The organism is Streptomyces sp. NPDC046909, from assembly GCF_040644695.1.
GTDB lineage: Bacteria > Actinomycetota > Actinomycetes > Streptomycetales > Streptomycetaceae > Streptomyces.
This window is the reverse complement of the sequence record NZ_JBEYXC010000002.1, coordinates 905,433-962,329: the sequence shown is the minus strand read 5'-3', so window position 1 is coordinate 962,329 and position 56,897 is coordinate 905,433. Positions and strand designations below refer to the sequence as shown.

The following is a 56,897-nucleotide window of genomic DNA, read 5'->3' as shown; positions in this document are numbered from 1 at the left end:
GACCAAGTACGAGGCCGTCGACATCCTGCGTGAGTGGGAGGTGCCCTGCGCCCCCGTGATGAGCATGAAGGAGATCGCCTACGACGAGGACCTCCGCAGGAGCGGCACCGTCGTCGAGGTCGAGCAGAAGGGCCGCGGCACGTACCTGACCGTCGGCAGCCCGGTGAAGTTCTCCTCCTTCCAGCCCGAGGTCGTCGGCGCCCCGCTGCTGGGCGAGCACAGCTCCGAGGTGCTGGTCGAGCTGGGGTACGACGAGGAGACGATCGGCCGGCTGAAGGAGAGCGGGGTCATCGTCTGACCTGAGCCCCTACTGCGCGGAAGCGGCCGTGACCTTCGAGGTCACGGCCGCTTCCGCGTCGTAGCCCGGTGGCTAGACCGTCGCCTCGGCCCGCCGCCGCATCAGCTCCCGCTCGCGCTCACGGCGTGCGGTCACGTCCCGGATGACGGCACCGCAGTAGGTGCTGCCGCCGGGCCCCGGCAGCAGCACCACGCTGAACTCGATGGACAGCTTGCGCCCGTCCGCCGCCAGCGCGGGGACGTTGAGCAGGTCCGCCTCCCCGTACTTGGTCGACCCCCGGTCCATGGCCTCCTGGAAGCCGTCCCAGTGCCGCTTGCGATGCCGCTCGGGGATGATCACGTCCAGACTGCGACCGTCCACGTCAGCCGCCGAGAACCCGAAGACGCGCTCGGCGCCCTGGTTCCAGTAACGGATCAGTCCCTCGCCGTCGATGATCACTATGCCGTCGGGCGCCTGGGCGGCCATCGCCAGGACCACCTCGGGATTCAGATCTTCCATGTCGCCTCCGAGCAGGAGCCATTGGATGCTGAACGTATACAGGATGACAGTATACGAGAGATCGTGGACGGTATACAGAATCCTGCATGACGGCGGTGCACCGTAGACCGTAGGCGAAAGCCAATTCATACTTGGCTCTCGTATACAGCGACGGCGCTGGCGAGGAGGGGTCGTGATGTTGTCGACGACAGGACTGCCGCAGGGTGCTGTACCCAAGCTCGAACGCCCCGGCCCGCTCCGCGACCGTGTCTTCGAGGCGCTGCTCGAACTGATCGTCACGCGCTCCCTCCAGCCCGGTCAGCACCTCGTGGAGAGCGAACTCGCCGGACACCTCGGGGTCTCCCGGCAACCGGTCCGCGAGGCGCTCCAGCGGCTGAACACCGAGGGGTGGGTCGATCTGCGGCCCGCCCAGGGCGCGTTCGTGCACGAGCCCACCGAGGAGGAGGCCGACCAGCTCCTCACCGTGCGCACCCTGTTGGAGGCCGAGGCGGCCCGGCTCGCCGCGGCCCACGCGAGTGACGCAGGCATCTCCGTGCTGGAGGAGCTGTGCACGGAGGGCGAGCGCGCGGTCGCCACCGACGACGTGGACGCCGCCGTCGCCCTGAACGCCCGGCTCCACGCCAAGGTCATCGAACTCGCCGGCAACACGGTCCTCGCCGAACTGGCCGCCCAGGTCGACCGCCGGGTCCGCTGGTACTACACGCCGGTCGCCCGGCAGCGCGGCCGCCAGTCCTGGATCGAGCACCGCGAGCTGATCGCCGCGATCGCGGCCCACGACGACCGGCGCGCCACGGAGGTCATGCGGGCGCACACGGAACAGACGCGGAAGATGTACCACGAGCGGGAGAAGCAGCCGCCTGGGGCAAGTGGCCAGAGCGGTCCGTAGTCGCCCGACGGCCCACGGTGACACCCCCCGGTCGGTCCGCCCACCAGGCCCCGGCCCCTGTCCTGGCCACCGAATATGCAGGTGAAAGGCGCTCCGAAAGCTTGGTATTGTTGTCCATGTCGCCGCGGGGAACACCCCCGGCCAGGCGGCAGACACCTTGTCCGGGTGGCGGAATGGCAGACGCGCTAGCTTGAGGTGCTAGTGCCCTTTATCGGGCGTGGGGGTTCAAGTCCCCCCTCGGACACTGACAGAGACCCCTGTACCCACAGGGGTCTCTTGCGTTGCTAGACGAGCTCCAGCGCCGGGCTGTCAGCCGTCCCGGCCAGGTGGGTGTAGCAGTACAGGGCGCGGTTCGTGGAGAGCAGCGGCAGGTTCCTGGCGTCGGCGAGGAGCTTCGCGGAGCACGCGGCGAGGACCTCGGGGCCCACGAAGCGATGGTCCGCGAGGTTGCTGTAGAGCCGCCCGGCCGACACCGAGTCGGCCAGGGTCGGCTGGACGATGTCGAAGCCGTGCTGCCGGTGGAAGTCCTGCACCCCGTGTCCGGGGATCCCGGGGTGCTCCCGCCGGCAGTCCTCGTCCCAGCAGGTGCGCATGGAGCAGGAGACGGTGAAGGCGATCGCGGACACGAGGATCCTCAGCTCCCCGTCGAGGGCGGCCTGTCGCAGGGCGGCACCGCCCGGGGTGTGGGCCGTGGATATCTGGTAGAGGGCGAAGGGGTCGGCGACCGCCGCGCCCCGCATGTCGGAGTTCACTGCACGGCACCCTTCAGCGGTGGGGTTCTCGGAGGATGGCTGTCACGCGGTCCAGGAACGCCCGGACATCGGCGGCCGCGAACCGGACGGGGTGGTACGAGCACTCCAGGGTCAGGGTGTTCGGCGCCTGGCTCAGCTGGATGTGGAGCCCTTCCTCGGGAAGGGACTCGGGCACCTCCACCACGGTGGCCTCCTGGCCGAAGGCCGGTACCGCAGAGGGGGTGCTGAACGAGTTCAGCGTGACCACCACGGGACGGAACGGCAGGGTCGAACCGCCGACGGCCCGCCGCACGAGCCCGTACGGCGTGAATCTGTGGTCGCCGAGTTCGTTCCAGGCGCGGGTCGTGGAGGTGAGGGACTCGGCCAGACCGACCGGCTTCGTGGGCAGCCGCAGGGTGACGTCCTGCCCGAAGCAGCCGATCGTGCCCTCGTGTCCGGGCGGCCGACCGTGGAAGGTGGCCCGGACCACGTTCTCCGGCTCGCCCGTCGCCTCGCCCAGCGCCGCGGCCAGGGCGGCGAGCACCTGGGTGAAGAGCGAGACCCCGCGCCGGCGCCCCCACCGCAGGATCTGCCACAGCTCGACGCCGGTCAGCCGCACCGACTCATGCCGGCTCGCGCTGTCCAGCGGCTGGTCCAGATTCCTGGCGAAGCCGAGGTTCACATGCTGGTTGTGCGCCAGGCCTGCCAGATGGGCGCGCCAGAAACGTACGTCCGGACCGTCCTCGGTGAAGTTCGCGCGCTGCCAGCGCGCGAACTCCACGTACGGGGTGCCGCCGTGGGCGGCCGGTGCCGGGCTCTCGGTCCCGAGGGCGCGGAGGAACAGGCCGCGGGAGACACCGTCGAAGACGATGTGGTGGAAGGCGAGCGACAGGACGGCGGACCCGTCGGTGAGCCGTATCAGACGGGGTTTCCAGAGGAGTTCGTCCTCGGCGAAGACATGCCGGGTGTCGTGTTGCAGATGCTCCGCGAGGTCGGCGGGGTCCACCCCGGTGGTTTCGAGGAGACGTATCCTCGGGCGGTCATGGATCGTCAGGGGCGCTGCGTCGGCCGGGCTGAGCGAGGCGCGCAGCAGGGGTGCCTGCTCAGAGATCCGGGAGAGCCGGCGTTCGACCGACTCCCTTGACGGGTCGCCGAGTCGGAGGGCGAGCGTGACGTTGACGGGTCGTTCGTCGAGTCCGCGCAGACGCCGGGAGTAGCTCTCCTGCGTCAGGCTCAGCGGCCACCGTTCCATGCGTCACGCTTCCTGGAGTGACTCCCGGCGCTCCGGGTCGTCGTCGGTCGTGAGGACTCCGGCGGGCAGCCGGTCCCGCAGCCGCACCAGCACCGGCACCGTGGCCGCCGTGAGGGCCGCGAGCGTCACCCAGAGCACAGCGTTGCCGGCGCCCAGGAGGGTTGTGTACAGGAGCGGTCCGAGGACGTTGGCGAGTCCCCACCCGGTCTGGAACACGGCGCTGTAGCGGCCTTCGTACCCCTTCGGGGCGCTCGCGTTGGCGGCCGAGATCATGAGCGGTGTCGAGATCAGCTCGCCCAGGGCCGCGAGCGCCGCCGCCACCAGGACGACCGGGACGACGAGCGCGGACGCGAGCGCGCCGCCGGGGGCGAGAAGGAGGAGCGCCGGTACGTAGAACAGCACGCTGATCGCTAGCATGCGGGCCCGGGACCGCTTCGCCGCCCATGCCAGCACCGGATGCTGCAACGCGGCCAGGATGACGTTGCCCACGACGATGGAGATCCCGGCGAGCCAGGTCGGGCCCTGGAGTTCGTCACTGATGACCAGCGGCAGGATCACCACGAACGCCGATGCCCCGATCACGAACACCACCTGAAGCAGGCAGAGTTGAAGGTAGGGGAGGTTTCGCCACACCGAGACAGCGTCGGCCTGGGCCGGCCCCGTGGCACCGGCGGACGTTTCGGCGCCGGCGTCGGTGACCGCGTCGGCGTCGGCCCGGTCCGCGCTGCCGAGGCGGAACACCCCGGGCCCCAGGGCCAGTACGAGAAGGGCGCCCGCCGCGGCGAAGGTCGCGGCGTTGACGTACGCCACCAAATGCAGCCCCGTGACACTGCCGCCGAAGACGCCGGCCGCGCCCGAGCCGATGCCGAGGCCGATGACCCGGGCCATGCCCGTGGTGCCGAGGAACTTGTCCAGCTCGCGGGCGTGCACCACGGTCGCGATGAGCGGCGCGTTCGCCGTCCAGAAGACCCGGTCGGCGGCCGAGGTGACGCCCACCAGGAGCATCACCTGCCAGGAGGAATGGGCGAAGGGGTAGCACGCGAAGCTCGCCGCGCGCGCCACGTTGCCGACCACCACCGCCGGTCCCGGACCGAACCGGTCGACGAAGCCGCCGCTCAACTGCCCCACCCCTAGCCCGAGAAGGGCTCCGACGGTGAGGGCCAGGCCGATCGTGCCGAGGGACTGCCCTTGGGCGCGGACGAAGAACAGCAGGCTGAACGGCATCCACAGACCGCTGCCCAGCGAGTCGACCAGCATCGCTCCGAGGATGACGGTGCGTCTCGATTTCCCATTTCCCGGCGCAACCATGAAAGCCCCTCTTGCCGAGGTAATTCCCGTCGGCAGTAGGCGAAACAAGCGGGCGATCGCTACCCCCATGGGTGGTGACTCGCACCTCCCACTGGGGGTAGACGATCGCGTTATGGCCGATAACGCTAGAGGTCTTTCCGGGGTTTGGCAATGCCTGAACGGCCGTTTTCTCCCTGTAGATGAAATCAACCGGCGCTCTAGGCAAGGGGAGTTCAATGCCCTACGAAATTGCGTGATCTGCCTGAGCAAGGGTGCCGTAAACGGCCGCGGTCTAGTGCAGAGAGGGCCCGATGAGAGCGAACGGTAAAGAACCCGGAACGGACATCGGCGACCGGTTAATTGTCGACGGCGGTAATTCCCTTTCGGGGAATGTCGACGTCGGTGGATTCAAGCACAGCCTCGTCACCGTGATCGCCGCCGCGGCGGTGGCCCAGGCGCCCCTGCTCATCCGCAATGTTCCCGACATCGCCGAGACGCGCTGTCTGGGCGAGTTCCTGACGGCCTGCGGGGCGTCCGTGGAACAGCGGCCGGCCGGTCTGTACGTCGACGCCGCCGCCCTCGGCCTCGACGCCGACGCCGGTGCCCTCCTGGAGACCATCCACGGCGGTGTGTACCTCCTGCCGGGACTCCTCGCCAAGACGGGCCGGGCGAGCCTCCCGGTCGGCGGCGGCTGCCAGATCGGCGACGGGGCCACCCAGGCCCGCCCCGTGCAGCAGTACATCGACGTCCTCAAGCGGTTCGGTGCCGAGGAGGGCACGGTCGTCGACGGCCGGCTCCAGGTGACCGCGCCCCGGCTGCGCGGCTGCGACATCGATCTGCGCGACTACTGCGCGGACCGGGTGCTGCGCACCGGCCCCCTGTACTCGGGAGCCACCAAGATCGCCCTGCTCGCCGCGGCCGTGGCCGAGGGCGTCACCCGGCTCGCGCACCCGTACCCGAAGCCGGACGTGCTGGATCTCATCGAGGTGCTGCGCCGGTTCGGAGCCGACATCGCTGTCAGTCGCGACGGCACCGTGACCGTCGTGGGCAACGGCGGCCGGGACCTCACCCGGACCGCGGACTTCACGCTGCCCGCCGACCTGATCGAGGTCGTCACCTGGATCTGCGCGGGCGCCCTCGCCGCGGAGACATCGATCACCGTGCAGGGCACGGAACTGGAACGCGCGCTCAAGGGCCTCACCCCGGAGCTGCGGCTGCTGGCCGAGATGGGCGTCGAGCTCGACCTCGCCCCCGGCCGGCTCACGGTGCACCGGGCCCCCCTCCTCAAGCCCTTCCACCTGACGGTCAGTTCGCACGGCGTGTACAGCGACAGCCAGCCGTTCCTCGCCCTGCTCGCGGGCCGGGCCGACGGGCGCTCGGTGCTGGTCGAGACCGTGTGGAAGCAGCGTTTCCAGTACGCCGAGGAGCTGTGGCGGCTCGGCATGCACACCACGGTGTCGCAGGGCGAACTCGCCGTGTCCGGCGGCTGCATGCCGTTCCGGGCCGGCCGGACGGTGCGCGGCGGCGACCTCAGGGCGGCAGCCGTCCTGGCGCTCGCGGCGCTGTGCGTCGAGGGCCGGACCACCGTGCTCGGAGCCGCCCATCTCCGGCGCGGCTACGCGGACTTCGCCGGCAGCCTCCGCGGGCTCGGTGCCCGGGTGACGGAACAGGTGACTGAAGGAGTACGGCGATGAGCCAGGACAGCCCGGTCCTCAAGTACCGGCCCGCGGACTTCCTGGTCCGGGAGAACCTGCTGGTTCCCCTGGCGGACCGGGACGAGGCGACGTACCGCTATCTGCTGCTGCGCAAGTCCGGATACACCTCGTTCGAGGCGATGGCGCTCCTCGCCGAGCGGCTCGGCTGCCCGATGGAGGAGATCACCTACGCCGGGCTCAAGGACGAGGACGGCATCACCGAGCAGCTGATCGCGGTCCCCGCCGCCCTCGGTGACACGCTGGGGGAGCACGCCCCGACAGAGCTCACCGACCCCGCCGACCCGCGCCGGCTCACCGTGCTGCCGTACGGGCACGGCACCGAGCCGCTGGGCGTCGGGCGGCTGGAGGGCAACAGCTTCCGGATCGTGGTCCGCAATCTCGCCCCCGCCGTGGGCGAGCGGCTCAGGTCGCTGCGGAAGATCTCCTTCTACGCCCTCAACTACTACGACACCCAGCGGTTCGGGGTGCCCGGCGGCCCCAAGCTGACCCATGTGCTCGGCGGCCAGGTCCTCAAGGGGGACTGGGACGGGGCGTTCGCCACCCTGCTGCGGCTCCAGGCGCCGGAGACCCGGGCGGCCCGGGAGTGGACCGGTTCACCCGAGGCGTTCTTCAAGGAGAAGCTGGACGGCCGCGTCGTCAACTTCTATCTGTCGGCCTGGGCCTCGCACGAGTGGAACGAGACCCTCGCCGTGATCGTGAGCGACGCCGGCACCAGTTCGTCGTACGTGCACACCGTCGAGGGCATCGACTTCCGGTACCAGCACCGGCCCGAGGCCACCGCCCAGATCCTCCATCTGTGCCCCGCGCTGCCCTACCGCCGGCTCTCCGCCGACCCGCGGGTGCCGGAGACCTCCTCCCGCCGCCCCACGGTCATCCAGGTGCAGATCATCACGGAGTCCGTCCAGGACGACGAGTTCCACCCGGGCCGCGTCAGCGCCGCGGTGCGCTTCGCCCTGCCCTCCGGCTGCTACGCCACCAGCGTGCTGCGCCAGCTGCTCACGCCCATGACCACCCCCCGCCAGAGGAGCGACCATGCTTGACGTCACCCGGGACATGACCGAGTTCACCGAGCCCTTCACCTACCACGTCGTCTCCGGAGTGCTGGCCCCTGAGGACGTGGCGCTGCTGGAGAGCACGGCACCCGAGGAGGGGGCCGAGCCGGCGGTCGCGATGGAGCCGGGGCGCGAGAAGAACTACCGCATGAACATCCTCTACCTGATGTACGAGAACGAGGTCCGCCCGGCCGCCCGCGCCCTCACCGGCGCCTGGAGGACGCTCTTCGAGGAGCTGACCGGCGACGCGTTCCTCGACTGGCTCGCGGCCTCCACGAAGCTGCCGCTGCGCGAGGGGAAGCTGGACCTCGCCATCTACCGGCATGTCGAGGGCGACTTCATCTCGGTGCACAAGGACAAGCCCGAGAAGCTCCTGACGGCCATCGTCTACCTCAACTCGGCGTGGCCCGCCGACGGCGGCGGCGCCTACGAGGTGCGCACCTCCGCCGACCCGGACGAGGCCCCGGCCCGCTCACTGCCGCCGAAGGGCGGCAACATCCTCGCCTTCCCGCCCTCCGAGCGGTCCTGGCACAGCGTCGGCGAGGTCAAGGCGGGCACCCCGGTCCGGCTCACCGTCCAGCTGGAGTTCTGGAAGCCGTAGCCGGGGACGGTTCGGACCCGCGGGAGGGGTCGTGCGACAACTACTGGTCAACAGGCGCCCGTTGCTCGACGAACTGGGCGACTGGGCGGACCGGGGGCCGGGCGGGACCGGGCTGCTCACCGCCGCGTCCGCCGTGACCTGCGCCGAGGAACTGGCCCGGGCCCGCAAGCGGTTCCGGTTCGTGGAGGTCGTCGAGGACTACGCGTCCGACGCGGTGGAGGAACTCATCACCGGCCTGTGCCGCCGTCACGACATCGACACACTCGTCTCGACCGCCGAGATCGACGTACTGCGCTGCGCCCGCGTTCGTGAGCGGCTCGGGCTGCCCGGGCAGCGGGTCGCGAGCGCCGAGGCCTACCGCAACAAGTTCGTGATGAAGCGGCACGCCGCACGCGGCGGCGTCGCCGTCGCCGACATGGCGCTGCTCACGGACGCCGACGGCCTCGCCCGGTTCCTCGCCGCCGACCCCTTCCCGGTGCTGCTCAAACCGCTGCGGGGCGCCGCCGCCATCGGCATCGTCCGGGTCGGCTCGGCCGCGCGGTGGGAGAGCGCCCTCGCCGAACTGCCCCCCGCCGCCGAGTACTTGGTGGAGCAGTTCGTCGAGGGCGAGATGTACCACGTCGACGGCCTCATGAGGGACGGCCGCGTCCTGCAGAGCTGGCCCTCCCGCTACCTCTACACGCAGTGGGAGACGATGTACGAGTCCCGCCCCAACCTCAGCGGCATGCTGGCGCCGTCCGACCCGCGCACCCCGCTCCTGCGCGACACCGCGGCCAAAGTCGTGGCGGCACTGCCCGCCGCCCCCGAACTGCTGCCGTTCCACGCGGAGTTCATCATGGACGCCGCCGGCCGGCCCGTGCTGTGCGAGATCGCCTGCCGGGCCGGCGGAGCCGGCATCACCGAGGCCTACGAGCGGTCGTACGGCCTCGGCATGAACGAGGCCTCCGTCGGCGACCGCCTCGGCGTACCCGCCGACCTCGTCCCCGGGCCACCGCGGGAGTTGCACGGCTGGGCCTGGTTCCCGCCCCGCGCCGGCCGGCTCGCCCGCGTCCCCGGCACCTGCGAACTGCCGGGCGCCCGGCGGTACTCGCGCAAGGGGCGGATCGGGCAGCGGTACGACGGTCCGAGCGCCGTGACCCATGCCGTCGCCGAACTGGTCTTCGCCCTGGCCGACGAGGGCGCCGTGGAAGCGCAACTGGAGCAGGTCGACGCCTGGTGGGCAGAGGGATGCAGCTACGCATGAGCACCGTGACCACGACCCACGACCGCGGGCAGCCGCGGGCCGCCTCCCCGGCCGCCGGACTCCGGCAGCGCAAGGCACCCGACACGCGCGTCAATCTCAGCAGCAACGAACTCAGGCACCCCGCCGTCCTCGCCGTACTGCGGGACGCCTGGGCCGAGACGGCGCCCGAGCAGGCGTGGTGCTATCCGCGCAATGCCGCCGACATCGAGGTGATAGGCCGTCACTTCGGCCTGGACAGCGGCGAGTTCCAGCTGACCCCCGGCTCGGACTCCGCGCTGCGCCTGCTGTGCGCGAGAGCCCGGCACCTGTTCCCCGACGGGCCGCGCCTGCTGCTCCAGAGCCCCAACTACCCCGCCTGGGAGGAGGCCGCCCGGCACCACGGGATCCCCGTGCACCGGATCGGCCCGCTCCGCGGCGACGTCGGCCGGCAGGTGGAACTCCTCGTCAACGCCGCCCGGTTCGCCCCGCCGAGCCTCATCGCGGTGAGCGTGCCCAACGGCCCCGTGGGCTGGGGGATGACCGACGACGAGGTCCACGCCCTGGAGCGGGCGGCGTACGACGGCGGCCATCTCCTGGTGCTCGACGCCTGCTACCAGGCGTTCTCCGGACCGCTGCGCGCCGCCCTGGCCCGGCGCGGCGACCACGTGGCCGTCGTCCAGACCCTCTCGAAGTCCCACGGGCTGGCCGGGGCACGGGTCGCCCTGCTCGCGACCTCCGCCGCACGCCTGGACACCCTGGGCTCCGCCTCCCTCGAACAGGCGGTCGCCGGACCCTCCCTCGCGCTGGCCAAGGCGGTGCTGCGCCGCGAGGACGCCCTGACCGCCGTATGGAGCGAGGTCGTGCGGATGCGCGCCGAGGCGGCCCGGCATCTCACCGCCAGGGGCCTCGAACCGCTGCCGTCCCGGGCCAACTTCCTCACCGTGCGGGTCGGACCGGACGTCGAGGACGTCATCGGCCGCCTGGACGCGGCCGGTTACCGGGTGCGGAGCCTGCACACCCCGGGCGGCCACCTCGACGGCTGTCTGCGCTTCACCGTCACCTCCGAGCCCGAGTGCCGGGAGTTCCTCGCAGCCCTGGACCGCGCGACGGGGAGGACGGCGGCATGATCTCCGTCCTCACCTCACGCTGGGCGGAGGCCGACCGGCGGGACGAGCCGTTCCCCTGGGCGGTCACCGAACCCGGCTGGGCCTTCCCCGAGGCCGCGACGACGGAACTCGCCGCGACCTTCCCGAACCGCTCCTTCACCCGCCGCGACACCAGCGCCCGCAGCACCGGCAAGACCTACCGCAACTGGTCCCGGCCGGCCGACCCGCACACCGCCCCCAACGCCCTGTGGGCCGCACTGCTCACCGACCTGTCCGCCCCGGCGTACCGGCGGCAGGTCGCCGCGCTCCTGGGGCAGCCGCCGGCCGGCGGCATCGAGCTGCGCTTCGTCCACCACGCGCCCGGGGACTGGCTGGACGCCCATGTCGACTCCGCCGACAAGCTGTTCAGCCACATCTTCTACTTCGCCGACGACTGGCGGCCCGAGTGGGGCGGCTGCCTCGAACTCCTCCGCTCCGCCGACCCGCTCGACGTCGCCGTCAGCATCCCGCCCCTGACCGGCCGGACGGTGCTCATGGCCCGCACCGACGACGCCTGGCACCAGGTGACCCCGGTCAGCGCCGACGCCGCGGCCGGCCGGTCCACGCTGCTGGTCCACGGATGGCGGTGAGCGCGGTGAGAGCCGACGACCGCACGGTCGCAGCGCACCGGGCCCGGCGGATCATGCTCGTCGGCAGCCCGGGAGCGGGCAAGACCACCCTCGCCGGACACCTCGCCGCGGTGACCGGCCTGCCGCTCGTGCACCTCGACGACCTGCACTGGTCGCGCGACTGGCGGCGGCCCGAACGCGCGGCCTGGCAGCGGATCCAGACCGAGGCGGCCGCCGCCGACCGCTGGATCATCGACGGCCACTACGAACGCGACCTCGGCCTGCGCGCCCGCCGCGCCGACGTCGCCGTCCTGGTGCACTGCGGCCGGCTGCGCTGTCTGTACCGGGTGCTGCGGCGCGGCGCCCGGATCCGCTCCGGCAACTGGGAGCTGCTGCCCCACCGGCTGCGGGAACAGGCCGCGTCCGGCGCCCCGGTGAGCGGCCACGCGGATCTGCGCCGCCTGGTGCGCACCGTACTGACGTACCGGCTCGACCGCTGCCTGAAGGCGCTGGCGGCCCCGGCCGGCGGGGGAGCGGCGCCGACGGTCGTGGTGGTGTCCGGGACCGGGCGCCGCGCCACACGACGGCTCGCACGCCGGGTACGGCGCGACACCCGCGGTCTGCCCGGGGCCGCCGCCCCCGCGGTCGTGCCGCCCGCGGCCCTCCAGCAGCTGTTCACGCCGCCGACCGCCCCAGCGAAGGAGACACCCCGATGAAGGTACTGGTCGCCTGGCCGCCGCACGTCCCGAGCTACTTCAACGCCGGCCACCATCTGCCCGTGTTCAGCGTCGCCGCCTATCTGCGCGCGCAGGGCCACGACGTCCAGGCCCTCGACGCCGGCGCGCTCAACAGCACCTGGAAGGACTTCGGGCAGCGCCTCGTCGACCACCGCTTCGACGCCGTGGTCCTGGTCAACGACTTCGACGTGGTCGAGGGCGTCCGCCGCGCCGCCGACTACGTGCGGGCGCTGAGCCCCTCGACCCTGCTCATGACGGTGGGCCGGCTCAGCTACCAGAACCCCGGCTGGTTCCGCACCCTGCCCCTCGACGCGATCGGCGTCGCCGGTGACTACGAGGCCGCCGCCGCCCAGGCCCTGACCCTGCGCGACGGCCCACGCCACGCCCTGCCCGGCGTGGAGGTCCGCACCCCCGAGGGCTGGCTGCCCGCCGGACCCGGCGCCCGGCTCGCCCCCGAGGAGTGGGTGCTCCCCGACGTCACCGAGATCCCCTACGCCGCGTACGACAACCTCTACGCCGACGACAGCAACAAGTTCTGCGGACTGCCCGGCAGCCGCGAACTGGTCGTCCCGGTCGCCCGCGGCTGCCCCGTCAACTGCTCCTTCTGCGACGTACCCGCCATGCAGGGCCTGGCGGAGCGGCGGATCACCGTCGAGCGGACCGTCGCCTACATCGAGGAGTCCTTCCGCACCCTGCCCTTCGAATACGTGTCGTTCTACGCCCCCACCTTCACCCTCCAGAAGAAATGGGTGTACGAGCTCGCCGACCGGCTCGCCGCCGGTCCCCGCCGCTATCCCTGGAAGTGCGCGACCACCCTGCGCCACCTCGACGAGGACCTGCTGCGGGCCATGGGCGCGTCCGGCTGCGTCCGGGTGAGCGTCGGCGTGGAGACCTTCGCCCCGACCCCGAACGGTGTCCTGCCCCGGGTCAAACAGGACGCGCGGGCCAGGTTCGAGCAGGTCCTCGGATGGTGCGAGGCCGCCGGGATCGAGCTGAACTGCTTCGTCATCGTGGGACTTCCCGGCACCTCCGCCGAGGACGCCGCCGCCACGATCTCCCTCATCGCCGAGGCGGGCGCCCGGCCGCGCCCGACGCTCTACACGCCGTACGAGCAGATGACGGAGACCATGGGCGAGCGCGAGCTGAGCGGGTTCAACCGGCAGACGTTCGTCGACCCCGCGCCGATCCTCGCCGCCGGCGACGACCCGACCGAGCATCTGCGGCTGGTGTTCGGACGCGACGGCTACACGACGACCAGCAGGGCCGCGGTCGAACGCGTGGGCCTGCGGAACGTGCTGGCGGCGCCGTGAGCGGCCGTACCGCGACCCGCACCCCGGTCAACTTCCGCCCCCTGCTGCCCGACGCGGCACCGGCGGCCCGTCCGCTGTTCCGGTCCGCCGCCCTGCTGGCCCCCGCACCACAGGATCTGCCGGCCGCCCTGCGCACCGGCCCCGCCGGGACCTATCTGGACCTGCGCACCGACCAGGAGGTCCGGCGGGACGGAGCGCCCACCGGGCTGCTGGCGCTCGGCTGGCAGTGGGTCCGGCACCCGGTCGACGACACCGGCGGGCCCTACGGGACGGCCGAGATGCTGGAGCGCACCCGCACCGCCGCCGCCCTCGCCTGGGCCGGGAACGGGACCGGCCCGGTGGTCGTCGCGTGCAGCCTCGGCAAGGACCGCACCGGCCGGGTCGCCGCGGTGATCCAGCACTGGAGCGGCCTCGCACCCGCCGCGCTGATCGCCGACTACCTGCACAGCAACGACGAGTTGGCGCACGCCGGCGGCGAACTGCCCGAACGCTGGCGGGCGCCGGGGGCCGTCACCGCCGTACACGCGGCGGATCTGGAGCCGTTGCTCGGTCTGCTGCGCGACGACCCCCGGTGGACCACGCCACCTGCCACGACCGGACAGGCCGCGCCGGCCGCCACGACCGGACGGGGCGCACCACCTGTCACGACCGGACGGACCACGCCACCTGTCACGACCGGACGGGGCGCACCACCTGTCACGACCGGACGGACCACGCCACCTGTCACGACCGGACGGTGTGCGCCGGACGCCATGACCGGTCATGGCGTGCCGGACGAGACGACCGGGCGGGGCGTGCCGGAGGAGGCGACCGGGCGGTGTGCGCCGGACGACGACGGACGAGTGAAGAGAGACCTTCGGTGACCGTTACGGATTCCCTGACCTGGACCCTTCCCCAGCCGACCGCCGACCTGTCGCGCTGGCGCACCTTCGGCTGCGCCCTGGCGAGCCTGCTTGAAACGGCCGGCGACGACGGCCATGTGGTGCTGCCGGGACTGCTGGCCCCCCAGCTGCCCGGCGAGGACACCCCGACACCGCCGGACTGGCAGCACGCCGGGACCGCGACGGCACGCCTCGACCGGGTGCTCCAGCTCCTCGGCGAGTCACTGGGAGCCGTGCTCACCTGGAAGAACCAGCAGGACGGTGCCGCCGTCCACAACATCGTGCCCACCGCGGGCGCCGAACGGCTGCAGATCGGGGCGGGCAGCACCAGCGAACTCGTCCTGCACACCGAGGACGCCTTCCACCCGGACCGGGCCGACCTGGTGATTCTGGCCTGTGTGCGCAACCCCGACCGGGTCCCGACCCGCCTCGCGTCCGTGCGGCACGTGAGCCTCGCGGAGGAGCACTGGCGGCAGCTGGGGCGGCGCAGGGTGGCCATCAGCGTCGACAGCTCCTACGGAGACGACCCGGCCGGCACCGGACCGCCGCCCACGACCCGGCACACGGTGGCCACGGTGTGGCGCCGCGGCGACACGGCGGCCCTGCGCTTCGACCCCGCCTACAGCAGGCTCCCCGACGACCCCGCCTTCCGCGAGGCTTACGCGGCACTGGAGGCCGGACTCGCCGCCGTCCGCGAGGACGTCGTCCTCGAACCCGGCGACCTGCTGATCCTCGACAACAACACCGTCGTGCACGGCCGTTCCCCGTTCGTGCCCCGCTACAACGGCAACGACCGCTGGCTCAAGCGCGTCCTGGTGGGCACCGGCGTGGAACGCCACCCCGCCGAACGCTGGGAGCCGGCCCACGAGCAGACCCCCGTCGTGGCCGCCCGGACGAGGGACGTGCCGTGGACCTTCTGACCGGCCTTCTCCCCTACGACCTCGCGGAGTTCGTCCGCCGCCCGGTGCCCGAGCAGTTCCCCGGCCGCAGCCCGCACGAGCACCGCTTCGACGCACCCGGCGGCACCCTCGTGCACGGGGCCGTCGCCGACGCCATGAGCGCCTATCTGCGCGGCCCCCAAGTCGCCAACGACGGCGGCGCGTTCCGGCAGAGCCGGTACACCGACAGCCTCGCCGAGTGGGCGCGCCAGGAGGTCCTCGACCTGCTGGGCGCCGCGTCCGGCAGCACCGTGTTCGGCGCCAACATGACCACCCTGACCTCGCTCTTCGTCCGCGCGCTGAGCACCGCGCTGCGCCCCGGCGACGAGATCGTGTGCACCGCCCTTGACCACGAGGCCAACCGGCAGCCGTGGCAGACCCTCGCCGCGTCCGCCGGCGCTCGCGTCCACGTCGCCGAACTCCGCGCGGACGGCGAGCTCGACACCGAGGAGATCGCCAAGTACCTGAACCCGCGCACCCGTTGGGTCGCCGTGACCGCCGCGTCCAACGCGCTCGGCACGGTGCCCGACCTGAGGGCGATCACCGAGGCCGCCCACGCGGTCGGCGCCCGCGTCTACGTCGACGCGGTCCAGGCCACCCCGCACCGGCGGCTCGACGTGACCGACCTCGGCTGCGACGCCGTCGTCACCTCCGCCTACAAGTGGTACGGCCCCCATCTGAGCGTCCTGTGGATCGGCGACGACCTCACCCCGGACCGGCTGCGCCTGGCCGAGCAGGTGCCCAGCGCGGGCACGAGCGGCGGAGCACAGCTCTCCCTGGGCACCCAGAACCACGAGGGCCTCGTCGGCCTCGCGGTGGCCGCCCGGGTCCTGCGCACCTGGCCGGCCGACACCGTCCACGCCGAGGAACAGCGCCTCCACCGCGTCCTCGTGGACGAACTGCGCTCCCGCCCCGGCGTACGTCTCCTCGCCGACCCCGCGCCCGGGGCCCGCCGCGCCCCCGTCGTCTCCTTCCAGCTCGCCGGCCGGACCGCGGAGCACACCGCGCGCGCCCTGGCCGAGCGGAACGTCAGTGTGTGGCACGGGTCGTTCTACGCCTCCACCGCGCTGCGCGCCGTCGCACCGGAGCGCCCCGAGGCCGTACGGGCCGGAATCGCCGCGTACACCACGCAGGACGACGTGTCGGCGCTCCTGAAAGGCGTCGACGCGTGCATATGACCCGCAGTCAGCTGCCCGCGCCCGCCGCCGCGTGGGCCGCCGGCCTCGACCGGCTCTGGTCCGGCAGACCCCTGGTCCTGCTCGTGGAACGCCTCGGCACGACCACGGACGCGCTGGTGCGGGAGGCCGAGTCGGTCGGCGCCCGGGTGCTGGGCGTCGTCGCCGGCGGCGGCACCGCCCGGCCCGGCGCGGTCCCCGTCTTCCACGCCCTCGGCGCGGCCGGCTTCGACCGCACCGCCTTCGCCCGCGCCCTGACCGCGCCCTCACCGGCGCTGCGCCAGTGGTTCGACGTGCTCGACCCCGAGGGCGCCGCGCTCGTCCTGGCCACCAACCAGACCGAGGCCGCCACCGTGTGCGAGCGCCCCGTGCACGGGCGCCGGCTGCCCTCCTGGGCGGTGTGGGAGGACAAGACCCTGGTCGACAAGTTGTGGCAGCAGGCCGGTGTCCCCACCGCCCCGCACCGGGTGACGACACTGGACGAGGAACGGATCCGGGAACACGCCCAGGACCTGGACGCGGGCGCCGGGGTCGTGCTGGCCATGGACTCCAGCACCGGGCACCGCGGGGATTCCCTCGGCCTGGCCTGGCTGCACAACGCCGACCAGATCGGCCCCGCCGTCCGCGCCTGGCACGGCCGTACCCACAAGGTGCGGATCACCCCCTATCTGTCCGGGGTGCCCTACAGCGTGCTCGGACTGGTCACCGCCGGCGGTGTCGCCGTCTTCGACCCGATCGAGATCGTCACCCTGAGATCCGCCCGGGACCGGCGGTTCGTCTTCTGCGGATCCGCCACCACCTGGCGCCCCGGGCCGGACGTCGCCGACGCCATCCGCGACCAGGCGGCCCGCGCCGGGGCCGAACTCGCCGCCCGCAACGGCTACCGCGGCATGTTCAGCGTCGACGGCATCAGCACCCCGGACGGCTGCTTCCCCACCGAACTCAACCCGCGCCAGGCGTCCGGCCTCGGACTGCGGGCGGCCTGGCCGGACTTCCCCGTCTACCTGTTCAACCGCGCGATCCAGGCGGGCGTCCCGGAGTTCGACACGCTCCGCCCGGCCGAGGTGGAACACCAGATCCGCCGGGCCACCGCCGCCCGGCCGTCGCTGTCCGTGCGGCTGCCGCTGCCCGCCGGCCGTCGCACCGGCAGATCCGGCGGGGCCACCCGGGTCCTCGTGTCGGGCACCACCCACTGGGCGGAATGGGCCGTGACCGACGGATCCCTGACACTGCGTCACATCAGCGGCGACGCCGGACCGCACGCCGTGACCGGGCCCGTGCTCGCCCGGCTCGCCGACTCCTTCGGCCTGGACCTGCACAGCCACGACACCCGCCCGGTGCTGGAGCGCTCCTCGCTCCTGGGCAGGGGCGACTGGTGCTGCGTTTTCCCGGGGGACAACCCCCGGACCCCCGGCAGAAAAGCAGGTGGGCCGGGCTCACCGGCGCGGACATCACGAAGCAGAGCTCAGTGAACCCGACACTCCTGGGAAGAGACGACCGGTGAACTCGATCATCGAACGACTGCGGCCCGCCACCGACGCCGGGACGGCCCTGTGCGCGGCGGTCGACCGCGAGGGGGAGTTCCTCGCCCGACGGGCGCAGGAACACGACGCGCACGGCACGTTCGCCGCCGCGAGCGTCGAACGCCTCAAGGAACTGGGCGTGCTCGGCGCCTGCGCCCCGGTGGCGGACGGCGGCCACGGCCTGTACTCCCTGCACGACCTCACCCTCCTGGTCAGCCGGATCGCCGCCCACGACGCCTCCCTCGCCACCGCCGTCTCCATGCACCTCGCGCTGTCCTGGTACTACGCGCGCACCGTCCACTGCGCGCCGGCGGACGAACTGCCCGGCCTCCCGGAGGCCCGCTGGCTCGCGGCCATGGGCCGGGACGGCATGGTCGTCGCCTCCACCGTCGCCGAACCGGGCCTGCCCGCCTGGCAGGTGGAGACCGAGGCCACCGCCGACGCCACCGGCTGGCGCGTCACCGGCCGCAAGGCGATGGTCTCCCTCTCCCCGGTCGCCACCCACCTTTACACCCGGATGAAGGTGCTCACCGAGGACGGACCGCTGCTCGGCAGCGCCATGATCCCGGTGGACTCGCCCGGCGTCTCCGTCCTCGACGACTGGGACGGCCTGGGACTGCGCGGCTCGGGAAGCGGCCGGGTCGTCCTCGACCAGGTCCCCCTCGCCGCCGACGCGATCCGGGTGCGCGGACCCTGGGGCGCCCGCGACACCGCGGCCTTCGAGGGACGCGCCGCGTCCTCCGCCCCCCTGGCCGGCATCTACCTGGGCATCGCCGAGGGCGCCGCCGCGGCGGCCCTGCGCCGCTACGCGAGCGTCAAGAACCCCTCCGCCGGACTCCAGAACCTGGTCGCCGAACTGCGCCTGTCCCTCGCCGCGCTGCGCGGCACCCTGCACACGGCCCTGGGCGAACTGCACACCGGCCTCGCCGACCGCGCACCCCGCTCCCTCGCCGCCGACGAGGGCAGCCGGCTCCTGGAGGCCTGCGTCCTGGCCTCCCTCGTCACCGAGCGGGAGGCCATAGCCGTCGTGGACCGCGCCATGCAGATCTGCGGCGGCCGCTCCTTCACCGCCGGCCACGAACTGGCCCGGATGTACCGCGACGTACGCGCCGCCGGCTTCATGCGGCCCTACGCGCCGCCGGAGGAGTGGGTCGACTTCATCGCCCGGACCGCGACCACCCCCGCGGACCGGACCGCAAACACCCCCGTGGAGACGTGATGCCCGAACGCACCCTGAACGTCCGAGGATTCGACCTCGACCCGGCCGAGGTCGAACAGGCCCTGCGCGCCTGGCCGGCCTGCGCCGAGGCCGTCGTACTCCTGCGCCCGTCCGCCGAAGGAGCACCCGTGCTCACGGCGTACGTCGTCCTGGCCCAGGACGCCGGAGGCGCCCCGTGGGAGCCGGAACTGGCGGGGTTCCTGCGCGAGCGGCTTCCGCCGTACATGGTTCCGGCGGCCTTCGCCGGCCTGGACCGCATCCCGCGCACCGCACAGGGAGCCGTCGACGAGGCCGCGCTGCCCGCTCCCGTCGTGCACGAGGAGCCCCTGTCGGAGCCGGAGCGGCTGCTGGCCGCGCTGCTGGCCCGGCTCATCGGCTGCCCCGTGGAGAAACTGGGCCCGCACGACGACCACTTCCTGCTCGGCGGGGACTCCGTGACCGTGGTCCAGCTGCTCGCCCACTTCGAGTCCTGGACGGACCGGGAGGTGGACGTCGAGGAACTCTTCGAACTCGGCACGGTCCGCCTCCTGGCGGAGTTCCTCGACTCCCTGCACCCCGACTGGTACGCCGCCGCCCTGGCGGCCCGGGAACTGGAGAGCGCCCGATGACGGCACCCACCGAGACCGGCGCGGGTTCCTGGACCCCGCGGTTCATCGCGACCGACCTCGACGGCACCATCGTCGACCGGGACGGGCACGTCACCGACGCCGTCCTCGACACCCTGCGCGAGGCGGCCGGGCGGGGCTGGGTGATCGTCCTCGCCACCGGGCGCTCCTGGGCCCGCACCGCCAAGGTCCTCGACGACCACCCCGAGCTGAGCTGGCAGTGGGTGGTGTGCGGCAACGGCGCCGAGGTGCGCGCGGCCGGCGAGCCGGAACCCGTCCTGCTGCGCACCGTCGGCATCGAGGCACCGGTGACCGCGCTGCGCGACCGGCTGCCGGACCTCGTCCTGGTCGCCGAGCACGCCTCCGGCACCTACCTCACCACCGCGTTGCTGCCCGAGGGAGAGCTCGACGGACCCCAGAAGGTCGTCGACTGGGCCGAGCTGGCGGACCTCGACTGCACCCGGTGGATCCTCAGCTCCCTGACGGGCAGCCCTGAACTCTTCGAGGCGGAGCTCGGCCGCACGGACGCCTACGACCGTCTCGTCTACCAGCTCCGCGGCCGCACCTGGGCCGACCTCCAGGCGGCCGGCGTCACCAAGGCCGGCACCCTCGAACTGCTCCGCCGGCGCCTCGGCATCGACCCCGGCGACACCCTCTGCGTCGGCGACAGCTGGAACGACATCGGCATGATCACCTGGGCCGCCGTGGGCGCGGCCACCACCGACGCACCCGACGAGGTCACCTCGGTGGCCGACCTCCTCATCCCGCCCTGCGCCGAGGACGGCGTGGCCCGGCTCCTCCGACGCTACCTGGACCCGGCCGCGCTCCCGGCCCGCTGACGAGCGGGCGCGACCCCGACGGCCTCCCGACAGAAAAGTGGCCCCATGCAGATCAGTTCACTGAACCCCGGCACCGGAGAAGTGCTGGAGGAGTTCGCCGGTACGAGCCCCGCCGACGTCGAGCGGGCCGTCGTACGGGCGTCGCGCGCGCAGGTCCCGTGGGCCCGCGACAAGGCGGCCAGGGCGCACCTGATCAAGGCGCTCGGCGCCGTGCTGTCCGAGCGCGCCGCGGAGATCGCCGCGCTGATCACCCTGGAGACCGGGAAGGTACCGGCGGACGCCGAGGCCGAGGTCGCCGATGTGATCGACGCCGTGGACCACTACCTCGCCTGCCAGGAGGCCTCGCGCCCCGAGCCCATCCCCGTGTCACCCGAGGTCTTCCCCGACACCGAAGTGACGTACGAGGGGCGGCCGGTGGGCGTGATCGGGCTGATCATGCCGTGGAACTTCCCCTTCTACACGCCGATGACCTGCCTCATTCCCTGCCTCCTCGCGGGCAACGCGGCCGTGCTCAAGCCGTCCGAGTACGCCACCTTGTGCGGACGGCTGATCGTCGAGCTCGTGGCGGCGGCCGGACTCCCCGAGGACCTGGTCCAGTTGGTCCCCGGCGACGGCGACACCGGGCGGTCCCTGGTCCGCTCGAACGTCGACAAGCTGTTCTTCGTCGGCTCCCGGAACACCGGACGGGACGTCGTCGCGCGGGCCGGACTGACGCCCGTGCACCACGAGTTGGGCGGCAACAGCGCGGCCCTCGTGCTGCCCGACGCCGACCTCGGCCTCACCGCCGCCGCCATCGCGTGGGGCGCCGCCTACCACTCCGGGCAGGACTGCGCGGCCGTCAAGCGGGTCTACGCCGACGCGACCGTGGCCGCCGAACTCACCGACCGCCTCGCCGCCGTCCTGGAGGGCCTCACCGCAGGCGTCGACTACGGGCCGTACATCCGCCGCCCGTTCCTCGAACTGACCCGCCGGCGCACGGCCGACGCCCTCGCCGCCGGAAGCCGGCTGGTGACCGGCGGCCAGGAGCCGGCCACCGCGCACCCGGGCGGCAACTGGCTCACCCCCGCCCTCGTCGAACTCCACGACGGCACCGCCGAACTCGTCACCCAGGAGACCTTCGGCAATGTCGTCCCGGTCCTCGCCGTACCGGACACGGACGCCGCCGTACGCCACGCCAACTCCTCCCGCCAGTCGCTGTCGGCCTCCGTGTTCACCGCCGATCCGGTGCGGGCACGAGCCGTGGCCGAGGAGCTCCAGGCCGCGATGGTCTTCGTCAACGACCCCCTGGTGAACCTGCCCGGCGCGGACCACTGGACCGGCTGGAACGACGCCGGTCCGGGATCCATGGAGTCCAGGTGGCAGCAGTGCCACCGCAAGCGGGTGCTGTCCGTCAACGGCTCCGGACGGCGCCGCGACTTCTGGTTCGGGGCGTGACCATGACCATGGGGCCCACCGGCACCGGCGCCCGCGTGACCCGCGCCCGCTCGCCGAGGAACACGCTCATCAGGACCTGGGCACCGCGCAGCGGCCCGGCTGCCCGGATCTACGTCTTCCCGCACGCCGGCGCCGGAGCGCTCGCGGTGCGGGGGCTGGCCGCCGCGGCACCGGAGTGGATGGAGATCGTCGCCCTCCGGCTGCCGGGCCGGGAGAGCCGACTGCGCGAGCGGCCGCTGACCGACCTCGACGAGGCGGTGACCACCGTCGCGGACACGGTCCTCGCGACGGACGACGGCACCTGCCCGGCCTTCTGGTTCGGCGCCTGCGCGGGCTCCGTCCTGGCCTTCGAGACCGCAACCCGCCTGGCGGGCGCGGGACGTGCCGCGGGCATCGTCGTCTCCTCGCGCAGCGCCCCGCACATCGCGGTGGCCGGAGCGCCGGAGGACGACGAGGCCACGGTCAAGGAACTGGTCGCCCTCGGCGGCATCCGGCCCGAACTCGTGGCCTCCCCCGAGGCGTTGAAGCTGCTGCTGCCCGCGGTGACGGCCGACCAGCGGCTCGTCGACGGATACCGCCGGCCGGCCCGGGCCGGGACGGACCTGCCGATCCTCGCCCTGCACGGCGTCGACGACCCGCTCCTCGGGGCGGGGGACATGCGGGCGTGGGGGACACACACCACGTCCACGACCCGGGTGGCGCGGATACCTGGCGGCCACTTCCTGCTCGACGACTCCCCGCAGGCGCTGGCCGCCGAGATGGCCGAATTCACCCTGAGCGTCACAAGGAGCGCCCACCCATGACTCACACCGCCGTCGACCCGGCGGCCCGGACCGTGGACGCCCTGCTGCGCCAGGCCTGGCAGGCAGCGGGCGACCGTGTCGCCGTCGAATCGGGCCAGGTCACCCTGACCTACTCCGCCCTGCACGACCGGGTGCGGGGCCTCGCCGAGGTGCTGACCCGCCACGGCGTCGGCCCCGAGCGGCGCGCCGCGATCCTCCTCGACCGGTCCGCCGAACTCGTCGTCGCCCAGCTGGCCGTCGTCTTCGCGGGCGGCACCCAGCTGGCGGTCGACCCGGCCGACCCGGACGACCGGGTCCGGTTCCTGCTGGAGGACAGCGCGCCCGCGGTTGTCATCACCTCCGCCGCGCAACGCGCCCGGGTCGGGGAGGTGCCGTGTCCCGTGCTCCTCGTCGAGGAGATCGAGGCAGCCGACGAACTCGCCCAGCCGTCAGGCGACTTGAGCGGCCCACCCCCCGCCCGGCACACCGCCGACACCCCCGCCTACGCCATCTACACCTCCGGCACGACCGGACGCCCCAAGGCCTCCCTCGTCCCGCACGGCGCCCTGGTCAGCCGCCTCAAGTGGCTCCAGCGGGCCTACGGCCTGACCCCCGACGACCGGGTGCTCTACAAGACGGCGTGCGGGTTCGACGTCTCCGTCGCCGAGCTGTACTGGCCCCTGTCGGCGGGCGCCCAGCTCGTGGTCGCGGCCCCCGGCGGACAGCGCGACCCCGACTATCTGGCGCACGCCGTCCTGCACCGCGGGATCACCACCCTGCACTTCGTGCCCTCGCTCCTCGACCTGTTCCTCAACTCCCGCCCCGAGGACGAGCGTTACCCCGGGCTCAGGCTCCTGCTGGCCGGCGGCGAGGCGCTCTCGCCCGAACTGGTCCGGCGCTTCCACGCCAGGACCCCGGCGACCCTGCACAACCTCTACGGCCCCAGCGAATGCGCCATCTACAGCACGGCCTGGGAATGCCCGCGCGATCCGGCACCGGACCTCGTGCTGATCGGCGGCCCGGTCGACGACACCGAACTGCGCGTCCTCGACGAGACGGGCCGGCCCGTACTCCGAGGCGAGGTGGGGGAGTTGTACATCGGCGGCGCCGGACTGGCCCGCGAGTATCTGGGCCGCCCCGAGCTGACCGCCGAGCGCTTCGTCACCGACCCGCTCGACCCCACCGGCTCCCGCCGCCTCTACCGCTCCGGCGACCTGGTCCGCGAACACGCCGACGGCGCCCTGGAGTTCATCGGCCGCCGCGACTCCCAGGTCAAGGTCAGGGGCAATCGGGTGGAGCCGGACGAGGTGCGCGACACCCTGCTCCGCACACCCGGCGTCGCACAGGCGGCGGTCATCGCGGTGACCCACGACGGGCGTACCGAACTCGCCGGATTCTTCGTGCCCGCCGAAGGTGCCGTCCCGGACGCGGACGCACTGCGGGCACGGCTGCGCACGACCCTGCCCTCCTACATGGTCCCGGCCACCCTCGACCCCGTCGACGCCCTGCCCCTGACCGCGAACGGCAAGCTCGACCACACCGCCCTCACGGAACGGGCGAGGACCCGGGCCGCGACCGTCACCGCCCCGCCGGTCACGCCCGCACCGGTGGCCGACCCGCCGGTGGGCGCGTGGGAAAAGGCGGTCGCCGAGGTGTGGCAAGAGGTGCTCCAGGGCGCGGCGTTCGGCCGGGAGGACGACTTCTTCGACGAGGGAGGCGACTCCCTCACGGCCGTCACGGCGACCCGACTGCTCAGCCGGCGGCTCGGCCACCCCGTCCCGCTGCAACTGATCTACGAGGAGTCCGCCGTGTGCTTCTACGCCGAGGAGGTCGAGGCGCTGGCGGCCGACGCGGTCGCCACCGCCGATGCCGATGCCGGCGCCGATGTCGTGGGAAGCAGGGCCGGATGACGAACAGGCCTCGCATCATCGTCGTCTACGACCTCAGCGCGGCGGCGCCCGTCGAGATCGTGGCCGGACTGCGGCCGCTCGCCGAGGTGACGTTCGCGGTCCACCCCTCCTCCTTCAGCCTGCCCCTCCTGCCTCATCTGCGGGAACTCGCCGACGTGGTGATGCTCGGCGAACCGGACAGCCTGGCTCGGCTGCGGGCCCTGGCACCCGACGCCGTCGTGACCTTCAGCGACCGGGTCGTCAGTACGACGGCGGAGATCGCGGAAGAACTCGGACTGCCCTACCACTCCGTCGCCTGCGCGCACCTGCTCACCGACAAGTACCTCCAGCGCGAGCGCCTCTCCGAGCAGGGCGTCGGCACGGCCAGGAACGCGCTGCTGCGGAGCCCCTCGGACTGGCCGGAGGCGCTCACGCGGATCGGGCTGCCCGCGGTCCTCAAACCCGTCCACGGCGAGGGAAGCCGCAACACCTACAAGATCGAGGACACGGCCGAGGGCGCGGAAGCGGCACGTCTGCTCGTCGAGGAACTGCTGGGCGGCGCGAGGGCGGCCGGGGAAGGGCCTGCCGAGGCCGCGCTCGTCCTGGAGACGTTCCTGACCGGCGTGGAGCAGGACCCGTTCGCCGACTACGTCTCGGTGGAGAGCGTCGTCAGCCACGGGACGGTCTCCCATCTCGCCGTCACCGGCAAGTTCCGGCAGCCGCCACCCTTCCGCGAGGTCGGCCAGTTCTGGCCCGCGCCGCTCGACCCCGGCGGCAAGGAGGCGGTCCTCGACCTCACCACGCGGGCGGTCACCGCCCTCGGCATCCGTACCGGCGTCCTGCACACCGAGGTCAAACTCACCGCACAGGGCCCCGAGGTGATCGAGGTCAACGGCCGTCTCGGCGGCATGATCGACCAACTCTGCCGCACCGCCACGGGCGTCGACCTCATCGGGATCGCCGGGCGCCTGGCCCTAGGCGAACACATCGTGATGCCCGAACTCGCCCTCGACGGCGTGACGTTCCAGCACTGCACCCTGACCCCGGTCGAGGCCTTCCGCCTGGAGAAGATCCACGGCGCGGCCACGGTCCGCCGTACGCCGGGAATCACCGCCTACCGCCCCCGGATACGGGCCGGCCGCGAACTGGAGGCGAGCGTCGGCACCCGCTACCTGGACTACCTGTGCGGCACCGCGCCCGACCACGAGGCCATGACCAAGCTGCTCGACACGGTCCTCGACGAACTGTCCTTCACCTTCACCCTCCCCACCGGCCCTACGACACTCACCGCACGGGAGCTGACGGCGGTCTGAGCCGCGCATAGATTCCGACCCGCGCGTAAATCACGTGACCCGTCCCCGCCAGGCTCCCTACACTCGCCACGCGACGCACACCTCGCAACGGTGCGCGTGACCATGAGGACCGACGAGTGAGGGGAGACCGGCCGTGCGTGACCGCGCCGCTGTCGTCGTTCCCCCGTCGTCGTACGACGTGATCCTCGTGTCCTCCTCCGTCCGGTACCCGCTGCGCGGCCGGTACCGGATGCCCCGGACCCAGGGCTGACCACCAACACCACTGACACACCAGCACTTTGACGTGCCGTCAGCTCGATGCTCAGCGTCCTTCCGTCCGGGAATCGCGCCGCCCTGTCACACACCATCCGAAAGGCCACGGGCCGTGCGCACCAACCTCAACGCCCTCTCCGTCATCCGCAACCTGGGCATCCTCGCCCATGTCGACGCCGGCAAGACCACCGTCACCGAGCGGATCCTCTACGCCACCGGCACCACCCACCGGCGCGGCGAGGTCCACGACGGCACCACCATCACCGACTTCGACCCGCAGGAACGCGACCGCGGCATCACCATCTTCGCGGCGGCCGTCAGCTGCGCCTGGGACGGTCACCGGATCAACCTGATCGACACCCCCGGGCACGTCGACTTCGCCGACGAGGTGGAGCGGGCGCTGCGGGTGCTCGACGGGGCGGTCGCGGTGTTCGACGCCGTCGCGGGCGTGGAACCGCAGAGCGAGTCGGTCTGGCGGCAGGCGGACCGTTACGGCGTACCGAGGATCGCCTTCGTCAACAAGCTGGACCGCGCGGGCGCCGACCTCGACACCGCCGTCGCCTCCATCCGGGAGCGCCTGCATCCGGCGCCCCTGGTCGTGCAGCTGCCCATCGGCACGGAGGACGGCTTCCGCGGGGTTGTGGACCTGGTGCGCATGCGGGCCCTGACCTGGACCGACGGCGGCGAGATGGCCGTCGGAGAGGTGCGCGGTGAGGTGCGCGAGGAGGCGCTGCGGAGGCGCCGGTCACTGGAGGAGGCAGTGGCTCAGCTGCATCCGGGGGCGCTGGAGGAGTTCTGCATGGAGTCCGTCCTCAGCGACCAGACCCTCGTCGCCGCCCTCCGTGACCTCACCCGCACCGGCGAGGCCGTGGTCGTGCTGTGCGGTTCGGCCTACCGCAACCGCGGGGTCGAGCCGCTGCTGGACGCGGTCGTGGCGTATCTGCCGTCGCCGCTGGACGTGCCGCCCGTGCGCGGCACCCTCGGCGACACCCCGCAGGAGCGGCCCGCCGACCCGGCGGCGCCCTTCGCGGCGCTGGTGTTCAAGGTGAACGCCACCCCGACGGGGCGGCTGACCTACCTCCGGGTGTACTCCGGAACGATCGGGAAGGGAGACACGGTCATGGACGCGGGAGCGCGGCGTACCGAGCGGGTCGGCCGGATCCTGCGGGTGCAGGCCGACCGGCACGCCCAGGTCGACCGGGCGCTCGCCGGCGACATCGTCGCGGTCGTCGGGCTGAAGTCGGCCCGCGCCGGTTCGACGCTGTGCGCGCCGGACGCCCCGCTCGTCCTGGAGCCGCCCAGCGTCGCCGAACCGGTCGTCTCCGTGGCGGTCGAGACCGTCAGGTCCACCGACACCGACCGGCTGGCGTCGGCGCTCGCGAGGCTGGCCGAGGAGGATCCGTCGCTGGTGGTGCGGACCGACCCGGAGACCGGGCAGACCGTGCTGTCCGGCATGGGCGAACTGCATCTGGAGGTCGCGCTGGAGAAGGTGCGGCGGGACCGGGCGCTGGACGTCAACGCCGGGCGGCCGAGGGTCGCGCACCGCGAGACCGTCGTGCGCGGCGTGTCCGGACATGTGTTCCGGCACGTCAAACAGGACGGCGGGGCAGGGCAGTTCGCGCATGTCGTCCTCGACGTGGAGCCGCTGGACGTCGACGCCGGGTTCGAGTTCCGCTCGGCCGTCGTCGGCGGACGGGTGCCGCAGGAGTACGTCCGGGCCGTCGAGGCGGGCTGCCGGGACGCCCTGGCGGAGGGGCCCCTCGCCGGTCACCCCGTGACCGGGCTGCGGGTCACCCTCACCGACGGGGCGACCCATGTGAAGGACTCCTCCGACACGGCGTTCCGCACGGCGGGCCGGCTCGGGCTGCGTGAGGCCCTGCGCTCCTGCGCGGCCGTCCTGCTGGAGCCGGTGGCCGAGGTCACGGTCACCGTGCCCGACGCCGCCGTCGGGGGAGTGCTCGGCGACCTGGCGAGCCGGCGCGGCAGGGTCACCGGTTCGGTCTCGCGGGGCGGCTCGGCGGTCCTCACCGCCACCGTGCCGCTGGCCGAACTCTTCGGCTACGCGACCCGGTTGCGCAGCCGGACCCAGGGCCGCGGCACGTTCACGGCCCGGCCGACGGGGTACGCCCCGGCGCCGGCGACCGTGACACCGGCCCAGCGGTAGCGGGCCACCGGGGTGGCCCCTCTCGTACGCGGGAGGGGCCGCCCTCGCGCGGGGCAGCCACCCGCGCTTCCCCTTCAGGAAGTGAACGGCCCGGCCCCGGCGCGTACTTCCTCGTCGAACTCGCGCCGCTCAACCCCTTGACGTCCCGAACCCACGGCATTTAACTCACGTCCTAAATTAAGCCGTGAGTGCATTCCCTGAAGGGACACCAGGAGCCATGCGCAGCATCCGAGCCGCGGCCGTAGGCGCCGTCACCCTGTCTCTCGTCCTGGCCGCCTCGGCCTGCGGAGGCGGTTCGTCGACGGGGGGCGGGTCCAACGACTCGCCGAAGACGCTCACTTACTGGGCCTCCAACCAGGGGGCGAGCATCGAGATCGACAAGAAGGTCCTCCAGCCGGAACTCGACAAGTTCGAGAAGCAGACCGGCATCGAGGTGAAGCTGGAGGTCGTGCCCTGGTCGGACCTGCTGAACCGCATCCTGACCGCGACCACCTCCGGGCAGGGCCCCGACGTCCTCAACATCGGCAACACCTGGAGCGCCTCGCTTCAGGCCACGGGCGCGCTACTGCCCTGGGACGCCCAGAACTTCGCGAAGATCGGCGGCAAGGACCGCTTCGTCGACTCCGCGCTCGGTTCCACCGGCGCCGAGGGCAAGGACCCGGCCGCGGTGCCGCTGTACTCGATGGCGTACGCCCTCTACTACAACAAGAAGCTCTTCGCCGACGCGGGTATCTCCGGGCCGCCCGCCACCTGGGCCGAGTTGATCGCGGACGGCAAGAAGCTCTCCAAGGACGGCAACTGGGGCCTGGGAGCGGAGGGTTCGAACCCCTCCGAGAACATCCACCACGCCTTCGTCTTCGCCCAGCAGCACGGCGCCGACTTCTTCACCGCCGACGGCAAGGCCGACTTCACCAACGACGGCGTCGTCGCCGCTGTCAAGCAGTACGTCGACCTGATGGCCAAGGACAAGGTCATCGCGCCCGGCAACGCCGAGTACGCGCAGAACCAGTCCGTCAGCGACTTCGCCAAGGGCAGGACGGCGATGCTGCTGTGGCAGTCCGCCTCCGCCAACCTCAAGTCCCAGGGCATGAGCGAGGACGACTACGGCATCGCCCCGGTCCCCGTGCAGTCCGGCACCCCGGGCACCGGCGCCCAGGTCAACTCCATGGTCGCGGGCATCAACCTGGCCGTCTTCAAGAACACCGACAACCTCGACGGCGCCACGAAGTTCGTGAAGTTCATGACCAGCGCCGCCGAGCAGAAGATCCTCAACACGGCCTACAGCTCGATACCACCGGTGAAGACCGCACAGACCGACTCCGCCTTCAACACCCCCGCCAACGCCGTCCTCAAGAACACCCTCGCGGGAAGCGCCGCCGCACTGCCCCAGGTCGCCGACGAGTCGCAGTTCGAGACCGCGGTCGGTACGGCGGTCAAGGGCCTGTTCGCCGACGCGGCCGCCGGACGTGCCGTCACCGCCGACGCGGTGAAGGCGGCGCTGGAGAAGGCCCAGCAGCAGATGCCGGCCGCCTGATGACCGCGACCCTGGAACGCACCGAACCGGCCGGACCGGCCGGACCCGAGGCGCCCCCCGGCCGGAAGCGCACCCCGCGCCCCGGCCGCGTCCGCCGCCTCGGACTGCCGTATCTGCTCCTCCTGCCCGCCCTCCTCCTCGAACTCCTGGTCCACCTGGTGCCGATGGGCGTGGGCATCGTGATGAGCTTCAAGGAACTCACGCAGTTCTACATCCGCGACTGGGGCACGGCCCCCTGGTCCGGGCTCGACAACTTCAAGGTGTCGGTGGACTTCGACGCCCCCGTCGGCGAGGCACTGCTGCACTCCTTCCTCGTCACCGTCGCCTTCACCCTGCTGTCGGTCGCCCTGTGCTGGCTGATCGGCACGGCGGCGGCGGTCTTCATGCAGGACACCTTCCGGGGGCGCGGCCTGTTGCGGGCCCTGTTCCTGGTGCCGTACGCCCTGCCGGTCTACGCGGCCGTCATCACCTGGGTGTTCATGTTCCAGCACGACAACGGCCTGGTGAACCACGTCCTGCACGACCAGCTCCACCTCACCGACAAGCCGTCGTTCTGGCTCATCGGCGACAACAGCTTCATCGCCCTGCTGACCGTGTCGGTGTGGAAGGGCTGGCCGTTCGCCTTCCTCATCGTCATGGCCGGACTCCAGAACATTCCGAGGGAGTTGTACGAGGCGGCCGCCCTCGACGGCGCCGGCATGTGGCAGCAGGTCCGCCGCATCACCCTGCCGTCGCTGGGCGCCGTCAACCAGGTGCTGATCCTGGTTCTGTTCCTGTGGACCTTCAACGACTTCAACACGCCCTACGTCCTGTTCGGCAGGACCGCCCCCGAGGCCGCGGACCTCATCTCCGTCCACATCTACCAAGCCTCGTTCGTCACCTGGAACTTCGGCACCGGCTCCGCCATGTCCGTACTCCTGCTGCTGTTCCTGCTGCTGGTGACGGGCGCGTACCTGGCCCTCACCGCACGCGGACGGAAGGCCTCGCATGCGTAACTCTCCGATGGCACCCCCGCGTTCGTTCCTCTGGTCCCGGCGGATCTTCCTCACCCTGCTCGGCGGCTTCGTACTGCTGCCGGTGTACGTCATGGTCTCCAGCTCGCTGAAGCCGCTCGCCGACGTGACCGGCAAGTTCCGCTGGACACCGAGCGCGTTGACGATCCGCCCGTACATCGACATCTGGTCGACGGTCCCGCTCGCCCGCTACTTCGTGAACTCGCTGATCGTGGCGGGCGTGGCGACGGTCTGCTCGGTGGTGATCGCGGTGTTCTCCGCGTACGCCGTCAGCCGCTACGACTTCCGCGGCAAGCGGGTCTTCACGGTCACCGTCCTGTCCACGCAGATGTTCCCGGGCATCCTCTTCCTGCTCCCGCTGTTCCTGATCTACGTCAACATCGGCAACACCACCGGCATCGCCCTGTTCGGCTCGCGCGGCGGGCTGATCCTGACGTATCTCACCTTCTCGCTGCCGTTCTCGATCTGGATGCTCATCGGGTACTTCGACTCGGTCCCGCGCGACCTGGACGAGGCGGCCCTGGTCGACGGCTGCGGCCCCCTGAAGGCGCTCTTCCGGGTCGTCGTACCGGCGGCGATCCCCGGCATCGTCGCCGTCGCCGTCTACGCCTTCATGACGGCCTGGGGCGAGGTGCTGTTCGCGTCGGTGATGACCAACGACACCACCCGCACCCTCGCCGTCGGCCTCCAGGGCTACTCCACCCTCAACGACGTGTACTGGAACCAGATCATGGCCGCCTCGCTGGTCGTCAGCGTGCCCGTGGTGGCCGGCTTCCTCCTCCTTCAGCGCTATCTCGTCGCCGGACTGACGGCGGGCGCCGTCAAGTGACCGAAACCAACCCACCTACAACGTAAGGACTTTCGTGACCATCGACCTCGCCGCACTCCCGCACGACTTCCTGTGGGGCACGGCCACTTCGGCTTACCAGATCGAGGGAGCCGTGGCGGAGGACGGCCGCTCGCCGTCGATCTGGGACACCTTCGCGCACACCCCCGGGAAGATCGCGGGCAACGACCACGGCGACGTCGCCTGCGACCACTACCACCGCTGGCGCGAGGACATCGCGCTGATGAGCCAACTGGGCACCAACGCCTACCGGTTGTCGATCGCGTGGCCGCGCGTACTGCCCGGCGGCGACGGACCGGTCAACCCCAAGGGCCTCGCCTTCTACGACGAGTTGACCGACGGCCTGCTGGAGGCGGGCATCACCCCGTCCGTCACCCTCTACCACTGGGACCTGCCGCAGACGCTCCAGGACCGCGGCGGCTGGCCCGAGCGGGACACCGCCGAGCACTTCGCCGCGTACGCCTCGGTCGTGGCGGAGCGGCTGGGCGACCGGGTCGGCCACTGGGCCACCCTCAACGAACCCCTGTGCTCCGCCTGGATCGGCCACCTCGAAGGCAAGATGGCCCCCGGCCTCACCGACCTCACGGCCGCCGTCCGCGCCTCCTACCACCTGCTCCTGGGCCACGGCCTCGCCGTACAGGCCATCCGCGCCGCCGCCCCGGACGCCCGGGTCGGCATCGTCAACAACCTCTCCACCGTGCACCCCGCCACCGACCGCCCCGAGGACCTCGAAGCCGCCCGCCGTATGGACGGCCACACCAACCGCTGGTGGCTCGACCCGATCCACGGCCGCGGCTTCCCGGAGGACATGCGGAAGGTGTACGGCGTCGAACTCCCGTCACGGGGAGGCGACTTGGAGACGATCGCCGCCCCGCTCGACTGGCTCGGCCTGAACTACTACTTCCCGGCCACCGTCGCCGACGACCCCAGCGGCCCGGCCCCGTACGCCCGTTCCGTACGCCGCCTCGGCGTACCCCGCACCGGCATGGACTGGGAGATCGACGCGAGCGGCATCGAGACCCTGCTGCTCCGCCTCACCGACGAGTACGGCGCCCGCAAGCTGTACGTCACCGAGAACGGCTCCGCGTACCCCGACGCCGTACGCCCGGACGGCACCGTCGACGATCCCGAGCGGCAGGACTACCTGGCCCGGCACCTCGCCGCCTGCGCGTCCGCCGCCCGCAAGGGTGCCCCGCTGGCCGGCTATTTCGCCTGGTCGCTGCTGGACAACTTCGAGTGGGCCTACGGCTACGACAAGCGCTTCGGCCTGGTCCACGTCGACTACGAGACCCAGGCCCGCACGATCAAGGGCTCAGGACACCGTTACGGGGAGATCATCCGGGCGCATCGCGGGCGGGAGCGGCACGCGGCCTGAAAGGCGGGCGGCGGGCGGCGGGGCCGGAAGTCCCTGGTGAAAGGGGTCCTAGGGCGGATCGCAGTCCCGTCCTAGGACTCTGATGTCCCCTTTATCCCGGGAGGAGGCTGAAGGAGCAAGGACAACCTCCTCACCACCAGGAACTGCCATGCCTGCCGTACACGAAGCGACGACCACGGTCGCCGGGCGGTCCTACGACCTCGCCCAGTACCGGCCCGGCCGGGACATCACCGACTGGGAGCCCGAGAACGAGCTCTTCTGGAACTCGATCGGGAAGCGGGTCGCCCAGCGCAACCTCTGGATCGCCGTCCCCGCCCTCCTCGTCGCCTTCGTGGTCTGGCAGGTGTGGAGCGTCACCGCCACCAACCTCGCCGACGTCGGCTTCTCCTTCACCACCTCGCAGCTGTTCTGGCTCACCGCCATCCCCGGCCTGACCGGCGGCACGGCCCGCGCGGTCTACACCTTCGTCGGCCCCAGGGTCGGCCAGCGCACCTTCACCGCGCTGTCGACGCTGGTCCTGATCGTCCCGCTGATCTGGCTGGGCTACGCGATCCAGGACACCTCGACGTCCTTCACCACCATGGCCATGATCGCCGCCCTCTGCGGCATCGGCGGCGCCAACTTCTCCTCCTCCCTCGCCAACATCGGCTTCTTCTTCCCCAAGCGCGAGAAGGGCAACGCGGCCGGCATCAACGGCGGCCTCGGCAACCTGGGCGTCTCCGTCGTCCAGCTCCTCACCCCGATCGTCATCACCAGCTCGGTGATCGCCATCGGCTCAGGCCAGCACAACGCGAAGACCGGCGAAACGGTCTACCTCCAGAACGCCGCCTTCGTCTGGGTCCCGGTCCTGATCGTCCTGGCGGCCATCGCCTGGTTCGGCCAGAACAATCTCAAGACCGCCTCGTCCTCCTTCGCCCAGCAGAAGGTCATCTTCAAGCGCAAGCACACCTGGGTGATGACCTGGATCTACGTCGGCACCTTCGGCTCCTTCATCGGCTTCGCCGCCGCCCTCCCGATGCTGATCAAGACCACCTTCCCGGCGTACTCCGTCGCCACGTACGCCTGGATGGGCCCGGCTCTCGGTGCCCTCGCCCGCTGGGCAGGCGGCTGGATCGCGGACAAGCTCGGCGGCGCCCGGGTCACGATCCTCTCCTTCGTCGGCATGGCCGCCTCGATCATCGGCGTGATCAACTTCCTGCCGAGCGGCGGCGACACCGGCAACTTCGCGGGCTTCTTCGCCTGCTTCCTGGCCGCGTTCTTCTTCTCCGGCATCGGCAACGGCTCGACCTTCCGCCAGATCCCCGTGATCTTCCGCAACCAGCACCTCAAGGGCCGCACCGAAGGCACCCCGGAGTACACCAGGGCCCTCCGCCAGACCGAGATGGAGGCCGGCGCGGTCACCGGCTTCACCGCCGCCATCGCCGCCTACGGCTTCTTCTTCATCCCCGCCCTGTTCGCCAACTTCGCGGTGACCAGCGCGATGTGGGGCTTCGTCGCCTTCTACGTCACCTGCATCGCCGTCACCTGGTGGTACTACGCCCGCAAGGGCGCGGAGTCGCCGAGCTGAGTGACGCGGTACGAGGCGGTACGAGGAGGAAGGGCCGGGCGGATCGACCGCCCGGCCCTTTCCCGTACGACGGGACAGAGCCCTTTCCCGTACGACGGGACAGACGCGCGGCGTTAATACGTTGCCGCAGCTCAGCCTCACTGAAAGCCTCACGCCATGCCCACCTTCACCACCCCCGACGGCACCCTCCTCGCCTACCACGCCACCGGAGACGGCCCGCCCCTCGTCTGTCTCCCCGGCGGCCCGATGCAGGCCTCCGGCTACCTCGGCGACCTGGGCGGCCTCACCGCCCACCGCACCCTGATCCGGCTGGACCTGAGAGGCACGGGCGACTCGGCGACCCCCGAGGACCCGGCGTCGTACCGCTGCGACCGCCAGGCCGACGACGTCGAGGCACTGAGGAAGGAACTGGGCCTGGACCGCCTGGACCTGCTGGCCCACAGCGCGGGCGCCAACCTGGCCGCCCTCTACACGGCCCGCCATCCCGACCGCGTCGCCCGCCTCGCCCTGATCACCCCCAGCGTCTACGCCGTCGGCATCGGCATCACCACCGAGGACCGCCTCGCCGCCGCCTGTCTGCGCCGGGACGAGGAGTGGTTCCCGACGGCGTACGCGGCCCTGGAATCCCTCAACACCGGCAGCCCCGTCCCCGACGCCTGGCAGGCCATCGCGCCCTTCTGGTTCGCCCGCTGGGACGAGGAGGCCAAGGCGGTCCGCGCGGCCGAGGACGAGCAGCGCAACGACGAGGCGGCGGCGCGCTATGGCTCCGAGGGCGCCTTCGATCCGCAGGCCACGCGCGCGGCGCTGGCGGGGTTCGGGGGACGGGTCCTGGTGCTGGCGGGAGAGGTGGATGTGGCCGGGCCGAGGCGGGCGATGACCGAGTACGCGGGGCTGTTCGCGGACGTGGAGCTGGTGGTGCAGCAGGGCGCGGCGCACTTTCCCTGGCTGGACGACCCGCGGCGGTTCGTGGCGGAGACGGCGAGGTTCTTCGCGTAGGTCTCGAGGTTCTTCGGGTAGGCCGCGGGGCGCTGCGCGCGGGCCGCCGGATTCCTCGCGACGGCCGCGTTGTCAGTGGTGCCTGTCATGATCCTCGACATGCTCACCAGGGATCAGAAACCGAGCTACACGCCCGACGTGTGCCGCCGGATGTTCGAGGAGCTCGTCGCGGGCGTCGACGACCCTCTGCGTCTGGTGAGCCTCTGGCCGGCCGTGGACGCACTGCTGCACTGCGCGGGCCCGTGGCCCGAACTCTCCGACCCCGCCCGGGACCTGACCGAGTACCTGCTGGAGAAGAGGCACACGAGCCAGCTGTACTCGCTGCTGATGGTGGCCGGCCTCGCGGGCGAGGAGACGCTGGCGGCGGTCGTGGATCACTACCGGCACGAGCAGGGCCCGATAGCCATGGAGGCGATCGAGGTCGTCACCGGCCTCACCGCCGCGGAACTGGCGGTGCTGGCAGAGGCCGACTGGCTCGACACCTACGTTCCGCCCTCGCACGCCCCGGAGACTTGGCACCGGATCGCCGACATCCCGGCCTACGCCGCCTTCGCCCGCAGGGCGTTGGAGGCGGCGGCCGATCGCGTCGACGGCATCCACGGCGGGGAGATCCCCTACCGCTCCGACAAGGCGTTCACACCCCGCGAGGTCGACGTGCTCGGGCACGCCGCACGCGTGGCGCTCCTGCGCGACGAACCGTGGCTGCCCGAGGTCGTCGACCGGCTCGTGCCCGGCATCGCGGTCGCCCCCACGGCCGCGAAGACCGTGCCCTCGCAGGCCCTGCTGTACGAACTGGTCCGTGCCGCACGGGACTTCCCGACCCCCGAGATCGTCACGGCGATCCGCACCGCACGCTCGGTCACCCGGCACGCGGGCGTGCCCAAACAGCTCGACAAACTGCTCAAACAGGTCGACGCGGCCCTGGCCGAGCGGACCGAGGTGGCGCTGCGGCTGTCGCGGTCCGGGTTCGGCGACGACGGAGTACTGCGCCGGGAGACCGGCGACGGGTACGCGGCCGTCGTCACGGTCGCCGAGTCCGCCGGGCTGACCTGGGAGAAGGACGGCCGCCCCCTGAAGAGCGTCCCCGCACCGGTCCGCCGTGACCACGCCGGGCTGGTCAAGGAACTGCGCGACCTGGTGAAACGGGTGGACATCCAACTCGGTACTCTCGCCCGGGCCTTGGAGGGCGGGTTCACCGTCGACGCCGTCCATGCGTACGGCTGGTGGCGTACCGAGCTGGCCGGCCATCCGCTGGCCCGGAGCGTCGTGAACCGGCTCATCTGGGAGATCGAGGTCGCGCCCGGCGAGTGGCACGCGTTCCTGCCGTCGATCGACGACCTCCCCGGCGCCCCCGACGCGCCTGAGGTGCCCGCCGCGCCCGACGACGCCTCCGTACGGCTGTGGCATCCGATCCGCGCCGACGCCGACACGGTACGGGCCTGGCGCGACCGGCTCGTCGACGGCCGGATACGGCAGCCGTTCAAGCAGGCGTTCCGGGAGATCTACCGGCTCACCCCGGCCGAGGAGGAGACCCGCGTCCACTCCCTGCGGTTCGCGGCCCATCTCGTGCACTACCGACGGATGTTCGCGCTGTTCCGGGCTCGGGGATGGAAGAGCAGGCTGCTCGGCCCCTGGGACGGCGGGGACGGCGACGCGGCCGTGCGCACGCTGGGCGCCGGGGAGTGGCGGGTCGCCTTCGCCCACGACTACGTGGACTGGGCGGACGGCGACGGCGTGGCGTCCACCGACCGGGTCCGCTTCGAGCGCCGGATCGACGGCACCTGGCGGGAGGCACCCCTCGTCGAGGTGCCGCCCCTGGTGTTCAGCGAGGCGATGCGCGACGTCGATCTCTTCGTGGGCGTGACCTCGATCGCCGCCGACCCCGACTGGACCGACGAGGGCCCGGCCCGCGCCTACTGGGAACGGGCGCGGTTCGCCGAGCTGACGGAGAGCGCCGAGGCCCGGCGCGACGCCCTTACGCGGATCCTGCCCCGCCTGAAGATCGCCGACCGGTGCACGCTCGACGGCCGCTTCCTCGTCGTCCGCGGCGACCTCCGGACGTACCGGATCCACCTCGGTTCGGCGAACATCCTGATGGCGCCGGACGACTCCTATCTGTGCGTCGTCCCCACCCGCGCGAAGGTCACCGCGAAGGTGTTCCTGCCGTTCGAGGACGACCGGCTCACGGTGATCCTCAGCAAGGCCGTGCTGCTGGCCGCCGACACGGAGATCGACGACCCGTCCATCGTCGGGCAGATCAGGAGAGGCTTCTGACCTGCCCGATCCGGATGGTCAGCAGTCCCTGAACTCCGGTGACTGGTTCAGGATCTGCGAGCGCACCGACGTGAACCGCCCGTAGGTCTCACCGCCCTGCGCGCCCGGCCGGAACGCCGCCACCCGGTGGCAGTTCTGGAAGGCCAGGGCCACGCCGAAGTGGCGCTCCAGGCTGCCGCGGATCGCGTCGCTGGCGAGGGCGCGCAGCAGCTGGCCGCGCTCCTGCTCGGACGGGGGAGGGGTCTGGTTGTCGGTGAACTCGGCGGTGCCGTCGTGGAGTTCGGCGGCGAGGGAGGCGATCAGGTCGTAGGCGTACGGGAGAGACGTACGGACGGTGTCCACGAAGTCCTCCTCGCGGATGTCACCGTGCTCGGCTTCGGCGAGGAGCTTCGGGGAGACGTCGAGAGACATGAAGGTGCTTGTCCTGTCTGTGGGTTGGGAGTGAAGGGAGGAAGGAGGGGGAGGGGGGAAGGGGATCAGATCAGGGCGGCCGGGCCCGGGACGAACTCCGGGTCGACCTGGGACGCCAGCTCCTCGCCCGCCCAGGAGCGGGCGTTGCGCAGATGGAACTCGACGGCGTGGCGGTGGAGCGTCGCCCAGTCGCGGGGGCAGGCGTCGACCGTTTCGCGCAGGACGTTCAGGGCGTGCCGGTTGTGGGGTTCCAGGGCTTCCGGTCCGCTCTGTTCCCGGCCCTGTTCGGCGGCCCGGACATGGGGCGAGTGGACGAGGTGGGTCAGCAGGTCGTCCCCCACCTCCTGTTTGAGGAAGAGGAGGTCGTCCTCGCCGGTCACCTTGTTGCCGATCACGGCGATCCGGATGCCGAACTCACGGGCGTGGTCGCGGTACTGGCGGTAGACCGAGACGCCCTTCCGGGTGGGTTCGGCCACCAGGAAGGTGAGGTCGAAGCGGGTGAAGAGGCCGGAGGCGAAGGCGTCCGCGCCCGCCGTCATGTCGACCACCACGTACTCGCCGGGGCCGTCGACCAGATGGTTGAGGTAGAGCTCCACCCCGCCGAGCTTGGAGTGGTAGCAGGCCACCCCGAGGTCGCTCTCCTCGAACTCGCCGGTCACCATGAGCGGCACCTCGCCCGCGAGCCGCACGTGCCGGGTGTGCAGCTCGTCGTCGCCGAGGAGGCGCAGCAGGCGGGAGCCGCGGCCCGGCGGGGTGGTCTTGATCATGGCCTCGGGTGAGGCGATGCGCGGGTTGGTGCCGCGCAGGTAGGTCTTGATGGCGTCGAGGTGCGTGCCCAGGGGAGGGGCGGCGGGGGTCTCCCCGTCGTGGCCCAGCGCCTCGGCCAGATGCTGGTTGATGTCCCCGTCCACGGCCAGCACGGGGGCGCCGGACCGGGCGAGGTGACGGGAGAAGAGCGCCGACAGGGTGGTCTTGCCGCTGCCGCCCTTGCCGACGAAGGCGATGCGCATCAGCACCACCTCGGCACGGCGGCTCGTAAGCCATTTTTGAAAATGGATGTCATGTCGGTAGGTTTTAGGCGTGTTGTCGATCACTGTCAAATCGCCCGGTGATCAACCCCTTCCTCTTAATGCATATGATGTGCAAGTGCGTGACTACAGCATCAGGGCCGTCGGCCCGGACGACCTGGACGGTGCGCGGGCTGTGATGCTCGACACCGTCTACCGCGACTTCGGCTCCGGCTATGTGCCCCGCTGGCACGGCGACATCATCGATCCGGCGACCGCGTATGTGGTGCCCGAGCGCCACACCCTGCTCGTGGCGATCGACCCGGAGAACGGCGAGATCGCCGCCACCGGCGCCCTCGACTCCCGCGGCCCGGCCCACCCGCCGAACCCCCGCCACGTCGCCGAGCGCTATCCGTCGGGGGAGACCGCACAACTGCGCCGCGTGTACGTCCATCCCGGGCACCGCAGACGCGGTCTCGCCCGGCGGCTGGTCGCGGAGCTGATGGAGTTCGCCGTCAAGGACGGCGGCTACCGCTCCGTGTACCTGCACACCGACCCCGCCGTTCCCGGCGCCGAGCCCTTCTGGCGGTCGCTCGGCAAGCTCGTGCACGACGAGCGCGAGGACCCCGAGGGCGTGTCCGGCGTCCTGCACTTCGAGATCCCGATGGGGCGATGAACCGAATGACCCGACCGCGCTTCCTCCTCGCCCTCCTGCTCGCCCCCACCCTCACCGCCTGCTTCGCCTCCGACGGCTCGGGCGGCTCGTCCGACGACGTCGGTGACGGCACCCGGCTGCGGGTCGCCCTCGCCTTCCCGCCCGCCGAGAACCTCTCGCCGTACGGCGCCGACGCCACGATCCTCAGCCGCCTCGGCGTCACCGAGGGCCTGACCGCCCTCGACGCCAACGGCACCGCCGCCCCCGCCCTCGCCGCGTCCTGGCGGCGCGAGAACGACCGCACCTGGCTGTTCACCCTCCGCGAGGCCACCTTCCAGGACGGCACGGCCGTCACCCCCACCGCCGTCGCCGCCGCCCTCACCCACGCCACCGAGGCCAAGCCGGTGCCCGCCGCGCTCTCCGGCGTCACCCTCACCGCGAAGGCCGAGGGCGCCACCGGCGTCCGGATCACGACGAAGGACCCCGACCCCGTTCTCCCGTCGCGCATGTCCAGCCCCAGCCTCGCCATCCTCTCCACGAAGGCGTACGGCGAGAACGTCGACCCGGTCGGCCACGCCACCGGCCCCTTCGCACTCACCAAGGTCCTCGGCGCCACCGCCGCCACCCTCGACCGTTACGACGACTACTGGGGCGGCCGCGCCCAGGCCTCCGGCATCGACGTGAAGTTCATCGCCGACGGCACCGCCCGCGCGAGCGCGCTGCGCACCGACCAGGTCGACCTCGCCGAGGCGATCCCCGTCGCACAGGCCGCCACCCTCGACAAGGGCCTCCGCAAGACGACCGCCACGACCCGCACCACCAGCCTGCTGCTCAACACCAGGACCGGCGCCTTCAAGGACGCCGGGCTGCGCGCCGCCGCCCGGCAGGCCGTGGACACCTCAGCACTCGCCCAGGGCGTCTACGAGGGGTACGCCGACGCCGGCACCGGCATCTACGGGCCCGCCGTCACCTGGGCCGAGGGCAAGCGCGTCGCGCCGGCCGGCAGGGCGAGGGCCGGCGACCCGGACGGCACCACGATCACCCTCGCCACCTACGACAACCGGCCCGAACTCCCCGAGGCCGCCCAGGTGTTGAAGCAGCAGCTGGAGAAGGCCGGGTTCGAGGTCGAGCTGGAGGTGCGCGAGTACTCGCGGCTGGAGAGCGACGCGCTGGAGGGCAGGTTCGACGCGTTCGTCGGCGCCCGCAACAGCCTCGTCGACACCGGCGATCCGGTCTCCGTCCTCGCCAGTGACCACACCTGCGACGGCGGCTACAACCTGGCGCTCCTGTGCGACAAGGGCGTCGACAAGGCGGTCGCGAAGGCCGAGGGCACCGCCGACACCGAGAAGCGGCAGGACGCCGCCATGGCCGCCGAGGCGGCGATCCTCGGCACCGACGCCGTCGTCCCGCTGGTCCACCAGCGCGTCATCACCGGCGTCGGCCCCCAGGTCAGCGGCGCGCTCCTCGACCCGTACGAGCGCACCCTCGTCGGCACCGGCACCCGGCGCTGACGGATGCGGCAGCAAGCGGCCACGCTCCTGTGGCGGGCCGGGATCGCCGCCGCCCTCGTGTGCGCGATCGGCCTGCTGCCCTGGCTGACGCGCACCGACCCGGCCCTGACCGTCCTCAAGGCACGCTCGGCCGAACGCGACCCCGACCCGAGGGTGTTGGCCGACATCCGGGCCCAACTCGGCCTGGACGACGGCCCGTTCCACCTCCTCGGCGGATGGCTGAGCGGACTGTGGCGCGGGGACGCCGGGCAGTCGTGGATCTCCGGCGGCGACGTGACACCCGCCGTGCTCCAAGCCCTGGGCGTGTCCCTGCTGTTGATGGCGGTCGCCCTCGCGGTCGCCGGGGTCACCGCCGCCCTGATCTGCGCCCGCACCCTGTGGCTCGGCGCGCAGCGGAGGCTGGGCGGCCGTCGCCCGGGCGGCACCGCCTCCGCCGTGCTCGCCGCACTGCCCGAGTTCCTCACCGCGTCCGTCCTCGCGACCGTCGTCGGCGTCCAGCTCGGCTGGCTCCCCGCACTGGGCTGGTACGGCCCGCAATGGACGATCCTCCCCGCGCTCGCCCTCGGCCTGCCCGCCGGTGCCGTCCTCGGCCGGCTCCTCGACGACCTGCTGCCCGGCGCCTTCGCCGAACCCTGGGCCCTGGCCGCTGCCGCCCGCGGACTGCCCGGCCGCACCATCGCCCGCCAGGCCCTGCGCCGCTGTCTGCCCGGACTCCTCCCGAACACCGGCCTGTTCGCCGTCGGCCTCACCGGCGGCGCGGTCGCCGTGGAGCAGATCCACGACATCCCCGGCCTCGGCCGCACCACCCTCCAGGCCGCCCTCGCCCAGGACCTCCCCGTCCTCCAGGCCGGCACCCTCGCCCTCGTCCTCCTCGCCGCCGCCTTCGCGGGCCTCGCCGCCCTCACCACCCGCCTCCTCATCGGCACCGCGCTCCGGGACGGCGCACTGCCGTCACTCCACGGTCCGAGGTCGACGGTCGACGGTATACAACCTGTCCGCGATATACAGCCTTTCGCATACGGTGGACTGCTGGCGGTCGTCATCGCGCTCGGCCTGCCCCGCGACCCCCTCGCCCTCGACACCGCCGAGCGCCTCCGGGCTCCCTCCCTCACCCACCCCTTCGGCACCGACGCCCTCGGCCGGGACGTCCTCGCCCGCGTCGCCCACGGCGCCCTCGAAACGCTGCTCCTCGCCCTCGCGATCGGCGCCGCCGCCCTGCTCACCGGCGTGCTGCTGGGCCTGCTGCCCCGCCTGTCCGGACCGCTCGTCGACACGGTCACCGCCCTGCCACCCGTCCTGGTCGCCCTCCTCGTCACCGCCGTCGCCGGCAGCGGACCCGCCACCCCAGCCCTGGCCGTCGGAGCCGTCGCCTGGGCACCCCTCGCCGCCCACACCTCCGCCCTGCTCCGCCAGGAACGCGCCGCCCTCCACATCACCGCCACCCTCGGCCTGGGCGCCGGCCCCTGGTACCTGCTGCGCCACGAACTCCTCCCCGCCGTCCTGCCGCCGGTCACCCGCCACGCCCTCCTGCGGCTCCCCGGCATCGCCCTGGCCCTCGCCTCCCTCGCCTTCCTCGGCCTCGGCGCCCAGCCGCCCTCCCCGGAATGGGGCCTGCTCCTCGCCGAGAACCAGCCCTACGCCGAACGCGCCCCCTGGGCCGTCCTCGCCCCCGCAGCCGCCCTCGCCCTGCTCGGCGCGCTGGCGGTCACCGCGGCGAGCGGGGTGCGCCGACCGCGCCGCACGCCGCGCCCGCCGGAGAACGAACCCGAACAGCAGCCTCGTACAAGGGAATTGGTGGGAACACGATGAGCGCGATCGCGACCGTCCTGCGCAAGGACCCGAGCCGGGTCCGGCTGTCGCCGCTGCTTCGTCTGCTGATCCTCACCCAACTCGCCTTCAACGTCGGCTTCTTCGCCGTGCTGCCGTTTCTGTCCGAGCACCTCGGGACGGCGGTGGGCATGGCGGGGTGGATGGTCGGGTTCGTGCTGGGGCTCAGGACCTTCAGCCAGCAGGGGCTGTTCGTGGTGGGCGGGGCGCTGGCCGACCGGTACGGGATCCGGCCGGTCGTGCTCGCGGGGTGCGCGTTGCGGATCGCGGGGTTCGCCTGGCTCGGGTTCGCGGAGGCGACTTGGGCGGTCATCGGGGCCGTACTGCTGATCGGGTTCGCCGCCGCGCTGTTCTCGCCCGCCGTCGAGTCAGAGGTGGCCCGGCAGGCCGTCGTCCACGTGGAGGAGGGCGGCGGGTCCCGTACCCGGGTGCTCGCGCTGTTCACCGTGGCCGGTCAAGCCGGCGCGTTCGTCGGGCCGTTGCTCGGGGCGCTGCTGCTGGCGGTGGACTTCCGGGCCGTGTGTCTCGCCGGGGCCGGGATCTTCGTGCTCGTCCTCGCCGGACACGCCTGGCTGCTGCCGCAGCACATTCCCGGGCGGCGGCGCGTCCAAGTCAAGGGCGGGGTAGGGGTGTTGGTGCGCAACCGGCGGTTCCTCGCGCTGTGCTGCGCGTACGGCGCCTATCTGCTCGCCTACAACCAGCTCTATCTGGCGCTGCCCGCCGAGGTGGAGCGCGTCACCGGCTCCCAGTCCGCGCTGGCCTGGCTGTTCGCCCTGTCCTCGCTGCTGGTGGTGACCGCCCAGCTGCCCGTCACCCGCTGGGTGGGGGACCGGCTCGCGCTGCGCCGGTCGATGGCGGCCGGACTGCTGCTCATCGCCGCGGGCTTCGCGGTGGTGGCGCTCGGGCGGCCGGCCGGCGCGACCGGGACGACGGGGCTGCTGCCCGCGGCCGGGTTCGTCGTGCTGCTCACCCTCGGCCAGATGCTCGTCGCACCCGTCGCCCGCGCCTGGGTCCCCGATCTCGCCGAGGAGGGGCGGCTCGGCCTCTACACCGGCGCGCTGTCCTCGGTGTCCGGCCTGATCGTGCTGGTCGGCAGCTCGCTCACCGGGACGCTCCTCGACAGCGGGCTGCCGGCGGCCGTGCCATGGCTGGTGCTGGCCGCCGTACCGGCCGCGGCGATCGCCCTGCTGCCGCGCAGGCCGTAGGTCACCCGGCGACCAGCTCGCGCACGTCCTCCACCACCATCTCCTCGACGCGGGAGGTGCGGTACAGCCACACGATGTCCCGCCCGAACGACCACACCAGCGCGCCCAGCGCCGTCGCGACGACCCCGAACTCCAGGGCGTACGGCAGCAGACCCGAGGCGGCGAACAGCAGGAACACACCCTGGAGCGCGGCCACCGTCTTGCGGGCGGTGCTCGGCGGGAGCGGGGCGTTCAGCCACGGCCAGACCCGGGCGGCGGCGACGAAGGCGTAGCGCATGCCGCCGATCAGCAGGACCCACGGGCCGTGGGACATCGAGACGTACACGCTGAGCACCAGGATCAGGAACGCGTCGACCTCCATGTCGAAGCGCGCGCCCAGCGGGGTCGAGGTGCCGGTGCGGCGGGCGACCTTGCCGTCGACGCCGTCGAGGATCAGGGCCACCGCCGTCAGACCGACGAAGAGGGTGACAGGGGGTGAGCTCTCGAAGGAGTCCGCGACCAGTGCGGTGACCGCGCCGACCAGGATGGAGCGGCCGAGTGTCACCCGGTTGGCGGGGCCGAAGGAGCGGGGCCGGTGGCGGTGCAGGGCCCGGGAGAGCACCGCCCAGGTGGCGACGGCGAAGACGAGGCCGGTGAGCCAGCCCGCCGGTCCCATCCCGATCGCCGTCCCGAGCAGAGCCAGCAACAGGATCTGTACACCCGCTCCCACAGCGGTCTCCTGCTGGACCAGCCTTGCGTCGTAAGTGTTGTTCAGGGCCACCGAACATCCTCCGGCCGTGTGACAGAGTCGATCAACGCCGCGTACTGTGCGCGACCTGTGCACACCTCGGTACGTGAACTACTTCCCAAGCGTTCAGGAGGATGCGGATGAAGCGCACCGCACGGGCGTTCTGGCTACGCAGTCCGGGTGAAGGAGAGATACGTGAGATGCCTCTTCCGGCCCCTTCCGACGAAGAGGTGCTGGTCCGCGCCCTGTACTCCGGCGTCAGCCGTGGCACCGAGACGCTCGTCTTCCGCGGCGGCGTCCCCGTCAGCCAGCACGCGGCGATGCGGGCGCCCTTCCAGGAGGGCGACTTCCCGGCGCCCGTGAAGTACGGCTACCTCAGCGTCGGAGAGGTCGAGGAGGGCCCGGCGCATCTCGTCGGCCGTACGGTCTTCTGCCTCTACCCGCACCAGACGCGGTACGTCGTCCCGGTCGCCGCCGTGACCCGGGTACCCGAGAACGTGCCCGCCGAACGGGCGATCCTCGCCGGCACCGTCGAGACCGCCGTCAACGCCCTCTGGGACGCGGCGCCGCTGGTCGGCGACCGGATCGCCGTGGTCGGCGGCGGCATGGTCGGCTGCTCGGTCGCCGCGCTGCTGGCCCGGTTCCCCGGGGTGCGCGTGCAGCTGGTCGACGCCGATCCGGCGCGGGCGAAGGTCGCGGAAGCCCTCGGGACCGGCTTCGCGCTGCCCGCGGACGCGCTGGGGGACTGCGACCTCGTCGTCCACGCCAGCGCCACCGAGCGGGGACTGGCCCGCGCGCTGGAGCTGCTGAGGCCCGAGGGCACGGTCCTCGAACTGAGCTGGTACGGCGACCGGCAGGTCGGCCTCCCGCTCGGCGAGGCCTTCCACTCCCGGCGGCTCGTCATCCGCAGCAGCCAGGTCGGCACCGTCTCCCCGGCCCGCAGCGCCAGCCGTTCGTACGCCGATCGGCTCGCCCTCGCCCTCGAACTCCTCGCCGACCCCGCGCTCGACGCTCTGGTGACAGGGGAAAGCGCGTTCGAAGAGCTGCCACGGGTGATGCCCAGGCTCGCTGACGGGGAAATTCCTGCCCTTTGTCACCGCGTGAGGTACGACAAGAGCGCCTGACCTGAGAAAAGAGTGAGAGACGGCTGAACACGGGGAAGCGAAGAGCCGTACTACTCGGCATCCCGTCGGCGATCAGGGCCGGGGGGATCAGAGGCGCCGCACCTGGAGGGTCGTCCGTTGTTCAGTGTCACCGTCCGCGATCACATCATGATCGCCCACAGCTTCCGCGGCGAGGTCTTCGGGCCCGCGCAGCGCCTGCACGGAGCGACGTTCCTCGTGGACGCCACCTTCCGGCGGGAGCAGCTGGACGACGACAACATCGTCGTCGACATCGGACTGGCCACGCAGGAACTGGGCGCCGTCGTCGCCGAGCTGAACTACAGAAACCTCGACAACGAGCCCGACTTCGCCGGGATCAACACCTCGACGGAGTTCCTCGCCAAGGTGATCGCCGACCGGCTCGCCGAGCGGATCGAGAAGGGTGCGCTCGGCGAGGGCGCCCGGGGCATCGCGGGGATCGGTGTCACGCTGCACGAGTCGCATGTCGCGTGGGCGAGTTACGAGCGTGCGCTGTGACCGACGTGACCCTGGAGAAGACCCCGCAGGCGGCCCTGGGCTATGTGCCCGTGCAGCACTCCGCGCTCAAGAACGCCGACATCGTCCCCATGTCCCTGCGCTCCGTGCACTTCGTCATGCCGGGCGGCGTCGACGACCCGACCGCGCCGAGCGGCGGCAACGCCTATGACCGGCGGGTGAGTCTGGACCTGCCGGGCTTCGGCTGGCAGGTCCACAAGCACGCGGTGGCGGGGGAGTGGCCCCGGCCGGGTGCGGCGGCCCGCGCGGAACTCGCCCGTGTGCTGCGGGAGTTGCCGGACGACACCGTCGTACTGATGGACGGCCTGGTCGCCTGCGGCGTACCGGAGATCGTCGTCCCGGAGGCGGAACGCCTGCGGCTCGCGGTCCTCGTGCACCTCCCGCTCGGCGACGAGACCGGTCTGGAGCCGCTCCTGGCCGCCGAGTTGGACGCGAAGGAGCGCACGGTCCTGCGCGCGGTCCCCGCGGTCATCGCCACCAGCGACTGGGCGGTCCGCCGCCTCGTCTCCCACCACGGCCTCGCCCCCGACCGCGTCCATGTCGCCGCCCCCGGCGCCGACATCGCCCCGCCGGCCCCCGGAACCGACGGCGTCTCACGGCTGTTGTGCGTCGCCGCGGTCACCCCCCGCAAGGGCCAGCACCGGCTGGTCGAGGCCCTCGCGGCGGTACGGGACCTGCCGTGGAGCTGCGTGTGCGTGGGCGGCCTCGGCCACGACCCGGAGTACGTCGGTCAACTCCGGTCCCTGATCGAGAAGTACGGCCTCGAGGACCGGCTGCACCTGGCCGGACCGCAGGCCGGCGCCGAACTCGACGCCAGCTACGCCGCCGCCGACCTGATGGTGCTGACCTCCTACGCCGAGACCTACGGCATGGCGGTCACGGAGGCGCTGGCGCGCGGCATCCCCGTGCTGGCCACCGACGTCGGCGGCCTCCCCGAGGCGGTCGGCCGCGCCCCCGACGGCGGGGTGCCCGGCATCCTCGTCCCGCCGGAGGACCCCGCCGCCCTCGCCGCGGAACTGCGCGGCTGGTTCGGCGAGGCGGACGTACGACGTCGCCTGAAGGCGGCTGCCCGGGGCCGGCGGGCCGCCCTGGACGGCTGGGCGACCACGGCCCGCAGCCTGGCCGGAGTACTGGGCCGACTGCCGAGCGAACCCAGGAGGGCGGCATGAGGAAGACGGCAACGACAGCGCAGCGCGGCGGGAAGATCCCGGCGCAGGCGGGACCGCGGGGCGTGGCGGGGGTGGAGTCCAGGGTGGCGCAGGAAACCTCGACGTCCGTGCAGTCCAAGGCGGCGCGGGAGACCCGGGCGGCCGTGACGTCCAAGGCGGCTGAGGAAAGCCCGGCGCCCGTGCAGTCGAAGGCGGTGAAGGAAATCCCGGCGGCTGTGACGCCCGGGGCCTCCGACGCCGGCCCGCAGTCCGTGATCCCCGGCGCCGGACCCGCCGTACGCCCCGGTGAGCGGCCCACCGTGCGGCTGCGGGAGGATGGGCCCGAGGAGCCGCCCCGGTACGCGCCCGAGTGGCTGGAGCTGCGGGAACCCGCCGACGCGGGGGCGCGGGCGCTCGATCTGCTCGACCCGTTGCGGATCCGGCTCGCCAACCTGCCCGGGAAGTCGGGCGTGGTCGTGCACGACCTCGGCTGCGGCACCGGCTCCATGGGCCGCTGGCTCGCGCCCCGCCTCGACGGCGCCCAGCACTGGGTCCTGCACGACCGCGACCCCTACCTCCTGCACTTCGCCGCCGTCGCCTCTCCGCGGGTCGCCGCCGACGGCAGCCGCGTCACCGTCGAGACCCGGCGCGGCGACGTCGCCCGGCTCACCCCGGACGCCCTCTCCGGCGCGTCCCTGGTGACGGCGTCCGCGCTCCTCGACGTCCTCACCCGCGAGGAGATCGAGACCCTCGCCGCGGCCTGCACGGGCGCGGGCTGCCCGGCCCTGCTGACCCTGTCCGTCGCCGGACGGGTCGACCTCACGCCGTCCGACCCGATGGACGGCGAGATCGCCGACGCGTTCAACGCCCACCAGCGGCGCTCGGGCCTCCTCGGCCCCGACTCGATCACCGCGGCCTGCGAGGCGTTCTCGGAACGCGGCGCGACCGTCCGCCTCAACCCGAGCCCCTGGCGCCTCGGCCCCGCCGAGTCCGCGCTCACCGCCCAGTGGCTGCGCGGCTGGGTCGGCGCGGCGGTCGAACAGCGCCCGGAGCTGGCGCAGCGCGCCGAACGCTACCTCCGGGAGCGCCTGGAGGCCTGCGCCGCCGGTGAGCTGAGCGTCGTCGTCCACCACACCGACCTGCTGGCACTGTCCCGGCCGACGGGCGGCGGGGCATGAGCGTGGAGACGGTACGCGCGGCCCACGCGGGCGAGCGGGGTCCGGCGCGACGACGGCGGTGGGCCGGACGGGCGGCGCTGTCGAGGAGGCGGGTGGCCGTGACGCCGGTGGAGACGACCGTTTCGGTCACGGGCCTGGCCGACTTCTCGGCCGGTGCGGCTGGTGCGGCTGGTGCGGCGGTGAAGGAACGGTACGTCGACGAGGCGACCTGCTGGACACCCCCCGACGTCGAGGCCGAGGCCGACGTCGCCCCCGTCGTCCTTCCGCCGGTCAAGGCCGTCCCCCCACCCCCGGTAGCCGTCTCCGCGGACCGCATCGGCGTGATCCTCACCGCTCCCCGCCCCGCTACGACGTCCCGCGTCCCCGGGTGGCGAAACGTTCTCGCCCGTCTCAAGTCCCCCGCCGTACGCACCCACTTCGGCAGTGCCGTCGGCGTGGTCATTCTCGCCGTCCTGCTCTGGCGCCTCGGCACCGGCGTCTTCCTGGACGGGCTGCGGCGCATCGACGCGACGACCATCCTCGTGGCGCTGGGGGTCGGCGTGGTGACCACCGTGTTCAGCGCCTGGCGCTGGCAGTTGGTGGCCCGGGGCCTCAGCATCCGGCTGCCGCTCGGAGAGGCCGTCGCCGCCTACTACCGCGCCCTGTTCCTCAACGCGGCCCTCCCCGGCGGCGTCCTCGGCGATGTGCACCGGGCGGTGCGGCACGGCCGCAGCACCCAGGAACTGGGCCGCTGTGTACGCGCCGTCGTCCTCGAACGCGTCGCCGGACAGCTGGCGTTGGCCGTCATCGGCGCCGCCGTGCTCCTGACCATGCCGTCACCGGTACTGAGCCAGGCCCGCCATCTCGCCCCGCTGCTCCTGTTCGCGGCCCTCGGCGCACTGGCCGTCGTACTCGCCCTGCGGATGAACCAGGCGAACCGGGCGCCCTCACGCGCCGGAAAGGCCCTGCGCGAGGCCCGCGAGGGACTGCTGTCGCGGCGGAACGGACCCGGCGTCGCGCTGTCCTCGGTCGTCGTGCTCGCCGGGCACCTCGCGATGTTCGTGCTGGCCGCCCGCGTCGCCGGATCCGCCGCCTCCGTCGCCGCCCTGCTGCCGATCGCCGTGCTCGCCCTGCTCGCGATGGGCCTGCCGCTCAACGTCGGCGGCTGGGGCCCCCGGGAGGGCGTCACCGCCTGGGCGTTCGGCGCGGCCGGCCTCGGGGCGAGCAGCGGGCTGGCCGTCGCCGTCGTCTACGGCGTGCTCAGCCTCGTGGCGAGCCTGCCCGGCGTCCTCGTGCTGCTCGCCCGCTACCCGCGTCCGGAATCACCGTCGGAGGTGAGCAGTGAGAAATACGCGCCGAAGGATTCCGCCAGGCTCGCCAGCAGTGCCTTGCCCTTTTCCGCCGAACCCAGTGAAGGACGGCCGATGACACCGGAATCGGTATAGCCGGACATACCGAGGGTGAGCAGATGACGACGGTCGTCGGCGACGAAATCGCCGGACTCATAACCGGGTCGGACGAATTCGGGATGAGCGTGCAGAAGGACGGAGGTCTCGATTTCTCCCGCGTGCATGTCGGTGAGCGGCGAGGTGACCACCCCCGCCCGCTCCAGCGCCGTGTCCCAGTCCTCGGCGGCCGGGAAGAGCGCCATCCGCTCGCCGCGGGCGGAGGATTCCTGAACGACGTTGCCCAGTACGTAGTTTCCGCCGTGCCCGTTGACCACGACCAGGGCCTCGACGCCGGACCGGCGGAGCGAAGCCGCTATGTCCCGTATCACCGCATGAAGGGTCACCGAGGAGATGCTGACGGTTCCCGGCCACGCCGCGTGCTCGTGCGAGCAGGAGATCGTCACCGGAGGGAGGAGATGCACCGGGTACGCCGCGGCGATCTCCCGGGCGACGGCACAGGCGACGAGCGTGTCGGTCGCGAGCGGCAGGAACGGGCCGTGCTGTTCGAAGCTGCCGACGGGAAGGACGGCGACCTGTCGTGAGACACCCGCGCCCCGTGTCCGTACGTCTTCCGTGGTGTCCGCCGGCAACGTACCGTGCCCCGCCGACCGCGTTTGCGAACCAGTCATTCTTTCACGGCCTTTCGTCTCTGCTTAGGAACTCGAGAATCATGACAGATAAAATTGGCGTACTCGGCACGAAGTCTCCACAGCGTACGGGCGTCGAACGCGTCGTGAATGCCCCGCTCCCCACCGTGTACGGGGAATTCAGGGCGGTCGGTTACCTCGACCACGACCGCGGTGACGAGCAAGTGGCCCTGGTGCACGGCGAGATCGGCGCGGAGGACGTCCTCGTCCGGCTGCACTCGGAATGCCTCACCGGTGACGCCTTCGGCTCCCGGCACTGCGAGTGCGGCGAGCAGCTCGACTCGGCGCTGCGGGCCGTCGTCGCCGAAGGCAGCGGCATCGTCGTCTACTTGAGGGGCCACGAGGGCCGCGGCATCGGCCTGCTCGCCAAGCTGCGCGCGATGGCGCTCCAGGCGGAGGGCCTGGACACCGTCGAGGCGAACCTCGCCCTCGGGCTGCCGGTGGACGCCCGCGACTACGGCGTCGCCGCCGGAATGCTGCACGACCTGGGGGTGCGCTCGGTGCGCCTGATGTCCAACAACCCCGACAAGCGCGAGGCGTTGCTGCGGCACGGCATCAAGGTCAGCGAGACCGTCCCGCTGCTGATTCCGCCGTGCGAGAGCAACATCACCTATCTGCGCACCAAGCGGGAACGCCTCGACCACCATCTGCCGCATCTGGACGCGGTCGCGCACCTGTCCTGATTACGGGCGGGGGAGTACGGACAGGAAGAGGGGGCGACGACCCCGACACCCCCTGGGAGGCCCGCCCGTGAGACTGCACGCAAGCGCCGTCGTGATCGGCGGCGGAGTGATGGGCACGAGCATCGCCTACCACCTCGCCGCCGCCGGAGTCCGCGATGTCGTCCTCGTCGAACGCGACGAGCTGGCCTCCGGATCCACCTCGAAGGCGGCGGGCGGGGTGCGCGCCCAGTTCTCCGACGGGCTCAACGTCCAGCTGGGCGCCCGCAGTCTGGAGGCGTTCGGCCGGTTCGAGGAGGAGATCGGCTACGACATCGGTCTGCACCGCTCCGGCTATCTGTTCCTCCTCTCGACCCCCGAGGACGTAGCCTCCTTCGAGGCGGGCGTGCGGCTGCAGAACTCCCTGGGCGTGCCCAGCCGCATGCTCACCGTCAAGGAGGCCCGCAAGCTCTCCCCGCTGATCCGCACCGACGGACTCCTCGCCGCCGCCTTCTCGCCCGACGACGGCCACTGCACACCCGAGGCCGTCGTCCACGGCTACGCCTCCGCCGCCCGCGCCCTCGGCGCCCGCGTCCTGCGGCACACCGAGGTCACCGGCATCACCCTGCGCGGCGACACCGTCACCGCCGTCGAGACGACCCTCGGCCCCATCACCACCGACACGGTGATCTGTACGGCCGGCCCCTGGTCACGCGCCGTGGGGAAGATGGCCGGCGTCGACCTGCCCGTGGAGCCGTTACGCCGCCAGATCGCGGTCACCGAACCGGTCCAGGGCCTCCCGCCGGACCTCCCGTTCACCATCGACTTCGCCACGAGCCTCTACTTCCACCGCGAGGGCCCCGGTCTCCTCCTCGGCATGTCCGACCCCGACGAACGCCCCGGCTTCGCCACCGACACCCACGACCGCTGGATCCCCCGCCTCGCCGCCGCGATGGAACACCGTGCCCCCGCCCTTCTCGACCTGCGCCGCACCGGCGGCTGGGCGGGCCTGTACGAGGTCACCCCGGACCACAACGCGTTGATCGGCGAGGCGCATTCGGTATCCCGCTTTCTGTATGCGACCGGCTTCTCCGGTCACGGCTTCCTCCAGGGCCCGGCCGTCGGCGAGGTCGTCCGCGACCTGTACCTCGGCCGCGTACCCTTCGTGGACGTCAGCCCGTTGAACGCCGGCCGTTTCGCGGCCGACGCCCCGCGCCCGGAGGCCAACTGCGTATGACCGAGCTCCACCTGTGGCTGCGCCACGAGGTCCGACCCACCGAACGGCGCACCCCGATCACACCGTCCGACGCCCGACGGCTCGTCGAGAGCGGCGTGACCCTGACCGTCGAGGACTCCCCGCAGCGGATCTTCCCGATCCAGGAGTACGAGGCCGTCGGCGCCCGGGTCGCGCCCGCGGGCTCGTGGGTGTCGGCGCCGCAGGACGCGGTCGTCCTCGGTCTGAAGGAACTCCCCGACGAACCCGCCGAGTTGACGCACCGCCACATCTTCTTCGGGCACGCCTACAAGCAGCAGCCCGGCGCCGGGGAGCTGCTGCGCCGGTTCGCCGCCGGGGGAGGGGCGCTCCTGGACCTCGAGTACCTGGTCGACGAGCACGGGCGCCGGCTCGCCGCCTTCGGCTACTGGGCGGGCTACCTCGGCGCGGCCCTCGCCGTGCTCCAACACCGGGGCAGGCTCGTCGCGCCGCTGACACCCATCGCCAAGGCGGAACTCGACGAACTCCTCCAACCCGCCCCCGGGGACGAGGAGTTCACGTCCCTCGTGATCGGCGCCCTGGGCCGCAGCGGACGCGGCGCCCGAGACGCCCTCCGAGCGGCAGGCCTCGCCCCGACCTGCTGGGACCTGCCCGAGACCCGCGACCTGGACCGCCGCGCGCTGCTGGACCACGACGCGATGGTCAACTGCGTCCTCGCCACCACCCCGGTCCCGCCCTTCGTCCGGGAAGCCGACGTCGACGACCCCACCCGCCGACTGCGCACCCTTTCCGACGTCACCTGCGACGTCGGCTCGCCCCTCAACGTCCTGCCGGTCTACGACCGCACCACCGAGTGGGACGACCCGGTCCGCCGACTCCACAAGGAGCCCCCGCTCGACCTGATCGCCATCGACAACCTGCCCTCGCTCCTGCCGGGCGAGTCCAGCACCGACTTCTCCGGTCAACTGCTGCCCCTGCTCCTCGACTTCGAGACCGGCGGGCCATGGGCGCGCGCTCTGGACCGGTTCCATGAGACCAGCCGTGAACTCGGCATCGCAGAAGGGGAGTCGAGAAATGTCTGACCTGGTCGCGGCGAGCGGCACCGTCCACTGGATCGGCACCGGCCTGTCCACGGGCAGCGGTCTGGCCCGGCTCTGCGACACGGCCGAGCGGGTGCGCGTGTGGCACCGCACCGAGGAGCGCGCGGCCGAGGCCCTCGACCGGCTGGGCCTCACCGACCGCGCCGCGCCCCGCGCGTACACGCTCGACGCCCTCACCGCGGAACTCGCCCCCGGGGACGTCGTGGTGTCCATGCTGCCCGCCCCGGAGCACGCCGGGATCCTCGCCGCGTGCGTCGCGCGCGAGGCCCACTTCGCCTGCTCCAGCTATGTGTCGGACGCGGTGCTCGACCAGGTGCCCGCCGCCCTCGACGCCGGGATCGTCGTCCTCACCGAGGCCGGCCTCGACCCGGGCATCGATCACCTCTTCGCCCACAGCCTGGTGGCCCGCGCCCGGGACGCGATCGGCGACGGTACGGCGGCCACGTACCGCCTCACCTCCTACTGCGGCGGCATCCCCGCCGTCCCCAACGACTTCCGCTACCGCTTCAGCTGGGCGCCCCTCGGCGTCCTCAACGCCCTGCGCTCGCCCGCCCGTTACATCGAGGACGGCGCGGAGACCACCGCCGGGCGGCCGTGGGAGGCGACCCGGCCGCATGTCGTCGACGGGGAGACCTTCGAGGTCTACCCGAACCGCGACAGCCTGCCGTTCGTCGAGCAGTACGGGATGCCGCCCGCCTGGAAGCCGAGCACCTTCGTCCGCGGCACCCTGCGCCTCGACGGCTGGCTGCGCGCGTGGGACGCCGTCTTCGAGGAGCTGAAGGGCGGCGACGACGCCCGGATCGCCGCGCTGGCACGGGAGTTGGCGGCCACCTATCCGACCACGGACACCGACCGCGACCGGGTCGTCCTCGCGGTGTCGCTTGACGTGCTCGGCCCGGCCGGACAGGCGTGGTCGGGCGGCTATCTGCTGGACCTGGTGGGGGACGCGGAGGAGAGCGCCATGGCCCGCTGCGTCTCCCGCACCCTCGCCCTCGGCGTCGGCCATGTCCTGGACGGTTCGCTGCCGCCCGGCCTGAACCGGGCCGCCGAGACGGCGGCACGGTCGGAGGAGTGGCTGCGGGAACTGGCCCTGGACGGAGTGGAGTTCACCCTGCGCGTCGACACCTGACCAGTTTTCGCATGCCGGTCGATGTCAGCCGATGACGGCCTCGTGCACGAGCCGTCTGAGGTCGGGGTTGAGCTTCAGGGTCCTGGGCCGCACCTGTGTGTAGAACTGCACGGTCAGATCGTGCACCGGATCGACCCAGAACGTCGTGGAGGCGGCCCCGCTCCAGCCGAACGTGCCCGGGCTCGTGGGCGCGAGGGTGCGGGCGGGGTCGATCACGACGGAGACACCGAGGCCGAAGCCGACCCCGTCGTTGTTCGGCTCGTCGTGGGCCGGTCTGCTGCCGAAGGCGCGCAGGTCGGCGCCGCCGGGCAGGTGGTTGCGGGTCATCAGGGCCACCGTCTCCGGGGCGAGAAGACGGACGCCGTCGAGTTCGCCGCGACGGCGCAGCAGCTCCATGAAGCGGTGCATGTCGTACGCGGAGGCCGCCATGCCCCCGCTGCCGGACAGAAACCGGGGCCGCCCGTACAGCGGCAGACCGGGGACCGGCTCGATACGGCCGTCCTCCTGCTCGCCGTACAACTCGGAGAGCCGGACGGCCTGTTCGTCCGTCACACAGAAGCCGGCGTCGGGCATCCCGAGGGGGCCGAAGATCCGCTCGGCGAAGAAGGTGTCGAGGGGCTGCCCGGACACCACCTCGATGACCCGGCCCAGCACATTGGAGGCGACCGAGTAGTTCCACTCGGTGCCGGGCTCGAACTGAAGCGGCAGGCTCGCGTACACGTCGACCGTCTCGGCCAGCGTCGAGCCGGGCACCACCGACGACTCCAGATTCGCCTCCCGGTAGAGGGCGTCGACCGGGTGGGAGTGGTAGAAGGCGAAGGTCAGGCCCGAGGTGTGGGACATCAAGTGCCGGATCAGCAACGGCTGTTCGGCGGGCCGGGTGACGAGGTCCGCGCCCGAGCCGCTGTCGTACACCCGGGCGTCGGCGAAGGCCGGCAGATGACGGGCGACCGGATCGTCCAGCGACAGCTTCCCCTCCTCCACCAGGGTCAGCGCGGCCACCGCGGTGACCGGCTTGGTCATCGAGTAGATCCGCCACAAGGTGTCGCTCTCGACGGGGAGTCCGGCGGCCAGATCGCGCCGGCCGAGCGCCGTGAGGTGGGCGACCCGGCCGCCGCGGGCCACCGCCACGAGGAAGCCGGGCATACGCCCCTCGTCGACGTAGTGGGCGAAGTGCTGGTCGAGGCGGTCCAACGCCTTCGCGTCCAGCCCGACCTCACCCGGGTCCACCTCTTGCCGCAGCTGTGCCATCGCTCTCCTCCGCTCGCGTTCTTCGAGGTGCGATCCGGCATACCCCGCCACACCGACCTCAGACCTCATCGTCGCGCAGGAATGCCGGAACGTTCTCCCAGTCGCCCTCGATCGGGGCTCGTGGCGCGAAATCCCGCCGACAGCACCGCCCCGACCAGGGCCGTTCCGGCGAGCGTGACGAGCGGCACGCCGGCGGCCGCGAGCGCCACCCCGAGCGTCGG

51 protein-coding genes, 1 tRNA gene and 1 pseudogene (2 of these 53 cut by a window edge) are annotated in these 56,897 nt (G+C 72.2%); 43 read left to right on the top strand and 10 right to left on the bottom strand.

Translation table 11 applies throughout. The annotated features are described in order from the left end of the window. On the top strand, positions 1-298 hold the 3' portion of the coding sequence (gene frc / locus ABZ928_RS08565; RefSeq protein ID WP_361516091.1) for a formyl-CoA transferase. The gene continues 959 nt to the left of window position 1, outside the view; 298 of the gene's 1,257 nt are visible here — the last part of the coding sequence; the start codon falls outside the window, past its left edge; it ends in the stop codon at positions 296-298. Positions 299-370: 72 nt separating this feature from the next. On the opposite strand, the gene ABZ928_RS08560 is transcribed toward frc, so the two are convergent. Continuing rightward, complete coding sequence (locus tag ABZ928_RS08560) at positions 371-796, bottom strand: PAS domain S-box protein (protein ID WP_361516090.1); 426 nt, start codon at positions 794-796, stop codon at positions 371-373. 175 nt (positions 797-971) lie between these two features. Here ABZ928_RS08560 and ABZ928_RS08555 point away from each other — a divergent pair, with 175 nt between their 5' ends. Both ABZ928_RS08555 and ABZ928_RS08550 read left to right on the top strand, forming a co-directional pair. Next, positions 972-1,682, top strand: a complete 711-nt coding sequence (locus tag ABZ928_RS08555; RefSeq protein WP_361516088.1) for a GntR family transcriptional regulator — start codon at positions 972-974, stop codon at positions 1,680-1,682. Between the two features lie 159 nt (positions 1,683-1,841). Further along, a tRNA-Leu gene (locus tag ABZ928_RS08550) sits at positions 1,842-1,926 on the top strand. A 40-nt stretch (positions 1,927-1,966) separates the two neighbouring features. On the opposite strand, the gene ABZ928_RS08545 is transcribed toward ABZ928_RS08550, so the two are convergent. The 3 genes from ABZ928_RS08545 to ABZ928_RS08535 are packed head-to-tail and all read right to left on the bottom strand — an operon-like array spanning position 1,967 to position 4,922. Beyond that, entirely contained in the window at positions 1,967-2,434 is a 468-nt protein-coding gene (locus ABZ928_RS08545) for a hypothetical protein (RefSeq protein WP_361516086.1), read from the bottom strand. 13 nt (positions 2,435-2,447) lie between these two features. Then, positions 2,448-3,665: a condensation domain-containing protein gene (locus ABZ928_RS08540; RefSeq protein WP_361516084.1), complete on the bottom strand. Its 1,218-nt coding sequence runs from the start codon at positions 3,663-3,665 to the stop codon at positions 2,448-2,450. 3 nt (positions 3,666-3,668) lie between these two features. Then, positions 3,669-4,922, bottom strand: a complete 1,254-nt coding sequence (locus tag ABZ928_RS08535; protein ID WP_361516083.1) for an MFS transporter — start codon at positions 4,920-4,922, stop codon at positions 3,669-3,671. Between the two features lie 341 nt (positions 4,923-5,263). Here ABZ928_RS08535 and ABZ928_RS08530 point away from each other — a divergent pair, with 341 nt between their 5' ends. From ABZ928_RS08530 to ABZ928_RS08400, 27 genes are all read left to right on the top strand, one after another. Further along, complete coding sequence (locus tag ABZ928_RS08530; RefSeq protein ID WP_361516081.1) at positions 5,264-6,646, top strand: hypothetical protein; 1,383 nt, start codon at positions 5,264-5,266, stop codon at positions 6,644-6,646. Beyond that, positions 6,643-7,707: a tRNA pseudouridine(13) synthase TruD gene (truD, locus tag ABZ928_RS08525; protein WP_361516080.1), complete on the top strand. Its 1,065-nt coding sequence runs from the start codon at positions 6,643-6,645 to the stop codon at positions 7,705-7,707. The genes ABZ928_RS08530 and truD overlap by 4 nt, the downstream gene beginning before the upstream one ends. Next, complete coding sequence (locus tag ABZ928_RS08520) at positions 7,700-8,320, top strand: 2OG-Fe(II) oxygenase (RefSeq protein WP_361516078.1); 621 nt, start codon at positions 7,700-7,702, stop codon at positions 8,318-8,320. Before truD ends, ABZ928_RS08520 begins: the two co-directional genes overlap by 8 nt. Before the next feature lie 31 nt (positions 8,321-8,351). Further along, complete coding sequence (locus ABZ928_RS08515; protein ID WP_361516076.1) at positions 8,352-9,563, top strand: hypothetical protein; 1,212 nt, start codon at positions 8,352-8,354, stop codon at positions 9,561-9,563. Further along, positions 9,560-10,669, top strand: a complete 1,110-nt coding sequence (locus ABZ928_RS08510; protein ID WP_361516074.1) for an aminotransferase class I/II-fold pyridoxal phosphate-dependent enzyme — start codon at positions 9,560-9,562, stop codon at positions 10,667-10,669. Before ABZ928_RS08515 ends, ABZ928_RS08510 begins: the two co-directional genes overlap by 4 nt. Then, entirely contained in the window at positions 10,666-11,277 is a 612-nt protein-coding gene (locus ABZ928_RS08505) for a 2OG-Fe(II) oxygenase family protein (RefSeq protein WP_361516073.1), read from the top strand. Before ABZ928_RS08510 ends, ABZ928_RS08505 begins: the two co-directional genes overlap by 4 nt. Then, the gene (locus tag ABZ928_RS08500; protein WP_361516071.1) at positions 11,274-11,972 is read left to right on the top strand and encodes a hypothetical protein; all 699 of its coding nucleotides are present in this window, start codon (positions 11,274-11,276) and stop codon (positions 11,970-11,972) included. The genes ABZ928_RS08505 and ABZ928_RS08500 overlap by 4 nt, the downstream gene beginning before the upstream one ends. Continuing rightward, the gene (locus tag ABZ928_RS08495; RefSeq protein ID WP_361516069.1) at positions 11,969-13,303 is read left to right on the top strand and encodes a B12-binding domain-containing radical SAM protein; all 1,335 of its coding nucleotides are present in this window, start codon (positions 11,969-11,971) and stop codon (positions 13,301-13,303) included. Before ABZ928_RS08500 ends, ABZ928_RS08495 begins: the two co-directional genes overlap by 4 nt. Further along, positions 13,300-14,166, top strand: coding sequence for a tyrosine-protein phosphatase (locus tag ABZ928_RS08490; RefSeq protein WP_361516067.1), 867 nt, complete (start codon positions 13,300-13,302; stop codon positions 14,164-14,166). The genes ABZ928_RS08495 and ABZ928_RS08490 overlap by 4 nt, the downstream gene beginning before the upstream one ends. Beyond that, positions 14,163-15,104, top strand: coding sequence for a TauD/TfdA family dioxygenase (locus ABZ928_RS08485; RefSeq protein ID WP_361516065.1), 942 nt, complete (start codon positions 14,163-14,165; stop codon positions 15,102-15,104). The genes ABZ928_RS08490 and ABZ928_RS08485 overlap by 4 nt, the downstream gene beginning before the upstream one ends. Then, positions 15,092-16,300 (top strand): aminotransferase class V-fold PLP-dependent enzyme, encoded by a 1,209-nt coding sequence (locus ABZ928_RS08480; protein ID WP_361516063.1) that lies wholly within the window; start codon positions 15,092-15,094, stop codon positions 16,298-16,300. The genes ABZ928_RS08485 and ABZ928_RS08480 overlap by 13 nt, the downstream gene beginning before the upstream one ends. Beyond that, entirely contained in the window at positions 16,297-17,769 is a 1,473-nt protein-coding gene (locus tag ABZ928_RS08475) for a hypothetical protein (protein ID WP_361516061.1), read from the top strand. The genes ABZ928_RS08480 and ABZ928_RS08475 overlap by 4 nt, the downstream gene beginning before the upstream one ends. A 28-nt stretch (positions 17,770-17,797) precedes the next feature. After that, positions 17,798-19,039 carry an acyl-CoA dehydrogenase family protein gene (locus tag ABZ928_RS08470; protein ID WP_361516059.1) on the top strand — a complete coding sequence of 414 codons (1,242 nt, stop codon included), beginning with the start codon at positions 17,798-17,800 and terminating at the stop codon, positions 19,037-19,039. After that, positions 19,039-19,647: a non-ribosomal peptide synthetase gene (locus ABZ928_RS08465; protein ID WP_361516057.1), complete on the top strand. Its 609-nt coding sequence runs from the start codon at positions 19,039-19,041 to the stop codon at positions 19,645-19,647. The genes ABZ928_RS08470 and ABZ928_RS08465 overlap by 1 nt, the downstream gene beginning before the upstream one ends. After that, on the top strand, positions 19,644-20,483 hold the full coding sequence (locus ABZ928_RS08460) for an HAD family hydrolase (protein WP_361516055.1): 840 nt from the start codon (positions 19,644-19,646) through the stop codon (positions 20,481-20,483). Before ABZ928_RS08465 ends, ABZ928_RS08460 begins: the two co-directional genes overlap by 4 nt. Positions 20,484-20,528: 45 nt before the next feature. Further along, on the top strand, positions 20,529-21,917 hold the full coding sequence (locus ABZ928_RS08455; RefSeq protein ID WP_361516053.1) for an aldehyde dehydrogenase family protein: 1,389 nt from the start codon (positions 20,529-20,531) through the stop codon (positions 21,915-21,917). Between the two features lie 2 nt (positions 21,918-21,919). Next, a complete protein-coding gene (locus tag ABZ928_RS08450) occupies positions 21,920-22,720 on the top strand; it encodes a thioesterase domain-containing protein (protein ID WP_361516172.1) in 801 nt (266 codons plus the stop codon). Next, entirely contained in the window at positions 22,717-24,609 is a 1,893-nt protein-coding gene (locus ABZ928_RS08445) for a non-ribosomal peptide synthetase (protein WP_361516051.1), read from the top strand. The genes ABZ928_RS08450 and ABZ928_RS08445 overlap by 4 nt, the downstream gene beginning before the upstream one ends. Beyond that, entirely contained in the window at positions 24,606-25,901 is a 1,296-nt protein-coding gene (locus ABZ928_RS08440; protein ID WP_361516049.1) for an ATP-grasp domain-containing protein, read from the top strand. Before ABZ928_RS08445 ends, ABZ928_RS08440 begins: the two co-directional genes overlap by 4 nt. 364 nt (positions 25,902-26,265) lie before the next feature. Next, positions 26,266-28,317 (top strand): elongation factor G, encoded by a 2,052-nt coding sequence (fusA, locus tag ABZ928_RS08435; protein WP_361516047.1) that lies wholly within the window; start codon positions 26,266-26,268, stop codon positions 28,315-28,317. A gap of 217 nt (positions 28,318-28,534) precedes the next feature. Next, the gene (locus ABZ928_RS08430) at positions 28,535-29,851 is read left to right on the top strand and encodes a sugar ABC transporter substrate-binding protein (protein ID WP_361516045.1); all 1,317 of its coding nucleotides are present in this window, start codon (positions 28,535-28,537) and stop codon (positions 29,849-29,851) included. Beyond that, positions 29,851-30,846, top strand: a complete 996-nt coding sequence (locus ABZ928_RS08425; RefSeq protein WP_361516043.1) for a sugar ABC transporter permease — start codon at positions 29,851-29,853, stop codon at positions 30,844-30,846. Before ABZ928_RS08430 ends, ABZ928_RS08425 begins: the two co-directional genes overlap by 1 nt. Positions 30,847-30,853: 7 nt before the next feature. Then, on the top strand, positions 30,854-31,693 hold the full coding sequence (locus tag ABZ928_RS08420; RefSeq protein WP_361516170.1) for a carbohydrate ABC transporter permease: 840 nt from the start codon (positions 30,854-30,856) through the stop codon (positions 31,691-31,693). Between the two features lie 34 nt (positions 31,694-31,727). Next, on the top strand, positions 31,728-33,086 hold the full coding sequence (locus tag ABZ928_RS08415) for a GH1 family beta-glucosidase (protein WP_361516041.1): 1,359 nt from the start codon (positions 31,728-31,730) through the stop codon (positions 33,084-33,086). A 148-nt stretch (positions 33,087-33,234) separates the two neighbouring features. Continuing rightward, positions 33,235-34,653, top strand: coding sequence for an MFS transporter (locus tag ABZ928_RS08410; protein ID WP_361516039.1), 1,419 nt, complete (start codon positions 33,235-33,237; stop codon positions 34,651-34,653). Positions 34,654-34,809: 156 nt separating this feature from the next. Next, positions 34,810-35,649 carry an alpha/beta hydrolase gene (locus ABZ928_RS08405; protein WP_361516037.1) on the top strand — a complete coding sequence of 280 codons (840 nt, stop codon included), beginning with the start codon at positions 34,810-34,812 and terminating at the stop codon, positions 35,647-35,649. Between the two features lie 99 nt (positions 35,650-35,748). After that, positions 35,749-37,923 (top strand): DUF4132 domain-containing protein, encoded by a 2,175-nt coding sequence (locus ABZ928_RS08400; RefSeq protein WP_361516035.1) that lies wholly within the window; start codon positions 35,749-35,751, stop codon positions 37,921-37,923. 18 nt (positions 37,924-37,941) lie between these two features. On the opposite strand, the gene ABZ928_RS08395 is transcribed toward ABZ928_RS08400, so the two are convergent. Both ABZ928_RS08395 and ABZ928_RS08390 read right to left on the bottom strand, forming a co-directional pair. Further along, on the bottom strand, positions 37,942-38,334 hold the full coding sequence (locus tag ABZ928_RS08395) for an SCO5389 family protein (RefSeq protein WP_361516033.1): 393 nt from the start codon (positions 38,332-38,334) through the stop codon (positions 37,942-37,944). Positions 38,335-38,399: 65 nt separating this feature from the next. Next, positions 38,400-39,344 (bottom strand): ATP-binding protein, encoded by a 945-nt coding sequence (locus ABZ928_RS08390; protein ID WP_361516031.1) that lies wholly within the window; start codon positions 39,342-39,344, stop codon positions 38,400-38,402. Positions 39,345-39,480: 136 nt separating this feature from the next. Between ABZ928_RS08390 and ABZ928_RS08385 the strand changes: the two genes are divergently transcribed. From ABZ928_RS08385 to ABZ928_RS08370, 4 genes are read left to right on the top strand one after another with little or no spacing between them, the layout of a single operon-like run. Continuing rightward, a complete protein-coding gene (locus tag ABZ928_RS08385; RefSeq protein ID WP_361516029.1) occupies positions 39,481-40,017 on the top strand; it encodes a GNAT family N-acetyltransferase in 537 nt (178 codons plus the stop codon). Between the two features lie 5 nt (positions 40,018-40,022). Then, entirely contained in the window at positions 40,023-41,507 is a 1,485-nt protein-coding gene (locus ABZ928_RS08380) for an ABC transporter substrate-binding protein (protein WP_361516027.1), read from the top strand. Between the two features lie 3 nt (positions 41,508-41,510). Further along, complete coding sequence (locus tag ABZ928_RS08375) at positions 41,511-43,316, top strand: ABC transporter permease subunit (protein WP_361516025.1); 1,806 nt, start codon at positions 41,511-41,513, stop codon at positions 43,314-43,316. After that, on the top strand, positions 43,313-44,539 hold the full coding sequence (locus ABZ928_RS08370; protein ID WP_361516023.1) for an MFS transporter: 1,227 nt from the start codon (positions 43,313-43,315) through the stop codon (positions 44,537-44,539). The genes ABZ928_RS08375 and ABZ928_RS08370 overlap by 4 nt, the downstream gene beginning before the upstream one ends. A gap of 1 nt (position 44,540) precedes the next feature. On the opposite strand, the gene ABZ928_RS08365 is transcribed toward ABZ928_RS08370, so the two are convergent. Further along, positions 44,541-45,299: a CDP-alcohol phosphatidyltransferase family protein gene (locus ABZ928_RS08365; protein ID WP_361516021.1), complete on the bottom strand. Its 759-nt coding sequence runs from the start codon at positions 45,297-45,299 to the stop codon at positions 44,541-44,543. Between the two features lie 107 nt (positions 45,300-45,406). On the opposite strand from ABZ928_RS08365, the gene ABZ928_RS08360 reads away from it, so the two are divergent. The 5 genes and pseudogenes from ABZ928_RS08360 to ABZ928_RS08340 all read left to right on the top strand — a co-directional run. Beyond that, positions 45,407-46,390, top strand: coding sequence for a zinc-binding alcohol dehydrogenase (locus ABZ928_RS08360; protein WP_361516019.1), 984 nt, complete (start codon positions 45,407-45,409; stop codon positions 46,388-46,390). Positions 46,391-46,507: 117 nt separating this feature from the next. Next, a complete protein-coding gene (locus ABZ928_RS08355; protein ID WP_361516017.1) occupies positions 46,508-46,906 on the top strand; it encodes a 6-carboxytetrahydropterin synthase in 399 nt (132 codons plus the stop codon). Continuing rightward, the gene (locus tag ABZ928_RS08350; RefSeq protein WP_361516016.1) at positions 46,903-48,093 is read left to right on the top strand and encodes a glycosyltransferase family 4 protein; all 1,191 of its coding nucleotides are present in this window, start codon (positions 46,903-46,905) and stop codon (positions 48,091-48,093) included. Before ABZ928_RS08355 ends, ABZ928_RS08350 begins: the two co-directional genes overlap by 4 nt. Next, positions 48,090-49,250: a trans-aconitate methyltransferase gene (locus tag ABZ928_RS08345; RefSeq protein WP_361516014.1), complete on the top strand. Its 1,161-nt coding sequence runs from the start codon at positions 48,090-48,092 to the stop codon at positions 49,248-49,250. Before ABZ928_RS08350 ends, ABZ928_RS08345 begins: the two co-directional genes overlap by 4 nt. Further along, positions 49,247-50,455: pseudogene (locus tag ABZ928_RS08340) on the top strand (lysylphosphatidylglycerol synthase transmembrane domain-containing protein); the annotation flags it as partial. The gene ABZ928_RS08345 and the pseudogene ABZ928_RS08340, both read left to right, overlap by 4 nt. Positions 50,456-50,535: 80 nt before the next feature. Here the strand turns inward: ABZ928_RS08340 and ABZ928_RS08335 are convergent. Beyond that, positions 50,536-51,306 carry a creatininase family protein gene (locus tag ABZ928_RS08335; protein ID WP_361516012.1) on the bottom strand — a complete coding sequence of 257 codons (771 nt, stop codon included), beginning with the start codon at positions 51,304-51,306 and terminating at the stop codon, positions 50,536-50,538. Positions 51,307-51,347: 41 nt separating this feature from the next. Between ABZ928_RS08335 and ribA the strand changes: the two genes are divergently transcribed. The 4 genes from ribA (at position 51,348) to ABZ928_RS08315 (ending at position 55,425) form a co-directional block, all read left to right on the top strand. Then, positions 51,348-52,007 carry a GTP cyclohydrolase II gene (gene ribA, locus ABZ928_RS08330; RefSeq protein WP_361516010.1) on the top strand — a complete coding sequence of 220 codons (660 nt, stop codon included), beginning with the start codon at positions 51,348-51,350 and terminating at the stop codon, positions 52,005-52,007. A gap of 67 nt (positions 52,008-52,074) precedes the next feature. Continuing rightward, positions 52,075-53,220, top strand: coding sequence for an FAD-binding oxidoreductase (locus ABZ928_RS08325; RefSeq protein ID WP_361516009.1), 1,146 nt, complete (start codon positions 52,075-52,077; stop codon positions 53,218-53,220). After that, entirely contained in the window at positions 53,217-54,278 is a 1,062-nt protein-coding gene (locus ABZ928_RS08320; protein WP_361516007.1) for a saccharopine dehydrogenase, read from the top strand. Before ABZ928_RS08325 ends, ABZ928_RS08320 begins: the two co-directional genes overlap by 4 nt. Beyond that, positions 54,271-55,425, top strand: a complete 1,155-nt coding sequence (locus tag ABZ928_RS08315) for a saccharopine dehydrogenase family protein (RefSeq protein ID WP_361516005.1) — start codon at positions 54,271-54,273, stop codon at positions 55,423-55,425. Before ABZ928_RS08320 ends, ABZ928_RS08315 begins: the two co-directional genes overlap by 8 nt. A 24-nt stretch (positions 55,426-55,449) precedes the next feature. Here ABZ928_RS08315 and ABZ928_RS08310 read toward each other — a convergent pair whose 3' ends face one another. After that, positions 55,450-56,676, bottom strand: coding sequence for a serine hydrolase domain-containing protein (locus tag ABZ928_RS08310; RefSeq protein WP_361516003.1), 1,227 nt, complete (start codon positions 56,674-56,676; stop codon positions 55,450-55,452). 65 nt (positions 56,677-56,741) lie between these two features. Beyond that, positions 56,742-56,897, bottom strand: the 3' portion of a protein-coding gene (locus tag ABZ928_RS08305) for an MFS transporter (protein WP_361516002.1). Its footprint extends 1,293 nt past the window's final position; only the last 156 of its 1,449 coding nucleotides appear in the window; its start codon lies off the right edge, out of view — the gene reads right to left on this strand; the stop codon is at positions 56,742-56,744.

Excerpts from the sequence above, each read along its gene's own strand:
- ABZ928_RS08495 (WP_361516069.1), top strand. The coding sequence starts at position 11,969 with ATGAAGGTACTGGTCGCCTGGCCGCCGCACGTCCCGAGCTACTTCAAC.
- ABZ928_RS08455 (WP_361516053.1), top strand. The coding sequence starts at position 20,529 with ATGCAGATCAGTTCACTGAACCCCGGCACCGGAGAAGTGCTGGAGGAG.
- ABZ928_RS08520 (WP_361516078.1), top strand. The coding sequence starts at position 7,700 with ATGCTTGACGTCACCCGGGACATGACCGAGTTCACCGAGCCCTTCACC.
- ABZ928_RS08335 (WP_361516012.1), bottom strand. The coding sequence starts at position 51,306 with ATGACTGGTTCGCAAACGCGGTCGGCGGGGCACGGTACGTTGCCGGCG.
- ABZ928_RS08460 (WP_361516055.1), top strand. The coding sequence starts at position 19,644 with ATGACGGCACCCACCGAGACCGGCGCGGGTTCCTGGACCCCGCGGTTC.
- ABZ928_RS08410 (WP_361516039.1), top strand. The coding sequence starts at position 33,235 with ATGCCTGCCGTACACGAAGCGACGACCACGGTCGCCGGGCGGTCCTAC.
- ABZ928_RS08505 (WP_361516073.1), top strand. The coding sequence starts at position 10,666 with ATGATCTCCGTCCTCACCTCACGCTGGGCGGAGGCCGACCGGCGGGAC.
- ABZ928_RS08440 (WP_361516049.1), top strand. The coding sequence starts at position 24,606 with ATGACGAACAGGCCTCGCATCATCGTCGTCTACGACCTCAGCGCGGCG.
- ABZ928_RS08510 (WP_361516074.1), top strand. The coding sequence starts at position 9,560 with ATGAGCACCGTGACCACGACCCACGACCGCGGGCAGCCGCGGGCCGCC.
- ABZ928_RS08380 (WP_361516027.1), top strand. The coding sequence starts at position 40,023 with ATGACCCGACCGCGCTTCCTCCTCGCCCTCCTGCTCGCCCCCACCCTC.
- ABZ928_RS08420 (WP_361516170.1), top strand. The coding sequence starts at position 30,854 with ATGGCACCCCCGCGTTCGTTCCTCTGGTCCCGGCGGATCTTCCTCACC.
- ABZ928_RS08345 (WP_361516014.1), top strand. The coding sequence starts at position 48,090 with ATGAGGAAGACGGCAACGACAGCGCAGCGCGGCGGGAAGATCCCGGCG.
- ABZ928_RS08555 (WP_361516088.1), top strand. The coding sequence starts at position 972 with ATGTTGTCGACGACAGGACTGCCGCAGGGTGCTGTACCCAAGCTCGAA.
- ABZ928_RS08430 (WP_361516045.1), top strand. The coding sequence starts at position 28,535 with ATGCGCAGCATCCGAGCCGCGGCCGTAGGCGCCGTCACCCTGTCTCTC.
- ABZ928_RS08540 (WP_361516084.1), bottom strand. The coding sequence starts at position 3,665 with ATGGAACGGTGGCCGCTGAGCCTGACGCAGGAGAGCTACTCCCGGCGT.
- ABZ928_RS08475 (WP_361516061.1), top strand. The coding sequence starts at position 16,297 with ATGACCCGCAGTCAGCTGCCCGCGCCCGCCGCCGCGTGGGCCGCCGGC.
- ABZ928_RS08425 (WP_361516043.1), top strand. The coding sequence starts at position 29,851 with ATGACCGCGACCCTGGAACGCACCGAACCGGCCGGACCGGCCGGACCC.
- truD (WP_361516080.1), top strand. The coding sequence starts at position 6,643 with ATGAGCCAGGACAGCCCGGTCCTCAAGTACCGGCCCGCGGACTTCCTG.
- ABZ928_RS08450 (WP_361516172.1), top strand. The coding sequence starts at position 21,920 with ATGACCATGGGGCCCACCGGCACCGGCGCCCGCGTGACCCGCGCCCGC.
- ABZ928_RS08405 (WP_361516037.1), top strand. The coding sequence starts at position 34,810 with ATGCCCACCTTCACCACCCCCGACGGCACCCTCCTCGCCTACCACGCC.
- ribA (WP_361516010.1), top strand. The coding sequence starts at position 51,348 with ATGACAGATAAAATTGGCGTACTCGGCACGAAGTCTCCACAGCGTACG.
- ABZ928_RS08400 (WP_361516035.1), top strand. The coding sequence starts at position 35,749 with ATGCTCACCAGGGATCAGAAACCGAGCTACACGCCCGACGTGTGCCGC.
- ABZ928_RS08465 (WP_361516057.1), top strand. The coding sequence starts at position 19,039 with ATGCCCGAACGCACCCTGAACGTCCGAGGATTCGACCTCGACCCGGCC.
- ABZ928_RS08395 (WP_361516033.1), bottom strand. The coding sequence starts at position 38,334 with ATGTCTCTCGACGTCTCCCCGAAGCTCCTCGCCGAAGCCGAGCACGGT.
- ABZ928_RS08310 (WP_361516003.1), bottom strand. The coding sequence starts at position 56,676 with ATGGCACAGCTGCGGCAAGAGGTGGACCCGGGTGAGGTCGGGCTGGAC.
- ABZ928_RS08360 (WP_361516019.1), top strand. The coding sequence starts at position 45,407 with ATGAAGCGCACCGCACGGGCGTTCTGGCTACGCAGTCCGGGTGAAGGA.
- ABZ928_RS08445 (WP_361516051.1), top strand. The coding sequence starts at position 22,717 with ATGACTCACACCGCCGTCGACCCGGCGGCCCGGACCGTGGACGCCCTG.
- ABZ928_RS08530 (WP_361516081.1), top strand. The coding sequence starts at position 5,264 with ATGAGAGCGAACGGTAAAGAACCCGGAACGGACATCGGCGACCGGTTA.
- ABZ928_RS08390 (WP_361516031.1), bottom strand. The coding sequence starts at position 39,344 with ATGCGCATCGCCTTCGTCGGCAAGGGCGGCAGCGGCAAGACCACCCTG.
- ABZ928_RS08370 (WP_361516023.1), top strand. The coding sequence starts at position 43,313 with ATGAGCGCGATCGCGACCGTCCTGCGCAAGGACCCGAGCCGGGTCCGG.
- ABZ928_RS08375 (WP_361516025.1), top strand. The coding sequence starts at position 41,511 with ATGCGGCAGCAAGCGGCCACGCTCCTGTGGCGGGCCGGGATCGCCGCC.
- ABZ928_RS08535 (WP_361516083.1), bottom strand. The coding sequence starts at position 4,922 with ATGCTGGTCGACTCGCTGGGCAGCGGTCTGTGGATGCCGTTCAGCCTG.
- ABZ928_RS08315 (WP_361516005.1), top strand. The coding sequence starts at position 54,271 with ATGTCTGACCTGGTCGCGGCGAGCGGCACCGTCCACTGGATCGGCACC.
- ABZ928_RS08320 (WP_361516007.1), top strand. The coding sequence starts at position 53,217 with ATGACCGAGCTCCACCTGTGGCTGCGCCACGAGGTCCGACCCACCGAA.
- ABZ928_RS08560 (WP_361516090.1), bottom strand. The coding sequence starts at position 796 with ATGGAAGATCTGAATCCCGAGGTGGTCCTGGCGATGGCCGCCCAGGCG.